The organism is Terriglobia bacterium (assembly GCA_020073185.1).
GTDB lineage: Bacteria > Acidobacteriota > Terriglobia > Terriglobales > Acidobacteriaceae > JAIQGF01.
In genome coordinates this window covers 1-57671 of the sequence record JAIQFT010000014.1, presented here as the reverse complement: position 1 = coordinate 57671, position 57671 = coordinate 1, and the positions used below count along the sequence as shown (strand labels likewise).

At 60.3% G+C, this 57671-nt stretch carries 47 protein-coding genes; 35 read left to right on the top strand and 12 right to left on the bottom strand.

Features of this window, described 5'->3' with window-relative positions; genetic code table 11:
• Positions 1 to 165 precede the first annotated feature (165 nt).
• On the top strand, positions 166 to 1599 hold the full coding sequence (locus tag LAN64_07225; protein MBZ5567629.1) for a peptidase dimerization domain-containing protein: 1434 nt from the start codon (positions 166 to 168) through the stop codon (positions 1597 to 1599).
• Positions 1600 to 1948: 349 nt separating this feature from the next.
• Here LAN64_07225 and LAN64_07220 read toward each other — a convergent pair whose 3' ends face one another.
• Positions 1949 to 2761, bottom strand: coding sequence for an IS1595 family transposase (locus LAN64_07220; GenBank protein MBZ5567628.1), 813 nt, complete (start codon positions 2759 to 2761; stop codon positions 1949 to 1951).
• Between the two features lie 262 nt (positions 2762 to 3023).
• Here LAN64_07220 and LAN64_07215 point away from each other — a divergent pair, with 262 nt between their 5' ends.
• The 9 genes from LAN64_07215 to LAN64_07175 all read left to right on the top strand — a co-directional run bounded on the left by LAN64_07215 (position 3024) and on the right by LAN64_07175 (position 11404).
• Positions 3024 to 4229 (top strand): amino acid ABC transporter substrate-binding protein, encoded by a 1206-nt coding sequence (locus tag LAN64_07215; GenBank protein ID MBZ5567627.1) that lies wholly within the window; start codon positions 3024 to 3026, stop codon positions 4227 to 4229.
• Positions 4230 to 4300: 71 nt separating this feature from the next.
• Entirely contained in the window at positions 4301 to 5161 is an 861-nt protein-coding gene (locus LAN64_07210) for a branched-chain amino acid ABC transporter permease (protein MBZ5567626.1), read from the top strand.
• Entirely contained in the window at positions 5158 to 6123 is a 966-nt protein-coding gene (locus LAN64_07205; protein ID MBZ5567625.1) for a branched-chain amino acid ABC transporter permease, read from the top strand. The genes LAN64_07210 and LAN64_07205 overlap by 4 nt, the downstream gene beginning before the upstream one ends.
• The gene (locus tag LAN64_07200; protein MBZ5567624.1) at positions 6120 to 6872 is read left to right on the top strand and encodes an ABC transporter ATP-binding protein; all 753 of its coding nucleotides are present in this window, start codon (positions 6120 to 6122) and stop codon (positions 6870 to 6872) included. The genes LAN64_07205 and LAN64_07200 overlap by 4 nt, the downstream gene beginning before the upstream one ends.
• A complete protein-coding gene (locus tag LAN64_07195) occupies positions 6869 to 7585 on the top strand; it encodes an ABC transporter ATP-binding protein (protein MBZ5567623.1) in 717 nt (238 codons plus the stop codon). Before LAN64_07200 ends, LAN64_07195 begins: the two co-directional genes overlap by 4 nt.
• Before the next feature lie 30 nt (positions 7586 to 7615).
• Complete coding sequence (locus tag LAN64_07190; protein ID MBZ5567622.1) at positions 7616 to 8359, top strand: DUF72 domain-containing protein; 744 nt, start codon at positions 7616 to 7618, stop codon at positions 8357 to 8359.
• 99 nt (positions 8360 to 8458) lie between these two features.
• On the top strand, positions 8459 to 9409 hold the full coding sequence (locus tag LAN64_07185; GenBank protein ID MBZ5567621.1) for a site-specific tyrosine recombinase XerD: 951 nt from the start codon (positions 8459 to 8461) through the stop codon (positions 9407 to 9409).
• Between the two features lie 15 nt (positions 9410 to 9424).
• Positions 9425 to 10354, top strand: coding sequence for a tyrosine recombinase XerC (locus tag LAN64_07180; GenBank protein ID MBZ5567620.1), 930 nt, complete (start codon positions 9425 to 9427; stop codon positions 10352 to 10354).
• A 24-nt stretch (positions 10355 to 10378) separates the two neighbouring features.
• Positions 10379 to 11404 carry an HD domain-containing protein gene (locus LAN64_07175; GenBank protein MBZ5567619.1) on the top strand — a complete coding sequence of 342 codons (1026 nt, stop codon included), beginning with the start codon at positions 10379 to 10381 and terminating at the stop codon, positions 11402 to 11404.
• Here the strand turns inward: LAN64_07175 and LAN64_07170 are convergent.
• Entirely contained in the window at positions 11401 to 11667 is a 267-nt protein-coding gene (locus tag LAN64_07170) for a hypothetical protein (protein ID MBZ5567618.1), read from the bottom strand. The two genes, LAN64_07175 and LAN64_07170, sit on opposite strands and share 4 nt — an antisense overlap.
• Positions 11668 to 12763: 1096 nt before the next feature.
• Here LAN64_07170 and LAN64_07165 point away from each other — a divergent pair.
• Together LAN64_07165 and LAN64_07160 are read left to right on the top strand one after the other, a co-directional pair.
• Positions 12764 to 13204 carry a hypothetical protein gene (locus tag LAN64_07165; protein MBZ5567617.1) on the top strand — a complete coding sequence of 147 codons (441 nt, stop codon included), beginning with the start codon at positions 12764 to 12766 and terminating at the stop codon, positions 13202 to 13204.
• Between the two features lie 60 nt (positions 13205 to 13264).
• On the top strand, positions 13265 to 13540 hold the full coding sequence (locus LAN64_07160) for a hypothetical protein (protein ID MBZ5567616.1): 276 nt from the start codon (positions 13265 to 13267) through the stop codon (positions 13538 to 13540).
• Between the two features lie 17 nt (positions 13541 to 13557).
• On the opposite strand, the gene LAN64_07155 is transcribed toward LAN64_07160, so the two are convergent.
• On the bottom strand, positions 13558 to 16299 hold the full coding sequence (locus LAN64_07155; protein ID MBZ5567615.1) for an AMP-binding protein: 2742 nt from the start codon (positions 16297 to 16299) through the stop codon (positions 13558 to 13560).
• 175 nt (positions 16300 to 16474) lie between these two features.
• On the bottom strand, positions 16475 to 18757 hold the full coding sequence (locus tag LAN64_07150; GenBank protein MBZ5567614.1) for a tetratricopeptide repeat protein: 2283 nt from the start codon (positions 18755 to 18757) through the stop codon (positions 16475 to 16477).
• A gap of 289 nt (positions 18758 to 19046) precedes the next feature.
• Here LAN64_07150 and LAN64_07145 point away from each other — a divergent pair, with 289 nt between their 5' ends.
• The 16 genes from LAN64_07145 (at position 19047) to LAN64_07070 (ending at position 37773) form a co-directional block, all read left to right on the top strand.
• Positions 19047 to 19337, top strand: a complete 291-nt coding sequence (locus tag LAN64_07145) for a hypothetical protein (protein MBZ5567613.1) — start codon at positions 19047 to 19049, stop codon at positions 19335 to 19337.
• 125 nt (positions 19338 to 19462) lie between these two features.
• Positions 19463 to 20440, top strand: a complete 978-nt coding sequence (locus tag LAN64_07140) for a sigma 54-interacting transcriptional regulator (protein ID MBZ5567612.1) — start codon at positions 19463 to 19465, stop codon at positions 20438 to 20440.
• Positions 20437 to 21051, top strand: a complete 615-nt coding sequence (locus LAN64_07135) for a polysaccharide biosynthesis/export family protein (protein MBZ5567611.1) — start codon at positions 20437 to 20439, stop codon at positions 21049 to 21051. Before LAN64_07140 ends, LAN64_07135 begins: the two co-directional genes overlap by 4 nt.
• A 12-nt stretch (positions 21052 to 21063) precedes the next feature.
• Entirely contained in the window at positions 21064 to 22476 is a 1413-nt protein-coding gene (locus LAN64_07130) for a hypothetical protein (protein ID MBZ5567610.1), read from the top strand.
• A gap of 8 nt (positions 22477 to 22484) precedes the next feature.
• On the top strand, positions 22485 to 24014 hold the full coding sequence (locus LAN64_07125; protein MBZ5567609.1) for a lipopolysaccharide biosynthesis protein: 1530 nt from the start codon (positions 22485 to 22487) through the stop codon (positions 24012 to 24014).
• Between the two features lie 6 nt (positions 24015 to 24020).
• A complete protein-coding gene (locus LAN64_07120; protein ID MBZ5567608.1) occupies positions 24021 to 24965 on the top strand; it encodes an AAA family ATPase in 945 nt (314 codons plus the stop codon).
• The gene (locus LAN64_07115) at positions 24962 to 25921 is read left to right on the top strand and encodes a CpsD/CapB family tyrosine-protein kinase (protein MBZ5567607.1); all 960 of its coding nucleotides are present in this window, start codon (positions 24962 to 24964) and stop codon (positions 25919 to 25921) included. The genes LAN64_07120 and LAN64_07115 overlap by 4 nt, the downstream gene beginning before the upstream one ends.
• Positions 25922 to 25965: 44 nt before the next feature.
• Positions 25966 to 27381 carry a sugar transferase gene (locus tag LAN64_07110; GenBank protein ID MBZ5567606.1) on the top strand — a complete coding sequence of 472 codons (1416 nt, stop codon included), beginning with the start codon at positions 25966 to 25968 and terminating at the stop codon, positions 27379 to 27381.
• Between the two features lie 28 nt (positions 27382 to 27409).
• Complete coding sequence (locus LAN64_07105; protein MBZ5567605.1) at positions 27410 to 28597, top strand: hypothetical protein; 1188 nt, start codon at positions 27410 to 27412, stop codon at positions 28595 to 28597.
• 15 nt (positions 28598 to 28612) lie between these two features.
• A complete protein-coding gene (locus LAN64_07100) occupies positions 28613 to 29458 on the top strand; it encodes a WecB/TagA/CpsF family glycosyltransferase (GenBank protein MBZ5567604.1) in 846 nt (281 codons plus the stop codon).
• Between the two features lie 3 nt (positions 29459 to 29461).
• Positions 29462 to 30964, top strand: coding sequence for an O-antigen ligase family protein (locus tag LAN64_07095; GenBank protein ID MBZ5567603.1), 1503 nt, complete (start codon positions 29462 to 29464; stop codon positions 30962 to 30964).
• 95 nt (positions 30965 to 31059) lie between these two features.
• A complete protein-coding gene (locus LAN64_07090; protein ID MBZ5567602.1) occupies positions 31060 to 31974 on the top strand; it encodes a sulfotransferase in 915 nt (304 codons plus the stop codon).
• A gap of 49 nt (positions 31975 to 32023) precedes the next feature.
• Positions 32024 to 33691 (top strand): oligosaccharide flippase family protein, encoded by a 1668-nt coding sequence (locus LAN64_07085; GenBank protein MBZ5567601.1) that lies wholly within the window; start codon positions 32024 to 32026, stop codon positions 33689 to 33691.
• The gene (locus LAN64_07080; GenBank protein MBZ5567600.1) at positions 33672 to 34961 is read left to right on the top strand and encodes a hypothetical protein; all 1290 of its coding nucleotides are present in this window, start codon (positions 33672 to 33674) and stop codon (positions 34959 to 34961) included. The genes LAN64_07085 and LAN64_07080 overlap by 20 nt, the downstream gene beginning before the upstream one ends.
• A complete protein-coding gene (locus tag LAN64_07075; GenBank protein MBZ5567599.1) occupies positions 34958 to 36331 on the top strand; it encodes a glycosyltransferase family 4 protein in 1374 nt (457 codons plus the stop codon). Before LAN64_07080 ends, LAN64_07075 begins: the two co-directional genes overlap by 4 nt.
• Positions 36328 to 37773, top strand: coding sequence for a phenylacetate--CoA ligase family protein (locus LAN64_07070; protein MBZ5567598.1), 1446 nt, complete (start codon positions 36328 to 36330; stop codon positions 37771 to 37773). The genes LAN64_07075 and LAN64_07070 overlap by 4 nt, the downstream gene beginning before the upstream one ends.
• Here LAN64_07070 and LAN64_07065 read toward each other — a convergent pair.
• Positions 37736 to 39289, bottom strand: coding sequence for a DUF362 domain-containing protein (locus LAN64_07065; protein ID MBZ5567597.1), 1554 nt, complete (start codon positions 39287 to 39289; stop codon positions 37736 to 37738). The genes LAN64_07070 and LAN64_07065 overlap by 38 nt on opposite strands.
• A 343-nt stretch (positions 39290 to 39632) precedes the next feature.
• On the opposite strand from LAN64_07065, the gene LAN64_07060 reads away from it, so the two are divergent.
• The 7 genes from LAN64_07060 (at position 39633) to LAN64_07030 (ending at position 48549) form a co-directional block, all read left to right on the top strand.
• Positions 39633 to 41093 carry a PIG-L family deacetylase gene (locus LAN64_07060; GenBank protein MBZ5567596.1) on the top strand — a complete coding sequence of 487 codons (1461 nt, stop codon included), beginning with the start codon at positions 39633 to 39635 and terminating at the stop codon, positions 41091 to 41093.
• 418 nt (positions 41094 to 41511) lie between these two features.
• Complete coding sequence (locus LAN64_07055) at positions 41512 to 42816, top strand: GNAT family N-acetyltransferase (GenBank protein ID MBZ5567595.1); 1305 nt, start codon at positions 41512 to 41514, stop codon at positions 42814 to 42816.
• Between the two features lie 9 nt (positions 42817 to 42825).
• Entirely contained in the window at positions 42826 to 43875 is a 1050-nt protein-coding gene (locus tag LAN64_07050) for a glycosyltransferase (GenBank protein MBZ5567594.1), read from the top strand.
• Between the two features lie 97 nt (positions 43876 to 43972).
• Positions 43973 to 45142: a GNAT family N-acetyltransferase gene (locus tag LAN64_07045; protein ID MBZ5567593.1), complete on the top strand. Its 1170-nt coding sequence runs from the start codon at positions 43973 to 43975 to the stop codon at positions 45140 to 45142.
• A 2-nt stretch (positions 45143 to 45144) separates the two neighbouring features.
• A complete protein-coding gene (locus tag LAN64_07040; protein MBZ5567592.1) occupies positions 45145 to 46221 on the top strand; it encodes a polysaccharide deacetylase family protein in 1077 nt (358 codons plus the stop codon).
• Positions 46222 to 46231: 10 nt separating this feature from the next.
• Positions 46232 to 47389 (top strand): glycosyltransferase, encoded by a 1158-nt coding sequence (locus tag LAN64_07035; protein MBZ5567591.1) that lies wholly within the window; start codon positions 46232 to 46234, stop codon positions 47387 to 47389.
• Positions 47386 to 48549 carry a glycosyltransferase family 4 protein gene (locus tag LAN64_07030; protein ID MBZ5567590.1) on the top strand — a complete coding sequence of 388 codons (1164 nt, stop codon included), beginning with the start codon at positions 47386 to 47388 and terminating at the stop codon, positions 48547 to 48549. The genes LAN64_07035 and LAN64_07030 overlap by 4 nt, the downstream gene beginning before the upstream one ends.
• A gap of 31 nt (positions 48550 to 48580) precedes the next feature.
• On the opposite strand, the gene LAN64_07025 is transcribed toward LAN64_07030, so the two are convergent.
• From LAN64_07025 to LAN64_06995, 7 genes are all read right to left on the bottom strand, one after another.
• Positions 48581 to 49906 (bottom strand): glycosyltransferase family 4 protein, encoded by a 1326-nt coding sequence (locus tag LAN64_07025; protein ID MBZ5567589.1) that lies wholly within the window; start codon positions 49904 to 49906, stop codon positions 48581 to 48583.
• A 136-nt stretch (positions 49907 to 50042) separates the two neighbouring features.
• Positions 50043 to 50945, bottom strand: coding sequence for a DUF1932 domain-containing protein (locus tag LAN64_07020; protein MBZ5567588.1), 903 nt, complete (start codon positions 50943 to 50945; stop codon positions 50043 to 50045).
• Between the two features lie 20 nt (positions 50946 to 50965).
• Positions 50966 to 52246, bottom strand: coding sequence for an ATP-grasp domain-containing protein (locus LAN64_07015; GenBank protein ID MBZ5567587.1), 1281 nt, complete (start codon positions 52244 to 52246; stop codon positions 50966 to 50968).
• Between the two features lie 25 nt (positions 52247 to 52271).
• Positions 52272 to 53390, bottom strand: a complete 1119-nt coding sequence (locus LAN64_07010) for a hypothetical protein (protein ID MBZ5567586.1) — start codon at positions 53388 to 53390, stop codon at positions 52272 to 52274.
• Between the two features lie 67 nt (positions 53391 to 53457).
• Positions 53458 to 54198: an RraA family protein gene (locus LAN64_07005; GenBank protein ID MBZ5567585.1), complete on the bottom strand. Its 741-nt coding sequence runs from the start codon at positions 54196 to 54198 to the stop codon at positions 53458 to 53460.
• Positions 54199 to 54439: 241 nt separating this feature from the next.
• The gene (xrtW, locus tag LAN64_07000) at positions 54440 to 56020 is read right to left on the bottom strand and encodes an exosortase W (protein MBZ5567584.1); all 1581 of its coding nucleotides are present in this window, start codon (positions 56018 to 56020) and stop codon (positions 54440 to 54442) included.
• Between the two features lie 355 nt (positions 56021 to 56375).
• Positions 56376 to 56762 (bottom strand): hypothetical protein, encoded by a 387-nt coding sequence (locus LAN64_06995; GenBank protein ID MBZ5567583.1) that lies wholly within the window; start codon positions 56760 to 56762, stop codon positions 56376 to 56378.
• Positions 56763 to 57671: the final 909 nt, after the last annotated feature.

The window sequence follows — 57671 nt, the reverse complement described above, 5'->3', positions numbered from 1 at the left end:
ACCGTGCGCAAGTTATTGGTTCTGCGTCTTGGGATGGGGAGGGGGCCGCAACGCTCACCGCGCTGCGATAATACCTTTCTAGATAACATGTCACATGATCGAACTCTAGCTTATCCCACCGAATGATAAGCTCTACCGCCAACTTCACCGAGGAGATTTCCTAAGATGCGGCATGTCATCGGCTGTCTGGCTCTGGCTGCTCTGTTGAGTCCGCTATGCGCGGCCCAGGAAACCGCGACCGAGCGCGAGGCGGCGCGTGACGTGGTGCAGAAGATCGCGACCCTGGAAAAGTCGCTCGACGTTCCTGCCATGGTGAAGAGGCTTACTGCGCCGAATCCAGAGCGCGACAAGGTGGTCGCGCGCGCCCGCGAGCTGATGGAGAAAGATCTGCTCGCCATGTGCGACGACATCACCACCCACCCGGAGATCGGATTTAAGGAGAAGCGCTCGGTGCAGGTGTTGACCGACTACCTGCGCGCGCACGGCTTCGAGGTGCAGATGGGAGTTGGCGGGCTGGAAACGGCGTTCGTGGGACGCTGGAAAGGGAACAACGGCAGGCCCAACCTGGGCGTGATCCTTGAATATGACGCGTTGCGCGGAACCAAGGGACCCTTCCATGGCGACCAGCACAGCGCACAAGGCCCGGTGGGGATCGCCACCGCGCTGGCCATGGCGGAGTACCTGCAGCGCACGAAGTCGCCCGGGAGCGTGGTGGTGTTCGGCACGCCGGGCGAGGAGATCATGCCGCCGGAAGCCAAAACGCAGATGTTCGAAGCGGGCGTGTTTAACGGGATGGATGTTGTCGTGCGCAGCCACTCGGTGATGCGGACATCGCGGCCGGCGCCGGGCTTTGGAACCTGCTGCATGAACATCGATGCGGTGAAATACATTTTCAGTGGCGCGCCGGCGCACCAGTTGACGTCCTGGAACGGACGCAACGCGCTGGAGGGCGTGATCCACCTATTCAACAACATCGATGCTATCCGCTCGAGCGTGCGGCCGGAGACGCGGATCCAGGGGATTATTACCGAAGGCGGCGCGGCGCCCAACGTGACGCCGGATCGCGCCGTCGCCGACATCTGGGTGCGCTATCCGGATGCGGTGTACGTCGCGCAGGTCAAGAGGATGGTGGACGATGCGGCGCGTGGCGCAGCGCTGGCCACCGGGACAAAAGTGAAGATTGAAGACTACGGCCATTCGCGCGACGGCATTTCGGTGGCGACATTGTCGGAGCTTGCCTTTGCCTACATGGTCAAGTACGGAGCAACCGCGGTGACTCCCGAACCGGAGAAGCCGGAAGGGTACGAGGAGACGGGCAGCCTGTCGAGCGCGGTACCGGGGGTGGAGGTGACGACGCAAACCTCGAATTCGTCCAACCACACCTATGAAATGGAAGCTGATGCGCTGCAGGAGATCGGGCATCACGGGTTCGTGGTGGATGCGGAAACCATGACGGCGGTCTTGTTCGACTTTGCCACGCACCCGGATTACCGGACGGCGGTGAAGCGCGAGTTCGACACCATCCGCGGCTTGTTTGACGAATACCAGGCGGCGCTGCGGATGGTGTACACGGTGCCGAATGTGGCGGAGCCGAAGTAGTTGCAGAACCGGCGAATCAGCGCGCGGCAGCAGCCATTCTCAACAAGGACCGCCGCACATTTTTTGAGCACTGCCAATGGACGTGGGTCCGGGAAAAACATGAAAGCCGATAAGGGTCAATTCGACGCCGTTCTATCGCGGATGCTGCACACTCCACCGCAGAAAACGGCGGAGATAAAGGCTGGCAAGAAGGCCCAGGCGAAGCCTAAGCTTTCTCGGAAGTCAGCGCGGTAATCGTCAGAGGCGCGAAGCCGCAGAGCCGCCGCACTGTCTCAATGAAGGGGTCAGCATCGTTGTGCCGATGTTTCCGCAGATAGCGATGCAGGTGCCTGACTTAGAGTTTGTGGAACTAGCCTGTCACGCCACGCTTGCGCAATGAAAACGCGGATTCGACGCTGTTGGCCGTCATGTCTCCCCGCGCGTACTCGGCGATGATGTAGTTCACGGTCTGGTGACGGTTTGTGAACTGCGGCGCAAGTGCCGAAGGGTAAACGCCGCGTTGGTCGGTATAGACGTTCTCAGTTTCGGGGCTAATGTGAGCGGTGACGAATCCGCGAATCGTCTCTATCTGGGCATTGGAAACGTGCCGAAACCGAGCCTGGCCGCCACGCTGCACAGCGCCCCTGACAACCTGCTTCTGCGCCTTCGCGTAGCTAACTCCCTTGCCCTTGATTCGGCCGCCAATGTACGTCTCGTCGATTTCTACCGTGCCGCCGAGCTGTTCAGGATTCGATTCCTGCATGGCCTCACGGATTCGATGATTCAGATACCAGGCGGTCTTGTAACCGCCGATGCCCAGGTCGCGCTGGAGTTGCATCGCGCTGATACCCCTCTTCGCGTTTAGCATGATTGCAATGGCGTGGAACCAAACTATCAGCGGCAGATGTGTGTCAGCAAATAGCGTGCCCGACGTTGGCGAGAACTGCTCACGGCAATCGGAGTTGCGGCAAATGTAAAACCACTTCCGGCGATTGGTCTTGTCTTCGGAGCGGGTCTTAGAGCGGCGGCGATCAGGATTGGTCACAGGGCGTTCATACTTCTCGACGTTATGATCGCCGCATGTTGGGCAGCGCACGGTGCCATCAGGCCAGCGCATTTGCTCGATGTAGGTCAAGCAATCGTCGTCCGTCTTGAATTTCGCGGTTGCTTCGCGGATGTTCATTTTGGACCGCCTTTGCGCAGATCGAACATCACCTTGGTCAACAACATCACGGCGATTGCGCAAGCCAATGTGATTAGTGCCGTTTTCAGCATGCCCCACATGCTACACCGAGGCCGTATTTGTGTCAAGTGAATAATCGTGCTTTCTGATCACCCTGCCTATTGAGCTGAGCCACGCTGGCCGGCCACACTAACCCTGCACCACGGCGCTCGCTCGTGGTATAAAGCCAAACGCACCAATACGCCTATTTGGAGGTCCTATTGTGAAACGCACTGGCGTTTGCCTTTTGCTATTGTTTTTTGCGTTCTGCCTGGCGGTTCAGGCGCAGCAAACCATCACCATCGGGTTCACGGTATCCAAGACCGGAGCCCTCAACGTCGATTCCCTGGAGCAATACAACGGCTTTGAACTCTGGCGCGACCAGGTGAACGCCGCTGGCGGTATCAAGGCGGGCGGGAAGAGCTACCAGGTCAAGTTCGCTAGTTACGATGACGAATCGCAATCCAAACGCGTGCAGCAGCTTTACTCGCGTTTGATCCTGGAAGACAAGGCCGACTTCCTGTTCAGCCCCTACTCCTCCCCCTTGACGACCAGCGCGTCCATCGTTTCGGAGCAGTACGGGAAAGTGATGCTCACGACGGGCGCAGCCGACGAGAAGACCTACAAACAGGGCAACAAGTACCTGTTCCAGATGTTTGCGCCGGCGGCGCAATACCTGGAGACGGCGATTGATGCCCTCAAGGCCAAGGACCCCAAGGCGACCGTCGCGTTCGTGTACGAGGACGCGGCCTTTTCCGTGGCGGTCGTGAATCCGGCCAAGCCGTACGCCCAGCAGCAAGGATTCGACGTGGTGTTCAGCGAAGCGTACGCTCCCAACACCACCGACTTCAGCGCCATTCTGGACAAGGTCACGGCATCGAAGGCGAAGGTCCTGATGGGCGGAGGGCATTACGCCGACGGTTCCACGCTGGCAAGGCAGCTGTTCGCCCGCAAGGCGAAGATGAACATGGTCACGCTGCTGGTGGCGCCGGACAGCCCGAAATGGTCGGAGCTGGGCGATGCCGCGATCGGCGTCAGCGTTCCGTCGCAATGGGAGCCGCAGTTGTCGGTGAAGCCGCAGTTCGGACCGACGGTGGCGGATTTCAATAAAGCGTATACGGCGAAATACAACACCGAGCCCAGCTATGAGTCGGCGGGTGGCTACGCCGCCGGCCTGGTCCTGCAGCACGCCATCGAGCAGGCAGGGAGCATTGACTCGGCGAAGGTCGCCGGGGCGCTGAACGGGCTGGATGCGATCACCTTTTACGGGCGCACCAAGTTCTCCACCACGCCCAGTGAGCATGGCCTGCAAATCGGGCACACCATGGTCATCGCTCAGTGGCAGAAGGACAAATCCGGGAAGCTGATCAAGCAGGTCATCTGGCCGCTCGCCAACAAGAGCGCCAACCACGTCTATCCCATTCACTGAAACGCTCTGGCCAGCGGCAAACCGCGGATAGCCGCTTGCTGCTGGCCCATTCCGGCATCAAGAGGTAGAGCATGGGCGGCATTTTGGCCTCAATGATTGATGGCGTGCTGGTCGGCTCGGTCTACGGCCTGGCGGCCATGGGTTTGAGCTTGATCTGGGGCGTGATGGACGTCATCAATCTCACCCATGGCTCCATGATTGCGTTGGGTATGTTCGGCATGTACATGCTGTTTACCGCGATCTCCACCAATGCATACCTCCTGCTGTTGCCGGTCATCGTTGGAGGACTGGTCCTCGGAGTGATCGTGTATTGGATGTCGGTGCACTGGGTGGTAGGACGGCCGGTGCTGATGAGCCTGCTGGCCACCTTCTCCGTCAATATGATGGTGATCGGCATCGGCACCATCATCTGGAGCACCAGCCCTTACAACGTCAACTTCAGCCTGCCAGGCATCACCGTTGGCGCGTACACGTTCACCGGCAACCACATCGCGGCGGCGATTTCGGCCATCGTGGTAGCGCTGGCGTTGGAGCTGTTTCTGTTCCGCACCCGGATCGGTAAAGCCATTCGCGCCGTCGCACAAAACCGCGATGCCGCCGAGTTGATGGGCATCTCCTCCACGGCGGTGCTCGCCACCGCCTTCGGCATCGGCATCGCGCTGGCGGCGTCGTCGGGCGCCCTGGTCTCCACTTTGTTTCCCTTCACTATTCTTTCCGGCGGGGTTTACGAGCTGAAGAGCTTCGTGGTGACCGTATTGGCGGGGCTGGGCAAACCGGTGGGCGCGCTGGTCGCCGGTGTGCTGCTGGGGTTGCTGGAAGGACTGGTGACACCGTTTATCGCGGTTAGTTGGGTGCCGCTGATCGAGTTCGCGCTGTTCGTCGTGGTACTGATCTTCTTCCCGCGCGGGATCTTCGCGAGGAAAAACGCGTGATTGTTCGCCGGCCGTTGTTCTATCTGATCCTGATTACTGCGGCGCTGTTCATCGCCATCCCGGTGCGAACCAATAACGTCCCCCTGCGCGAGGACCTTCTGCTGGTGGCCGTGGCCATCATCCTGGCCAGCAACCTCAACCTGATGATCGGTTACACCGGGTACGTCAACTTCGGCAACATCGTGTTCTACGGGCTGGGCGGATACATCGGGCTGTACCTGGTGACGGTGAAGGGCTGGCCCCTGATCTGGGCGTCGCTGGCGGCGGGCGTAGTGGTCATGATCTTCGCCCTGCTGTTCGGCCTGGCTATCTTGCGATTGCGCGGAGCATACTTTGCACTCGCCACCATCGGTATTTTGCAGGCGGTGCAGTCCTTCGTCTCCAATTTCGACCCGTGGGGCCGTTCCACCGGCATGTATGTTTCTTTCGAGGTGTATGCACCGCTGGGCGGCGCCATGCGGGCCCTCTGGATTACCTATTACCTGGTCGTCGGCGTGATGGCGCTGTCGCTAATTCTGAGCCTGGGCATCAAAATCTCGAAATTTGGCTTGGGCTTGTTTGCCATCCGCGAGGATGAAGACGCGGCGGTGGTGCTGGGGGTCAACACCACCGTGTACAAGGCCATCGTCTACAGCGTGTCGGCATTTCTGCCGGCGGTGGCGGGCGCGCTAATGTTCTTCAAGAACGGCATGATCGATCCCCTGGGGGCCTTCGAGCTCATTGCCTCGATCGAGGCGATCGTGATGATGATGCTGGGCGGTCAGGGCACGGTCGTGGGCGCGGCGCTGGGAGCGGGGCTGTATGAACAACTGCGGTCGTCGCTGCTGACCTCGCCCAAGCTTTCCAACTTCCACCTGGTTATTGCCGGCGGCTTGCTGCTGCTGGTAATCCTGTTTGCGCCGGGTGGGCTGATCGGTTGGCTGTACAAACTCGTACCACGGGCACGGAAGGTGCTCGAATGAGCGCGCTGCTGGAAGGCAAGGCGGTCACCAAGCGCTTCGGCGGACTGCTGGCAGTCTCCGATGTGAGCTTCGTTTTGAACGAAGGCGAGATCCTCGGCCTGATCGGCCCCAATGGCGCCGGGAAGACGACGCTGTTCAACGTCGTGAATGGGGTGTACAAGCCCGACGGCGGAACCTTCATCTTCGCCGGACAGGACATTACCGGATGGCCTTCCAATAAGCTGGTGCACAACGGCATGGCGCGCACCCACCAGATCGTCAAGCCGCTGAACGAAATGACCGTGCTCGACAATGTCACCGTCGGCGCCTGCTTCGGGAGAGAATATCTGGGTCTGCGCGCGGCGCGCGAGATCGCACTGAAGGTGCTGGAGCGGGTACACATGGCCGACCGCGCCAACATCCTGGCGAAGCATCTGACCATTGCGGGGAAGAAGCGGCTGGAAGTGGCGCGTGCGCTGGCCGCCAAACCCAGGCTGCTGCTGCTGGATGAGGTGCTGGCAGGGCTGAATCCCACCGAGGTCGCGAAGATGCTGGAACTGATCCGGGCCATCCGCGATCAAGGAGTTTCCATCATCATGATCGAGCACTTGATGCACGCGGTGATGGCCGTTTCCGACCGCGTGATGGTCCTGAATTTCGGCCTGAAGATTGCCGAGGGCAAGCCGGACGAGGTGGTGCGCGATCCGGCGGTCATCGAAGCCTACCTGGGCAGCGCCGACATCGCCGACAAGTTGCGGGAGGTGCAATGACGGATGTTGCCCTCGAAATCGAGAGCCTCGAGTCCGGTTACGGCGAGGTGCAGGTGCTGTGGGGTGTGTCACTCAGGGTGCGTACCGGGCAGTTAACCACCATCCTGGGCGCCAATGGAGCGGGCAAGTCCACCACGCTGCGCACCATCATGCATTGGCTGAAGCCGTGGAAGGGACGGGTGATGCTGGATGGCCAGGATGTCACGCGCCTGTCCATGCATGCCAAGGCGCAGAGGGGTTTGGTGCTGGTGCCCGAAGGGCGGCAACTGTTCAGCGATATGACGGTCGAGGAGAACCTGCAAATGGGCGCGTACCCGCCGCGCACACGGAAAAATGTCCCCAAGAACCTCGATCGCGTGTACACACTGTTCCCACGGCTGCAGGAGCGCAAGCGCCAACTGGCCGGAACCCTGTCGGGCGGTGAGCAGCAGATGTTGGCGGTGGGCCGCGGGCTGATGCAGGAGCCACTGGTGCTCATGATTGACGAGCTGTCGCTCGGCTTGTCCCCCTTGCTGGCGCAGCAGCTTTTCCTTACGTTGAAGAAGCTGAAGCAGGAGGGGATCACCATCGTGCTGGTGGAGCAGAACGTTCACCTGGCGCTGGCGCTCGCCGATTACGCCTACGTCATGGCCGAAGGCCGGGTGCGGCTGGAAGGGCCGGCACAGCAAGTGGAGAACATGGACGAGGTCCGGAGCGCTTACCTGGGGCTGTAAGTGGCGCGTCGAGATTCCGGAAGCAGGAACATGGAAACCGGTTCCAGCAAGTTCTACGCGGGCACATCGGGGTGGGCGTACGCGGTGTGGAAGCCAGACTTCTATCCCCCCAAGCTGCCGCAAAAAGATTTCCTCAAGTTTTATTCCACGCAGTTGAATGCGGTCGAGGTCAACTACAGCTTTCGGCGCATGCTGAACGAAAAGATCATCGCCTCGTGGATGGCGCAAACCCCGCAGCATTTCCGCTTCGCGCTCAAGGCGCACCAGGCGATCACCCATTTCCGCCGGCTCAAAAATGCGCAAGAGCCGTTGCAGCGCTTCGTGGATTCGATACAGCCGTTGGCGCAGGCCGAACGTCTGGGGCCGGTCCTGTTCCAGTTACCGCCGGACCTCAAGGCTGATGCGCACTTGCTAAACTCGTTTCTCGAGCTGGCGCCACGCCGGCTGCGCGTGGCGTTCGAGTTTCGCCATGCATCCTGGTTCAACGCTGACGTATTTGCGGTCTTGGAGCGACACAACGCTGCGCTGTGCATCGCGGAAAGCGATAAATTGGCGTCGCCTGAAAGGTTTACCGCTGACTTCGCCTACTTCCGCTTGCGGAAGCCGGAATACTTGAAGACAGAGCGGCAGCAGATCGCGACGGCGATGCGTAAGCGCCTGAACCAAGTCGGCGAGATCTACGCCTTCTTCAAGCACGAGGAGCGCCCAGACAGCCCGCTGTATGCGCGAGAACTGCTGGAGGCGGTCGCCGGTGGATCAAGCGCTGCCGCTTAGCTCTACTGTCTCCGGTCGCGGTGAACCAGCACCACTGACATACGACGGGAACCCACCTGAGTATCGCGCCAGTGGAAACTTATCGGACATAATCGCGGCGTGGCTATTTCTGCGCTCAACGAGCGAGTGCTCTCCGGGTTTGTCGACTACCTGAAGATCGAGAAGGGGCTGGCGCGGCTGTCGGTGGAAGCCTATGTCCGCGACCTGAAGCAGTTTTCCGACTTTCTGCAGCGGCCGAAGCCGGCGCGTGCGCTGCTGCGCGCCCGGCGGCAGGACGTCCGCGACTTTCTCGGCCGCCTGTTCTCGCAGCAGGCGGACGGACGCTCGGTGGCGCGCAAGCTCTCCGCGCTGCGGCAGTTCTACAAGTACCTGTTGCTCGACCGGATGATCGAGCACGATCCCACGTTGAACATTGACACGCCGCGGCAGTGGAAGGTGCTGCCGAAAGCGCTGTCGTGGGCGGAAACGGAAAGCTTGCTGACCCCAAAGGCACCACAGGTTGGAGACCCATGCCACACGAACCCGAGTCGAACGGCGATCGCGGCGCGCGACCGGGCAATGCTGGAGATGCTGTACGCCGGGGCGCTGCGCGTCAGCGAGGCGGTCGGCGTTGGCCTGAATGATCTGAAGAACGAACAGGGATGCGTGCTGGTGCGCGGCAAGGGGGACAAGGAGCGCATCGTGCCGCTGGGGCGCGCGGCGGTGGAAGCTTTGCAGCACTATCTGGCCGGACCGAGATCGGTGTTGGCGGGACAGCGAAGTTCACCCCTTCTGTTCATCGCGCGAGGGGCACGGCGCCTGACGCGGCAGCGCGTGTGGCAAATCGTGCGCGCGGCGTCGCAGGCGAGCGGACGGGCGGCGTCGCCGCACATGCTGCGCCACAGTTGCGCGACGCACATGGTGGAAAACGGCGCCGACCTGCGCACGGTGCAAACCATCCTCGGTCACGCGGATATCTCGACGACGCAGGTGTACACCCACGTCGCGATTGACCGGCTGAAGACGGTGTTCATGCAGCATCATCCACGGGCGAAGAGAAGGAGTTGGTAGTTGGGAGTTAGCAGATTGAGCGCGCAGAGAGGACAGGACGGACGGGTCGCGAAGACCGCGGTCGAGAAGGGCGTCGCAAATTTCCTGCGCAGCCTGCGCGAGCGCAATGCTTCGCTTCACACCATCCACGCCTACGCGCGCGACCTGGGCGAGTTTGCACAGTACGCCGGCGAGGCGACTTGGGGCGCCATCGATCACGTGCGCATCCGCGGTTTCCTGTCGCATCTGTACGAACGAGGACTGAGCAAGACCTCGGTGGCGCGGGCGCTGGCCGCGGTGCGCTCGTTGTACCGCTGGCTGGCTCGCGAGGGCATTGTCGAGCAGAATCCAGCGGCACTGGTGGCAACGCCACGGCTTGCGAAGAAACTGCCGCGCGTGCCGACGATCGAGGAGATCAATACCGTGCTGGACGGTGGGATGCCGGACGCGGCGGCGTTCCCGGAGCGCGATCGCGCGATCCTGGAACTGCTGTACGGTTGCGGGTTGCGGAACTCGGAACTGGTGGGCATGAACCTTGCCGACATTCACTGGTCGAACGGCGTCATCCTGGTGCGCGGCAAGGGTAGCAAGCAAAGAGTGGTGCCCTTCGGCGAGTCGGCGGGCGCCGCGATTTCGGCGTACCTGCCGGCACGGGAGGCGGTATTGAAAGCGCGGAAGAAGTCGTCGCCGGCGCTGCTGGTGAACCGCCGCGGCGGACGGCTGACGACGCGCAGTGTGGGGCGGATCGTAAAGAGTGTCGCGGTGGCGCGGGGGCTTCCGCCGGACCTGCATCCCCACACGCTACGGCACGCCTTTGGCACGCACCTGCTGGAGGAAGGTGCCGACCTGCGGGCCATTCAGGAGATGCTGGGACATGAACGATTGGCCACGACCCAACGATACACGCAATTGTCCATGAAGCATGTGATTCAGGTGTACGATGCAACTCATCCGCGAGCGAAATGAGCGACTGCCTAGAGGTGCAGGAGTATGTCTTCGATCGAAACGGTGGCGAATCCGGCGATCGGCGGTGGAGCGGATTCGTCTCATAAGAGAAAGGTACGGAAGCGCGGGCTGGGGTCGGTAAACCGAGAGCTTTGGCTGCTGCTGGCGATGTTTGCGATCGCGCTGTTACTGAATTTGATGGTAGCGGAGCACCGCATGCTGCTCGGCGTCTACGTGCTGCCCACGATCTTCTCGGCCTATTACTACGGCCGGCGGCATGCGGTTCTGACCGCCTTGGCCAGCGTGTTCCTGATCCTGGCGCTCGCTTACGTCAATCCCATCGTGCTGGGAAAGAGCTTCGATTTCATCGCCGAGGAGCCGTGGTTCGATTTCATGGTGTGGGGCGGAACACTGCTGGTGATCGCCTACCTGATGGGCACGCTCTATGACCGCAAGGAAGAGCACCTGCGGGAATTGCGGCAAAGCTATGAAGGCATTTTGATGATCCTGCAGCACATCGCGTCGGACAACAAGTACAGCCAGAACCACCCGTTCCGCGTATCGCTAACGGCGAGCAAGATCGCCGAGCAGATGGAACTGGGCTCACAACGGGTGGAGGACGTGCGCGCAGCCGCGCTGCTGCACGAAATCGACAAAGTTGGGATCTCCAACGAGATGCTGTATCAGGCTGCGAACATGACCCCCGCGGAACTGGACCAGATCCAGGCGAGTCTGGCGCAAGGACGAAAGCTGCCGCCGGCCAAAGGCGGAGCCCTGTGGCGAATTATCCCCACGTTGCTGGCACATCATGCGCTGATGGAGAAGGCAGAGCAATCGCAACTTTTGCCGAACGCGCCGCTGGAGGCGCGCATTCTGCTGGTGTCGGACGTATACGATTCGCTGACCAGCGCCAAGAACGCGCGCATCTCGCCATCGGAAGCGATGGAGCGGATTTCCCAGCGCGCCGGCATCGAGTACGACGCGGACGTTGTGGATGCCATGATCCAGATCTTCCGCAGACGCGGGACGCAACCGGGCGAGCCGGAGATGAGGACGTTCGGCGTGGATTAGGGGTGAGCGATCTCCCAACTAGTCGGCAGCGCTGCGAAGCTGTTTGGGTTCATGCAGTCGGCGACGCCCTGCTCTGACGGCACCGCAGGCAGAATCCAGTACACTCCAGATCCGTCCCCGGGTTGGGACCACTTTACTGTGCCGATCGGCAAGTATGGTCCAGGATATACGGTTACGTCGGCGGTGCCGTCGGCCGCGGTGATGGTAACGTGCCCGACAGCCTTCGCCGTGATGACGGGCGGGTTATCAGCGGATATGCCCACGATTGTCGGGTCACTCGATTCCCACGCGAGGCCGGAACCGCTGTCCCGAGCCTGGGATCCATTTACCGCTCAGAAGTCGCAAGCCTTGCGAAAGGCTACGTTGGAAACGGCGTCCGATGGAAAGAGGGTTTTCCGAATCCCCCAGTCACCTGCAATAAGTTCGTCGCAGATGTTTTACAAGAGGCTTCAGATGCGACGATGCTTCAAGAGCCTCCTCCGACAAGGACGTTCACCAACCGTTTCGGCCTGAGCAGGACTATCAATTTTCTCGCTGCCGATTGGGCTAATCCTACCAGGAGCGCTGGGTGCTGGAAAACTGTGGCTGCGGGCCCAGATGACGCGCGCCCAGGGGATATACTGGCTACGGGATACCCCCCCGGTGGGCCGGACGGCACTGGACACGTCGGTATCGTTGTACAACCCAACGCAGGAACTCCTAACTTCAAACTAGCCTCCGCAGCGGATGTTCCACCGTACTTCTGGACTTTGGAGCAGAAACAGACCTTCATCCGAGGTACAGTGACGCTGACCGACTACGGTTTTCGTCTTTCGGGGTTCGATCCTAGCAATCCGACCAGCAATCAAGGTCTGAAGCAAGACTCGTTTGTCAGGAGGTTCATGTGTTACTAACGACTGCAGCTGGCGAACCTGGAATTCCGACGCCTTGGCAGCTTCGCTTAGGAGTCGGGCTTGTCTATTTCGTTACGGCTCTGTTTCTCGGAGATTGGGCTCTCTACACGGAAATTGTCTATGAGGCCGCAGATCGCAACATTCCCATAGTATTATATCCTATGGTTGCTGCGGTCCTGCTGCTCGTCGTTGCGACCCTGGTTGCTTTCTTGAAACCCAGACTCAGCGCCAAAATAGGGATAGCCGGTTGCGCGATTGCTCTGCCTGTCTGCCTATTGGCGTTTCTCACGACGCAATGGCAGTTCACGGTGCATAACTACTCCGGTCAGGTATCGAGAGAGGCCTCAATCATCATGGTTGGAGTGGCAGGGGTAGTGTCCGCGATCAGATTGCGCCAGCCACGACGACCAGTGTCGGGCACCCAGCACTAGCATGGGGTTTAGGCTGATTTATTTCGGGCGGCAGTGTGGCTGGGGACGTTCCGCTGAACATAGCAGGTCAGAGCAGTATTGTTGTACCGGTTCTCCAGAAAGCCGATGGCACGTTCATTGGCGCCACCTATGGACCTGATACAAACGGATCTTGGCAATACGCCATCGTCGCTTTCGATGCTGGTGCAAACGTCAAGTGGACCAAGACCGGCGGGGCATATTCGTGGCCATACATGGCTACGGCAGATGGAAATGTGCTTGTCGATTCGCAGGCTTCTGCAACAGATCCCGTAATGCTCTTAACCTTGGACAGCAATGGAAACGAGACGGTTCGGGTGCCAGAAGATTGGAGCCTTCTCTCCTGGACGGGCAATTCTTACCGATATGGTTCTATCGTCTCCTTCCAGTCTGTCCTTCCTGTTCTTGCCGCCTCATATGCGGCTATCGTGGGTGGAGATTGTCCGGAACTCCGTTGAAAGTTAGCGACCCTCGAACCTTCATAAGCTACGCAACCGCAATGGCGAATTATCCCCACGTTGCTGGCACATCATGCGCTGATGGAGAAGGCAGAGCAATCGCAACTTTTGCCGAACGCGCCGCTGGAGGCGCGCATTCTGCTGGTGGCGGATGTATACGATTCGCTGACCAGCGCCAAGAACGCGCGCATCTCGCCATCGGAAGCGATGGAGCGGATTTCGCAGCGCGCCGGCATCGAGTACGACGCGGACGTTGTGGATGCCATGATCCAGGTCTTCCGCAGACGCGGGACGCAAGCGAGCGCGGTGGAGATGAGGACGTTCGGCGTGGATTAGGGTGCGCGATCTCCCAACTAGTCGGCGGCGGTGCGAGGCTGCCGGGGTTCATGCAGGTCCAACCACAAACCCATCACCCGGGATTTCAATTCCGCTGTCAGTTGGTTGTAGTTGGCTTCGGGATTATCCGCCGGTTGCGGCGGGTAGATGGGGTCGCCAAACGCGATGTGCAGGCCGGTGAACTTCTGAAATCCCTTGCCGCGCGGCCAGGCTTCGAAGAATCCTTCCAAGGCGACGGGACAGATCGGCACCTTCAGATGTGTCGCGAGGATGGCCGCACCTTTCTTGAAGACCTTGGGCGTGCCGTCAATACTGCGCTCGCCTTCCGGGTAAAGGATGAGGACCTTGCCACGACGTAGGCCATAAGCCCCGGCACGCATGGCGGGAACGAGGTTGGCGTCGGGATCCACGGGTACAAGCTTGAGCGAACGTGCCAGCGCGCGGAGGATGCCGTTGCCGAAAATCTCGCTGGTGCCGACGTAGAAAGCGTCGCGCAGGACAGAGTAGGGAAGCGTGCTCACCAGCACCGCGGGGTCGAGGAAGCTCTGGTGATTGGGGGAGATGATGAACGGCCCGCGCTGGGGAAGCTTCTCGATTCCGGTGACGGTGAGGCCGAAACGGTCGCGTACAAAGAGGTTGAAAAGGCGGCCAACGAGATACCAGCCGCGTTCCGCGATGGGCTTGCGGTGGGCCACGGCGAGCACGTCGGGATCGGTGGGGTCGGTGTTGAGAATCGAATCCCAGGCGGCGCGCTCCTGAGTGCGTCCGGCACGCCCGACGCTCTGGCGGACGGCGTCCACCAGTTCACGTACCGTGTAAACCTCGGAGACGACAGCGTCGGGCACCTTGGCGCCGAGTTCGCGCTCCAGCGCCACCAGCAGTTCGACGCGCTCCATGGAGTCGAGACCGCGGTCGAGTTCCAGGTTGTCACGGGGATGCACCTGGGTTTTGCCGGCCTTGGCGGCACGCACAATGACTTCCATGGCGCGCCCGACCTCCGGTTCAGCCAGCCATTGCCGCTCTTCGTCGGTTAACGGACGCGCCAGTTCTCCGCCTTGATCTTGCCCCGCGGCTTGGCCTTCCTTGACGCGGCGGTCCACTTCAAAGCGCTTGATCTTGCGGGTCGTGGTGCGGGGAAGCTCGTCTTGCCAGATATCGAAGCCGAGGATGCGTTTGGTGCTCGGCAACTGCGTGGAGAGAGTTTCGATGTCGAAGCGGATGATCTCGCGGGCGTTGACGATCTTTCGCTCGCGCAGCACTTCAAAATTAGGAACCACGACGGCGTGCAGGCGTTCGGCGAATGGCTCGCCGGGTTTTCCCTGAAGGCCGAGAACGCAGATTTCCTTGATGTAGGGGCTCTTGAGGTAATGCGCCTCGATTTCTTCCGGGTAGATGTTCTTGCCGTTGCTAAGAACGATGACTTCCTTCTCGCGGCCGGTGATGAAGACATTGCCGTCAGCATCGGGGTAACCAAGATCACCCGTGTGCAGCCAGCCGTCGCGGATGACTTCGGCAGTGGCTTCCGGGCGGGCGTAGTAGCCCTTCATGACAAGAGGGCCACGGACAAGGAGCTCGCCGATGGCGGGGCCTGTGCCGTCTTCGCGCGGCTTGGGATCACCGAATTTCAGCTCCATTCCGTGGAGAGGCTTGCCGATGGAGCCAATGACGTTGTCGTGCGGAGGAGTCCCGATCGCGCCGCCGGTGGTTTCGGTGAGGCCGTAACCCTGGAGCAGTTCGAAACCCATGGCATGGAAGTCGCCGGCGATGCCGGCGTCGAGCTTCGAGCCGCCGGAGATCAGGTAACGCATTTTGGGGCCGAGCATCACATGTACCGGACGGAAGAGCAGCTTGCCCAAGTTCACTCCGAACCGGCGGCAGAAACGCGACAGTTGCAGAAGCCAGCGGAAAACGGTTTCCGCGAGCCGGCCGCGCGCGCCAATTTCTTTGTGAATGCGTTCGTGGATCAGGTAGAAAAATTGCGGCACGCAGCAAAAAAGGGTGATGTCGCGCTCGCGCAGCGCACGGAGAAGTCCTTCGGTATTGAGCGACTCCAGGAATACGACGCGGGCGCCGCCAGCCAGAGGAAGTAGCAGGTTGGCCATTTGCGCCAGAGCATGGAACAAGGGCAGCACGCCGAGAATGGCGTCGCGCGGGGTGATGTCGAGCAGCCGAAACACGCCTTCGGTCTCGGCGTGGAAGTTGTCGTGGGTGAGCATCACGCCCTTGGGATCGCTCGTGGTTCCGGAGGTATACAGAATAGCGGCGGTGTCGTCGCCGGGAGTCACTACCGGTGTGAATCCGTCCGGACCGAGCTTCAGAAGGGTTTCGAAGTCGGGGCCAGAAACGGGAGATTCCGCCGGTTCGAGAAGCATGAGTCGAATTGCGCTGCCGGCAACAGCACGCTGCGCGGTGGGCAGGTGCTTGGCGTCAACGAAGAGCAGGGAAGAGCCGCTGGCGCGAAGCAGTTTGGCGACCTGATCGGCATTGAAAGCTATATCGAGCGGAACGGCGACCATACCAGCCGCCACCGTCCCAAGGTATGCGGCAATCCAGCGCGGGCCGTTGGCGGCGAGGATGGCGCAACGCGAGGCGCGCTCCACGCCGCTGGTCAACAGCCATCGGCCGAGCGATTCGGCCATGGTGCGCAATTGCGAATAGGTGAGGCGTTCGACCGGCCCGTCAAAGCGTTGTATTTCGACCGCGATGAGATCGGGCCAGCGTTCTACCGACTGCAGAAAACGGTTGTAGAAGTTCGCCATGAGCGGAAGCGTGAGTGTACCGGAGTTGGCACCGAGAGCGCAGCAGGAAAGGTGCGCAGCGGCGGCGGCAAAGGATCAGCGACCAGAGGTGAACCGCGGCCGGCTAGAGACGACGCTCACGCCCGCACTGGTCGCGCACCCGAATCGAGTTGGCGGGTTGCGTCGCGCGGCTCCGCTAACTCTTCGTTTCACTGAGGAGCCTGCGAGCGGCGTCGGCTTCGGCGAATTTGGGATCGAGCTGAAGTGCGCGCTGCAAATGCAGGCGAGCATTCGCGGTCTGCTTTTGCTTCCCGTAGGCAATGCCCAGGTGATACTCGTAGGTAGCGTTCTTCGGCACCCTCTTCAGGGCCTCCTGTAGGAGGTCAATGGCGGACCCGTAGGCGCCTTTCTGGATGTAGGCGCAAGCCAGCGTGTCGGCGGTATTGGGCGACTCGGGCATACCGCGGCGGGCGGTTTGCGCTAACGACAAGGCCACGTCGGCGTTGCCGCCATGCTGCAGCAGCAAGTAGGCCAGGTTATTGGCCGCCACTGGGTGGTCAGGCGCCACATCCATCGCTTTCTGGTACATGAGCTGCGCATTCTGCCAGTCATTCTTGGACTCGTAAACCAGTCCCATGAGCACATACGGACGGACGTCCTTCGGGTTCTGCTGTGACCAATTCTGGTACGTGGCAATAGCCTTATCGGCGGACCCGAGCGCAATCTGCACCTGGGCGAGAGTAGTGTAGGACAGGAAGCTGTTGCGATCGAGTTCGATGGCCTTGCGGAGATGTTGCTCGGCATTGGCGAAATCGCGCGTTTGCGCCTCGATCGCGCCCAGCATGGCATAGTAAGCGGCGTTGTTGGGCGCCTTGGCGATCTGGGCGGAGATGCGAGGGATGATCCGCGAGGGAAGCTGCTTCTGGGCGGCATTACTGGCAATCAGCATTTCCATTGCCTCCGCCGCGTTGGCATCGCGTTCCAGCGCTTGTTCGAAGAGTTGATCCGCTTCCTTGTAGCGGGCCTGCGCTACCCTCAATTCTCCCAGGCGGATGTAGCCCAGGGGATGCTGCGGCGCGACCTGGATGGCCTGGTTGAGGTCAGCTTCCCCGGCGGGGATCTGCTTCCGGTTAGCTTCGGCCATGCCGCGCAACACATATCCTTGCGGCGCCTTGGGCTGGGTCTGAACGACCGCCTGCCCAACGCTGTACACGGTGTCCCAATCTCGCTTGCGCAGGGCGATGGCGGCGAGAGCCAGTTGAGCCTCGACCAAGTCGGGCCGCAAGCGGACCGCTTCCCGGAGTTCCTTTTCTGGTCTCGCCGTATCGCCGGCCATGTCGGAAGCCAAGGCGAGGAAGTAATGGGCGGTCGCGTTGCCCGGGTCCTCCTTGAGGGCGGTTTCCAGCAACCGTACCGCATCAAAGGCCTTGTTCTGCACCAAGCGAATTCGACCCTGAGCGATGAGAGCATCCGGGTCCTTCGGATTTTTCTTCAGGACCTCATCTGTCAGCCGGCCTGCTTCCTCGAAGCGGCTGCTGTCCAGAAGCGTGGCAATGTACACCTTCTTCAATTTGAGGTCGTCGGGATGCTGTTGCAACAGTTCGGCGTACTCGGCGGCAGCCTTGTTCCGATCACCTGAGGTCAGGTAGAAGTCTCCCAGCAGACGATAGCCTTCGCTATTGTCGGGCATCGCCTTCTTGGCTTCGACCAGCACCTGCTCCGCCTGGTCTCGCTTGCCTTGCAGGATGTAGAAGCGAGCCAAGGTGACGCGGGGCTGCGGAGACGCCGGATCGAGTTCTACTGCCTTTTGCAGAGCCTGCTCGGCTTCCGGCATACGCTGCTGGTGAGCATACAATTCTGCCATCAGTAAGAAAGGAGTGGGGGATTTGGCATCCCGTTCGGCGGCCTTCTTGAAGGCCGCTTCAGCACCCGCGACATCTCCGGTGCGCTCCAGAAACATCCCCAGATTGTTATGAAAGCCGGCATTCCCGGGATCCAACTGCAGCGCGGTACCGACCTCCTGGATGGCGAGATCCAACTTGCTCTGTGCGGCGTAGGCGTTGGCCAGCAAAGCATGGGCAGGGGCACTGTTAGCGTTTTTCGCCAGCACGGCCTGGGCCAGTTTTTCCGCCCCGTCGGGGCGACTGGTGGCGAGCAGAAGATTGCCTAAATCCAGTTGCGCACTGGCATTGTCAGGCTGCAGGTCCACCGTGCGCTTCAATTCGGCGAAGGCGGAGGAGTAAGCGCCTAGCTTCATTTGGACCAGGGCGAGTTGGTAATGGGCGTCGGCATAGCCGGGATCCATCTGCAAAGCGTTGGAGAACTGGATAGCGGCTTCGCGATATTTCTGCTTGGCTGCATATCGTTTGCCACTTTCCATGTACTTCTGCTTCCTGACATTAGGATCGCGCGAGCATGCAAAGAATGTTGCCGAAACTATGGTTGCCAGCAGCAGAAGAACAACCGTAGACCGCTTCATAAACTTTCCCTTCCCCTTGCCTAGTCAGCGGACCTATCGCCGGGGAAGAAGCCAACTCGGGCTTGACCTCCCATCTACGCCGTAGGGCGCAGGGCAGCCGACGGACCACATGAAGAGTGATGATTAGCGCCTCATTATTATCCTAGGCTGACGATCTAGGCAAACGCATTTGCGCCGAATCAAAGCACCGAGACATTACCTAGGTAATGGAACCATGTTGTTGGCTGAGCCGTGTAGTTAGCCCTATCTAGGCCGCAAGCTGAAGAAAAAGTTGGAGCTGTGGCCGCCCGTGTCCATAGTGCCAGCAACACCGATTCTGCAGATTTGGCCCCCACTACAGGAGAGAGAAGGTGACAACGGCGGCGGCGAGGGAAAACAATTTCCATTCTGTCCCAAAGTTTTTCCCTTAGATCCCTCAACTCAAAAGGGCTTTGAAAACAAGGGCATTACCTTCGACTATCGCCCATTTATGCCGATCCGGGCATATCGAAAAGCCGAGGAAAAAAGGGAAAACATTTTCCTCTATGTCGGCAAGGACTGCCGTCTTCCACGACTCGCGCGAGGCAGGGTGTCACTCTGAACCGACTTGTTTTCAATGAGTACTAAAGTTACTTGCCGCCCCGGGCTTTCGATGGCACGCTTCGTGCGTCCAGCTTGAGATAGGACCAACCAAACACAACCGTTGTCGTACGGAAGAGCAGAAGAATGGAAGAGAATTTCCCCGGTTTTCCGTCGCCTGATCACAGCAAAGTTAGCTGCGGCGATCCATTTTATGTTCTTTCCCAAAATCCGGCCATGCGGACGCTGCAGTCGGTGGCGACCAATGTCGCCGCCAGCGATACCCCGGTGTTGATTGTTGGTGAGAGCGGCACGGGTAAGCGGGCTTTGGCATTACAGATCCATCGCCAGTCAGTGCGACGCGACGAGAGCTTCAATGTGGTTAACTGCGCCGAGTTGACCGCGGATTTCATTGTTAGAAAAGTGAACGGGAGTACGGCGGCCGGACTGTTTGGCGCCGGGACCCTATTCCTGAGCGAAATCTCCGACGTCGGCTCCAGCTGCCAGGCCAAGCTCTACAAAGCGCTGTTCGACACCGGCGAGCAGGCCGGCAGACATGCGCGCGTGATTGCCTCCACCCACAAGAACCTCGAGCAAGAGATCGAAGCAGGACGCTTCCGCGAGGACCTTTATTACCGGATTAGCGGCGTATGCCTGCGCATTCCGCCGCTGCGCCACCGCCGGGAAGATATTCGCGGCCTCGGCGATTACTTCCTCCGCAAGTACGCGGCGCTGTTACAGCGACCCGAGCCGGCTCTGAGTGCCCAGATGCAGCGTTTCTTTCTCGAGCATTCGTGGCCGGGCAATGTACGTGAATTGGAAGAGACGGTGAAGATGGTAGCCGCTCTCGCAGACGAGAGCCTGGCCATTGCCGGTCTTCGCTCGCACGCCATGGAATCGCAGCGCAACAGCGGTGCTGGCGAGCGCGTGTCGCTGAAGCAGGCCTCGCGCCTGGCATCGCGGCTGGCCGAGCGCGAACTCATCCTGAGTGTGCTCTCGCGTACGCGCTGGAACCGCAAGCGCGCCGCGCAGGAATTACAGATTAGTTACAAGGCCTTGCTCTACAAACTTAAGCAGATTGGATTGGATGACGATCTTGCGCCCCAGGAAGGAAAGAGCTTATGAGGAACCCAGTTCGAATTGCCTCTCTGATGTTGCTCTGTCTATTACTTGCCGTAGCGGCATTCGCGCAGCGGTCGCAGTCCGGCACCGCGGCTGCTGCCCCGGAAATGACCAACGCTGCGTCCAATGTGTCCGGATACATCATTGGGGCAGAAGATGTGCTGCAGGTGAATGTCTGGAAAGAGCCGGAATTTTCCGGCGCGTTTCCGGTGCGTCCCGACGGCAAGATTTCGCTGGCCTTGTTGCATGATGTGCAGGCGGCCGGTCTCACCCCAGTGCAACTATCGGCGGCGATAACGGACCAGTTGAAGAAGTATCTTGACGCGCCGCGGGTCACAGTCATCGTCACGACCATCAATAGCCGGCGCATTTACCTGATGGGCCAGGTGGGCCGTGCGGGCGCGTTGCCTCTGCAGGCAAACATGACTGTCTTGCAGGCGCTTTCGACTGCGGGTGGACTGGCGCAATTCGCCGACGCCAAGAAGATTTATGTGCTGCGGAAGGAAAACGGCAAACAGGTGAGGCTTCCCTTCAATTACAAGGAAGTAATTAAGGGCAACCATCCGGAGCAGAATTTTCTTCTGCAACCCGGCGATACCATCGTGGTGCCGTAGCGGGAGGACTCGATGAAGGCGAGAGTTGCAATTGTAATTTTGCTGTCGGTGGTTGTTGTGGCGACCGTTTGGGGGCAACAAGACGCCCCCCAGAATCCGCCTATGCCTTCACCGGCAACGCAGGATCAGACTGCCCCGCCCGACGCCGACGCCGGCGTCGCCCTGGTGCCGGACAATCGGCCGCTGAGCGGTGCACAGGCGGGCGGACTGGGCGTCCCCGCCAGTGAGCACAGCAACGTGGTGTTCGGCTTCGCGGCCAGTGAGACCGTGAACTCCAACAGCAATTACGTCGCCGGTAGTCAGAACGCATACAACGGCGGAGCAAATGTCGCGGGCAACGTTCAAATGAGTGAGTACTGGCGGCGCGGCCAGTTATTTTATCAAGGTGCCGCCAGCTACAACAGCCAGCGCGATGAGGTTTTCCAGACCCACCGCGTTCTGGTGTCGGAGAAATTCGTGGGCCGGCGGGTGTCCTTCCTACTGAGCAATCAGTTCGGCTATACACCGGCGACGGACTTCGGCAGCGCTGGTATGGAAGGGTTGCTCGGCATGAACTTAGGCGGCGGCATCAGCGGGTTTGGCAGCCTGCCGCAGGGCGCTGCCAGCGCGGGCGTCGCTACCCTCAATTCTTCCTACATTCCCAACCAGAGTATTTTGACCGCGCCTTCGGCGCGCATCGATGACACCACGGTCGGCGAACTGGAGTACCGGCTGAACTTCCGTAATTCGGTGACCTTGACGGGTTCCTATGGGTTGCTGCACCCGATCAATGAGGATCTGCTGGACACGCGCCAGTACAACGCCAACTTCGGCTACAACTACCTGGTCAGCCCTCGGACGACGATGGCATGGGCCTACGGCTACACCCGGATGGATTTCAGCGCCTTGGACCGCGCTATCGACAGCCATACCGTTAGCATGATGTACGGACGCACCCTGGTAGGGCAACTAAGGTTCACCGCGGATGTCGGCGCTCAGTTTTACAACATCGACGACCCGCTCACCAGCCAACATGACATCACCTGGAGCAGCCACGCCGGATTGGCGTATGCCATCGGGAAAACGTCGCTCAACACAGACTGGATGCGTTCGGTATCCGCGGGATCGGGAGTACTGCCCGGGGCGCAAACCAACAGTGTCACATTTCGGGCAGGGCGCCGGATCGCATCGGCTTGGAACGTGCTCGTGACCGGCGGATACGCCCACAACACCGGCCTGGGCACTCAGCAAAGCTTCGAAACGGAATACGCGGGAGTAGGCGTGAACCGCCGCTTCGGTCGCTACCTGGGAATGTATTTCAATTACAACCTGCAGCACCAAAAGGGTAGCGCCGCGTGCACCGCGCAGGGCTGCGGCATCGCGTTTCAGCAGCACGTTTTCAGTATCGGGTTTAACTGGACGTCTCGGCCAATCGGGATTTTCTAGAGGGAAATATGCTCGGAGACCAGGCACTCAACTTCGACGAAATCGTTGCCATCGTGCGCCGGCGCATCTGGTGGATTCTGATCCCGACGCTGATCTCGCCCGTCATCGGGTACCTGATCACGTTGAAACTCAAACCCCGCTACACGTCACAAGCCCTGGTGTTGGTGGAGCAGCAGAAGGTGCCGGACAAGTTTGTGACGCCGGTGATCACCGAACAGCTGAACATGCGGCTAGTCACCATGCAGGAGCAGATCCTGAGCCGCACTCGCCTGCAACCGCTGATCGAGCGCTTCGGTCTGTTCCATGAGCGCGCCGGCAAGGTTCCGGCCGAGGAATTAGTGGATGAGTTGCGGAAGGCGGTGAACGTCAGCCCGATTCGCGGCGACGCCGGGGCCCATGGAGGGATGCCGGGCTTTTCCATCTCGTTCACCACGGAAAACCCCCGCCTGGCGCAGCAGGTGTGTGCGGAAATCCTGTCGATGTTTATGGAGGAAAACCTCAAGCTGCGCGAGACGCGGGCCCAGGGCACAACCGATTTTCTGACCAGTCAGTTGGAAGGGGCCAAGCGCAGGCTCGACGAAAACGATGCCAGGATGGCCAACTTCAAACGGAAATACATGGGCCAGTTGCCCAGCGATGAACCGCGCAACATCCAGATGCTGAACACCCTGACCCAGCAACTCAATGCGGTCAACCAGTCGGTGTCGGCGGCCCATCAGCAGAAGGCGCTGCAGGAGTCGGTGCTGGCACAGAACATCTCCAATTGGCAGTTAGGGCAGAACCCCGTCAGCAATCCTGATGATCTGCAGAGGCAGATCGAAATCGCGCAGGCGCAACTGGCGTCGCTGCAGGGGCGTTACACCGACGATCACCCGGACGTCATCCGCGCCAAAAGCCAGGTGGCAGCGCTGAAGCGGCAACTGGAAAATCCGCGCCCGGCCGCCCCCAAAGAAGTTAAGCCGCGCGCCAACGAGCCGGGGGACATTGCGCAGTTGCGGGTGGCGCTGCGTTTGACCGAAGAAAGCATCCGGATGAGGACTGCGGAGCAGGATCGGCTGCAGCGAGAGATCGCCAGAATCCAGGGAAAGCTCCAGTCAAGCCCCACGGTGGAAGAGCAATACAAGGCAGTGAATCGCGATTACGACAATGCCTCGCAGTTCTACAACGAGCTGCTCGGCAAGAGAACGCAAGCGGAAATGGCCACCAACTTGGAAAAACAGCAACAGGGTGAGCAATTCCGCATCATGGATCCGCCGAACGTGCCAGAACGGCCGACGTATCCCAACCGACCCGCCTTTGCCGGTGGCGGGCTGGGCATCGGGTTGTTGTTAGGCATTGGAATGGCGCTGCTTCTTGAGCTCCGCGCCAATTTCTTGCGCACGGAGAAAGATGTCGAGTTCTATCTGAGGTTGCCGGTATTGGCGCTGATGCCGATGGTGGGCGCAAGCAGTGAGGCGGCTAACGGTGGTGCCGGCGGACAAGGAATGTGGCGAAAGCTGCGGCGACAGCAAGCAGAAGGTCAGCAAGCGAGGGCGTAGCGCAGTATGTACAAGAGCTTTTTCGGATTGAAGGCGAACCCCTTCAACGTGAATCCGGACCCGAGATTTCTCTTCTTGACGCGGCACATCAAGGAGGCGCTGGCCTGCCTGACCTACGCGGTCCAGAACCGCAAGGGCTTCGTGATGCTGACCGGCGAAGTTGGGACCGGCAAGACCACGCTGCTGAACCGGTTCTTGGAATGGCTCCGGATGCAGCGCGTCGCCACCGCCTTCATCTTCAACCCGCGGCTGAACATCTCGGAGTTTCTCGATTACATGGTGGCCGATTTTGCCGTTCCGGGGGAGTCGAAAGACAAGAGCCAGCTTTTGATGCGCCTGAACCGATGGCTGCTGGGGCGTTATTGCGCGGGCGAGACCGCGGTGCTGATCGTGGATGAAGCGCAGAACCTGACGCCTGACGTGCTGGAAGAAATCCGGCTGCTCACCAACTTGGAGACTTCCACGGAAAAGCTGCTGCAGATCGTGCTGGCCGGCCAACCCGAATTGGAACAAAAGCTCAAGAAGCCCGAAATGCGGCAACTGTGGCAGCGTATTTCGTTGCGCTGCCGCACCCAACCGCTGACCCAGGAAGAGACCGGACAGTACATCATCCAGCGGCTGCGAATCGCGGGCGCCAACGGCGTGCCGATCTTCAGCCGGGAAGCGGTGGATACCGTCTTCAAGTACTCGCTGGGCATCCCGCGCGTGACCAACCTGGTCTGCGAGAACGCGCTGATCAGCGCGTTTGTGGATCAGGAGAAACCGATTCTAGCGAAAACCGTGGAGACCGTAGCGCGCGAGTTTGAGTTGCACGAAACTGCCCCGACCGCAGCCGCCCAGGCCGCCCTCGCCGGGGAAAACATGACGTTGGTCGAAGCGCTACGAGTTTTGTCGCGAGTTGGCGAGAAGCTGCAGCACGAGAAAACCGTGCCAGGGGAAGAAAAAAGATGAGCCGGATTCATGAAGCTTTAAAGAAGGCCGAGGAGGAGCGGGCGGGACAGCAGAGCACGCTGGGCGTAGCACAGCCCCAGGAAACGCCGCCCGTCAGCGCTGTCAAAGTCACAGCTCCTTCCACTCCCGCGAGTCAAGAGTTGGACATCGCGCCGTTGACGCTGTCGCTGTTGTCGGCGCATAGCGCGCGGCCGGCGTGGAACCCTGATCCGGAACGGGCGCTGTTTCTCGATCCGGACGTGCACTCGGCTCCGGGTGCGGAAGAGTTCCGCAGCCTGCGTTCGCGGCTGTATCGCATCCGGGAGAAGCAGTCTCTGAAAACGCTATTGATCGGTAGCGCGGTATCGGGAGAGGGCAAGAGCTTCGTAGCATCCAACCTGGCGCAGATGATGGCCCGCCAGCGCGGCCGCCGCGTGCTGCTGATTGATGGCGACCTGCGTCGTTCCAGTCTGCACCGCTTTCTCGGCACATCGCCAGCGCCAGGATTGCTGGAATACCTGCGCGGGAGCGTTGACGAAGCCTCCATTGTTCAGCACTCGCCTCTGGAGGACCTGTTCTTTATTCCCGCCGGGACAGCGGCGGAAAACCCGGCAGAATTTCTAAACAATGGCCGTCTGAAAGCGCTGATCCAACGCTTGGAGCCGGTATTTGACTGGATGATCATAGATTCTCCGCCCGTCGTGCCGGTGTCGGATGCCTCGCTGATGTCCGAGGTCTGTGACGGAGTGGTGCTGGTGGTGAAGGCGGCCAGTACGCCGTACGAGATGGCCCGAAAGGCGCTCGATGAATTTAAGGGCCGGCCCCTGCTGGGTGTGGTTCTGAACGGTGTGGAGGCTAGGGCAACGTACAGCTCGTACTACTACGGCGCGTACCGAGATGCGAGCAAACCCCCGGCGGAAGGTAAGAAAAGCAAGGCAGCAAAGGAAAACGGGACCAAGAGCCGTAGTGGGAAGTGAACGCAAAGTGACTCGGTAAATGCAGGAGAGGTGGAGCGCAACCCATGCTTGACGAGAGGTCAAGACAATTACGAACGGTCATGTCGCTGTTGGATATCATCACCTCCATCGCGGCTTATGTAGCGGCGGTGTGGTGGCAGGCAGGCTCCGTGGCGGACAGCCACCCCGATTTTATCTCGCATGCCGCGCCCGTCCCGATGCTGGTGTTCCTGTGGATGTTTTTCTCGGGGTTCTTCGGAGCCTATCGTAGCCCGCGCGGAACTTCGTTGTTGCGGTACATGTGGGTAGTGTTCAAGTCGGTGTCCGCGACGGTAGCGGTGCTGCTGGCCTTGTTGTTCATGCTGCAGATCCAGTACGTCAGCCGGGCCGCCGCACTGATGTTTGCCGTTCTCGACCTCGTTCTGCTGTGGGCGGTGCGCGCGGGAGCGGTCTATTATTTCCGCACCTCGCTGCGCCGCGGGGATAAGTACTTTCTAAGGATTCTGATCATCGGCACCGGCAGCCGCGCGATTCGCCTGGCTGGGCTGCTGCGAGAGAAAGCGGAATGGGGGTTGCACATTATCGGCCACCTCGATCCGGATTCCCGGCGGGTGGGCACGAGCGTGGGAGAGTGCTCGGTCCTGGGCACGGTACAAGATATCAGCACCATATTGAAGAATCACGTCGTCGACGAAGTGATCTTGGCCGTGCCCAGAGCCATGATTCCCGACGTGGATGCCATCGCGCGCGCGTGCGAAGAGGAAGGCGTCAAGCTGCGCCTGATGGCGGACGTGTTCGACGTCCATGTTGCCCGGGTCTCGTTGGTCGAACTCAGCGGCGTCCCGCTGCTCACCCTGGAACCGGTGGCCCAAGAGCAAGCGAAGGTCTTCGTCAAGCGCTTGCTGGACTTGGCCATGGGCATCGTGGTGCTGTTCTTCGCCTGGCCGCTGCTGGCCCTGATCGCCATTGCCATCCAGCTGGACTCCCGCGGCCCGGTGTTCTTTGTGCAGGAACGCATCGGACAAAACAAGCGGCGCTTCCGCATGTACAAGTTCCGCACCATGATGGAAGGCGCCGACCGTATGCAGGAGCAACTCGAGCATCTGAACGAGGCCCAAGGCCCCATCTTCAAGATCAGCAATGACCCGCGGGTCACCCGCGTGGGGCGATTCCTGCGCAAGACCAGCCTGGATGAGGTGCCGCAGATTTTCAACATTGTAAGAGGGGAGATGAGTTTCGTCGGGCCCCGCCCCATGTCGCTGCGCGACGTGGACCTGTTTGACCGTGGCATTCAACGCAAGCGCTTCAGCGTGAAGCCTGGGCTGACCTGCATCTGGCAAGTCTCCGGACGTAGCCAGCTTCCGTTTTCGAAATGGTTGGAGCTGGATCTTTACTACATCGAGAACTGGTCTCTTGGACTTGATTTCAAGATCTTGTTGAAGACCATCCCGGCGGTGCTCAAGGGGACTGGAGCGGTCTAGGGCGGGATCGAGCAACTGGAAGGTGGAAGTGAGCAACGTAGGCACAAGCACGAATTCGACAGATCGGGTTGGCAGGGCGGCGGTCGGGAGTCTAACGAAGCGAACCTGGGACTATGCGCCGCGGCTGATTACCAGGCTGCGGCCGATCGCCCTGCGTTCCCTGAAGCGCATGTACGCGCCGGACGAAAAGCTGTTCCTATTCCGGTTGCGCCTCCAGGACGGCGCCATCCTGCGCGAAGGCCTTAGCCCCCGCTACACGGCGATGACGCTGATCGGGCTGGCGGACGAGGACGACACTGTCCGCGCCAGCATTTTTGGCGAGCCTAGCCTGCATGACGTTCGCCAGCGTCTCCAGCAGGAGACGGCGCGTTCGCGGAACTTGGGCGACGTTGCCGTGATTGCCTGGGCTATGCACGCGATCGGGCAGGCCGATTGTGCGTGGGCGTGGAACAAGCTCGTGGAGCTGCGACCCGCCGAGCCCGGGCATTTTACCGTCGAAGTGGCCTGGGCCTTGGCAGCGCTTTGTATGAACGTGGAAGCCGGGCCCGCAAACCTGCGACAGGAGATTGCGCGCAACCTACTCTCATCGTTCAACTCTCGGACTGGCATTTTCCCCCACGTGGTTGAGCAAAGTCGAAAGGGTCTGCGTTCGCACGTCGCTTGTTTCGCCGACCAGGTCTATCCCATTCACGCCCTGTCGCATTATTTCCGAATCAGCGGGGATCAGGCCGCATTGCTGGCGGCGAACCAATGCGCCCTCCAGATCTGTCGTGTGCAGGGTGACTCCGGGCAGTGGTGGTGGCATTACGACACGCGGACAGGTGCGGTCGTTGAAGGTTATCCCGTCTATGCCATCCATCAGGACGCCATGGGTCCCATGGCGCTGCGGGCGTTGCGCGAGGCCGGGGGCGCGGACTTCAGCAGGGAATTGGAGAAGGGGCTGGAGTGGCTGGAGCATTCTCCCGAGTTGGCTGGCGGATCCCTAATCGACGAGCAGGCGGATTTGGTTTGGCGCAAGGTGGCGCGCCGCGAGCCAGGAAAGCTTTCTCGTGGACTGCAGGCAATTGCTAGCCGGTTGCACTCGTCTCTGCGAGTGCCGGGAACGGATTTGGCATTCCCGGCGACTGCCGTGGACCACGAAGATCGACCGTATCACCTCGGGTGGCTGTTGTATGCCTGGCGCGGGCAGTGGAGCAGTACGCGCGCCGATCACTGAGCAAGGATGACAGATATGGTAACGGAAGTACGGGAAGTGCTGCCGGGAACAGCGCCGGAGCAGGCGAAAGGGCTGCTGCTTGATATTGCGAAGCCGGCGCGGCGCAGTTTTTGTGGGATCCCCATCGCGGCTATGACCATGCGCCAGGTGCTGGATTGCATCGATGAAGTCGTTGCCCGACGCGGACGGTTGCTGATCGGCGTTGTCAACGCCGCCAAAGTTGTAAATATGCGGCGCAACCCGCTGCTGTGTCAGGACGTGCTCTCCTCCGACCTGATTTTGGCGGACGGCATATCCGTGGTCTGGGCCTGTCGTCTGCTCGGCCAACCGCTGCCGGAGCGCGTGACGGGTATCGATCTGTTCGAGGAAATTCTGCGCGCAGGCAATGAACGAGGGTATCGCGTGTACTGCCTCGGCGCCACGCAGGAGGTTCTGGATGCAGTCACTGCGCGCATTGCGGCCGAATTTCCCGGAGTGAAGATCGTGGGCGCGCACAATGGATACTTTTGCGAAGGAGAAGAAGCCGCAATTGCGGCAGAGATTGAGGCAGCCGGGGCGGATGTTCTGTTCGTGGCGATAACCTCCCCCAAGAAGGAAAAATTTATGGCCCGATGGGGCGAACGGATGCATGTGTCCGTCTGCCACGGTGTGGGCGGCTCGTTTGACGTCTTCGCCGGCAAAGTCGAGCGCGCGCCGGCGGGTTGGCAGCGGGTGGGCTTAGAATGGCTGTACCGGCTCGTCCAGGAGCCCCGCCGCCTGTTCCGCAGGTACCTGGTCACCAACACTCTTTTCTGCCTGATGGTGCTGCGCGAACTGTTCCGCCCGACACCGCAGTCTGGGATGCCGAGCCATCGGAGCTGATCCATGGTCCGAATTGCGCTGCTTACCCTGTACTGCCTGTTCTTGGTCATCTACGCGTGGAAGGACTGGTACAAATCGCTGTGTGGACTGATCCTGCTGGTGTCGGTGATTCAACATCCAGACATGCCGACGACGCTGTTCGGCATCCAGGGACTGAACCCCTGGAATCTCGTGTTGCTGGTCGTCGTCCTTGCCTGGGTGGCAGCCGCTGGGCGCGAGCATCTGCGCTGGGACATGCCGCGTATTGTTACCTTTTTCCTGCTGACGTACCTGGCCGTGATTGTCAGCAGTTTTGTCCGCTTGATGCTCGCGGGGGGCGCTTTGGATGCGAACCTTGCTAAGGAGACGACGGCGTATGCGATCAGCGAGTACCTGATCAACAATATCAAATTTGTCCTGCCCGGATTACTGCTCTTTCACGGTTGTCGCACTGAGGCGCGCTTTCGGATGGGGCTTTTGGCGTGCTTGGGGATTTACTTTCTGCTGGCCATTCAGGTGATCAGGTGGATGCCTTTTAGTGCTGCCGCCAGCGGCGAGGAGTTGGCGGCCCTCAGTTTGAAGTTCCTGTCGCACGAAGTTGGCTTTCATCGAGTCAATCTTTCCATGATGCTGGCCGGCGCCTCATGGGCCATTTTCGCCACGCGACCCCTGGCAAGTCGTCGCGGTCGGGTGTTCCTGATAGCGCTTGCAAGCTTGATCGTGCTGTTCGGGCAGTCCTTGACCGCCGGTCGCACCGGCTACGTCACTTGGGCGGCAGTTGGGCTCGTCTTGTGCCTGGCGCGTTGGCGGAAATATCTGATCGTGGCGCCGGTAGCCGTGCTCGCCATCCTCTTGCTGTTTCCGGGGGCGGCCGAACGGCTTGAACAGGGCTTCTCGCCAGATACCGTCGACACGAACACCAGGGCAGCGGCGCTGGACGAGACAGTGGCAGGAGGCGATGCCTATACCATCACCGCAGGACGAAACGTGGCATGGCCCTTCGTGATCGATAAGATTGGCGAATCCCCGGTGGTGGGGTACGGTCGGCTGGCAATGATAAAGACAGGACTTTACTTGTACTTGTACCAACAGTTCCGAGAGCTCTTTCCCCACCCCCATAATGCATACTTGGAGCTGCTACTCGACAATGGTCTCATGGGCTTTTTCATGGTTATTCCTTTCTATGTGCTGATTCTGAAGTACGCCTTCTCGCTCTTCCGCGACTCGCGGGATCCCACCTATGTCGCCATTGGCGGCGTGACCTGCGCCCTGGTGCTGGCCTTGCTGTTTGCGTCGGTCGGCAGCCAGACATTCTACCCTCGCGAGGGAGCGGTGGGGATGTGGTGTGCGATTGGGCTGATGTTGCGTGTTTACGTGCAGCGAGCGCAGCGCCAAGTCGCGCACGAGAGCAGCGAGCAGTTGGCGGCGAAGCCGTGGTGGCCTGCCGTGGCGCCGGCGCCGGTGACTGAGCCCCCGCTTTGGCCTGAGGTGCCCAGCCGGGATGTCGCGCAGGGAGTTGCGTCGTGACCGGTACAGGACAGAACGGCGGCAGTAGCGGTCCCAACAAATCGCGACTGGTATACATTCTGGCTGCCAGCCATTCAGGATCGACCCTACTGTCCATGCTTCTGGGAAGCCACCCTGAGATTTGCACGGTTGGCGAACTCACCCTGAGCGGTCTGCATGATCTCGACACCTACCGCTGTTCCTGCCTTGCGCCCATCCGCGAATGCCCTTTTTGGGCGGGTGTGACCGAGGAAATGCTGCGCCGGGGTTTTAGTTTTGACATTACGCGTGCCGGAACGGATTTCCGCTCCGGGGCGACCCCCTATGTGCGGCGCCTGCTACGCCCGCTGCACCGCGGAGCCCTCCTGGAATTCGTGCGTGATGGCGCACTGGCGCTTTCCCCGACATGGCGCGCCGGCTGTCCGGGGGTCCAAGCCAGGATTGCCGCCTTGGTCGACTGTCTGGAAGTGCGCAGCGGTAAGCGGGTGATCGTAGACTCCTCGAAGGTTGCCCTCCGACTCAAGTACCTGCTGCGCAATCCGCAGCTCGAGGTGCGGGCCATACGACTCGTACGCGACGGGCGAGGGGTTGCGCTGACCTATACCGATCCAGCTCGTTTTGCTGATGCTGCGGATCCGCGCTTGCGAGGTGGCGGGGCGGGCGGCAATCGGGAATCCGAGCGACTCAGCATGGCGGAAGCCGCCTTCGAGTGGCGGCGCAGCAACCAGGAAGCGGAAGCAGTTTTGCAAGGAGTTCGCGCCTCGGACTGGACCCAAGTACGCTACGAGGACCTATGTAGAGAACCGGAGCCGGTGCTGGAGAAGTTATTTCGATTTGTCGGCGTGGCCCCGGTAAAGGCGCTGGACTCCTTCCGCTTGCTGGAACAACACGTGATCGGCAACGGGATGCGGCTGGATTCGGTTCGCGAGGTCCGATTGGACGAAAGATGGAAATCGTCGTTGAGCGCCGACGACCTCGCGGTGTTCGACAGAGTTGCGGGCAAGATGAACCGCAGCCTCGGCTACAACTGAGACAATAGCAAACGCATTGGCTGACAGCAGCGAAAGCAAAAGCGGACATATGGTAGCGACGAATACAGAAACTGGCATCGAGGAGAATCGCCCCTACGATGTCACCGGCCGCAGCAGGATGACCTGGAATGTGGTCGCAAGTTGGATGGGCCACATGGTGTTCGTGGTGGCTGGCTTCATTATGCCGCGCATCATCGACCGCCACGTCGGCCAAGTCTCGCTTGGGATTTGGGATTTCGGCTGGTCGCTGGTCAACTATTTCGGTCTTGCTAGTCTCGGGATCGGATCCTCGGTCAACCGCCACGTGGCCATGTACCGCGCTGCCAACCAGCCTGACCGGCTGCGGCGCATGGTCTGTTCGGTGCTGATGGTGCAAGCCATCGTTGCCGTTCTGGTGATGGTCCTTTCATTCCTCGCGGCCTGGTCCCTGCCATGGCTGTTTTCCGGGAGGTTGAACTCGCATACCAGCGAGGCAAGCTGGGTGGTGGTCCTGCTGGGCGCGACCCTGGCCGTGCAGACGGTGTTCGATACGTTTCGCGGGGTGATGACCGGATGTCACCGCTGGGACCTGCACAACGCCATCAATTCCGGCGCCTATGCCGCCACCGCGGGCGCAATGATCCTGGCTTTGCACTGGGGCGGGGGGCTGCGCAGTATGGCGGCGGTCTACCTTGCCGGCACGGCAGTGGGTGAGGTGATTCGTGTGATCGTGGCGCTTCGAGTGTGCCAGGAACTGTCGCTCTCGATCGCCGAGGTGAGCCGCAAAGAAGCCGGCAAGATGATCGTATTCGGGAGCAAGACGCTGGTCAGCGGGCTAGCTCCGCTCATTCTCGGCCAGGCCACAAGTATTATGGTTGCCAGCCATCTGGGGCCGGCTGCCCTGGCCGTCTACTCTCGCCCGAGTAACCTGGTGCGAAATGCCCAGACCTTCCTGAACAAGTTTGCCTTTGTGCTGACGCCCATGGCAGGTTCGCTGCAGGGCAGCGGGCAGACAGCCGAACTTCGGCGCTTCCTGAGCGAAACTTCGCGGTTTGCCACTTTCCTTGCCGTCCCCATCGTGCTGATTCTCTCCATCTACAGTGACATGATCCTGCGCATCTGGATGGGACCGCGATACGAGTACGGGATCATCCTGACCATCATGGCGGCGGGAGCTTTTCTGCAGTTGTCCCAGCAGTCGGTTCTGAATATCCTCACCGGCTTGAACATGCACGGCCGTATCAGTGTCATCAGCCTAATTGCAGCGATAGCAATTTTCGGAATGGGCGCAGGCGTGTTGATGTTCGTGGGATGGAGCCTTACGGTGGCGGCGGTCATGATTGTGGTTCCTCTGACCATCGCCAACGGGGTGGTGATCCCAGTGTTTGCTTGCCGCAAGCTCAACGTTCCCATCCTGAAGTACGTGCGGCGGGTATTTGTCGCCCCGATCGCCTGTGGCATCCCCTTCGCTGCCTGCCTGGTGGCAAGCCGGGTGTTGCTCGGGCATCGGCCGTGGCTCGCCATCATCTCTGGCTGTGCGGTCGGCACCGTCGTTCTTGCCCCCCTGTTTTGGGTCTACATGCTGCCCGAGCGCCTGCGGGCACTGATTACAGAACACCTGACGGCGATAGTGGGATTCTTGCACCGTGGCACAGGCTCGCGGTCCGTACCAGAGCAAGTCAAGGCGACGGCTGCTGCCGGCGCAAGGAACTCGGTTCATGGCAACGAGGCACGTTGAAGTTTTGGGGGGCGCCGGGGCGGACGCGGAAGTATCGCGGGGCCGGGTCCACGGTGTGCCATTGCGGCGTTTCCCCTATCCCTATCGCGCTCTGCTGGCCATCTGCAGCGACCTGGATGAAACGCCCGACCGCCAGGTGTATTTCGAAACTTCGCGTTTCTTGAACACGACCGAGAACACTTCGATGGGCCCCGGCGTAGGTCTTGAAGTGGGTAACACTATTTACTTCGACATGCCGGCGGACCAGTTTTCCTACTGGAATACGGACGATTCCGGCCGGGCAATGGTGCGCGCATTGATCCAGTCCGGGCACATCGACTGCCTGCATTCCTACGGCGATTTCGCCCACAGCCGGTCCCATGCCGCCCGCGCACGGGATGAACTGGGACGGAACCATTGCCGCCTGGAGGTCTGGATTGATCATGCTATCGCCCCGACCAATTTCGGCGGCGACATTATGCAAGGTTCCGGGGACGTTCCGGGCGCCGCTGCCTACCATGCCGACCTCAGTTGTGATTCGGGCATTCAGTACGTCTGGCGAGGGCGCGTGACCAGCGTAATTGGCCAGGATGCGCCGCGTAGTCTCAGCGGCATTTTCCACGTCCGCCATCCCTTCGCCTCCGTTAAGACCGCTGCGAAAGAATGGGTGAAGGGCGTTGTCGCGGAGCGCGACACAAAATACGCCATGCATGGTCGGAATCACCTGCTGCGGGAAATAGAGTTGCGCAGCGGGCACAACGTCCATGAATTCATGCGCTGCAACCCTCATTGGGGTGGCGTCAGCCGTGGTGAAACCGGTGCCGGCCTGCCCGAGGTGCTTACCCATCGCATGCTGCGGACCCTGCTGGAACGCCAAGGGGTATGCGTTCTCTACACTCATCTCGGGAAAATTACCAACCGGCAGCAACCGCTGGGTCCGCAAAGCCAGAGCGCATTAAGACTCTTGGCAGAATACGCGAATCAAGGTGACGTGTTGGTCACGACTACACGGCGGCTTTTAGGGTACTGCCGGGCAATGCGATCCATCGCGGTTACTGGCATCATGCGGGACGGAGTGCTGTCGGTTGATTTAGCTGCCGCGAGCCTTGGAAGCGAGCCGGGCGTACGGCGCTCGGATCTGGACGGGCTCACCGTGTACGTACCCGCTGGTGTGCGAACGCGCCTCACAGTGAACGGCGGCGAGGTAGATCACATTCATAACGATGTCGACGACACGGGGCGGCCAAGCATTTCGCTGCCCTGGAAAAAACTTGCGTTCCCAAGCTTATGAGTACGTTTCAATCTGCGGCGGCTCAAGCCGGGCGAAACACGGTGCCGGTGCCGGCCTTCATCGTGCGCGTTAAGCGCTGGCTGACGCACCGGGGCATACGTGTCCTGCTGGCAGTCTATGCGGCTTTGCTGTGGATCGCTGGCCGGGTCGGCCGGAACCAGCGCCCTCTTGACGGGAATCCGTTGGAGGTGCTGCTGACCGGTACCTTCTCTTCGGACAATTGGATCCTGGCGCACGTGCGGCCTTTGGCGATGTCGGACCGCTGTGCGCGTGTGCGCTTCGTCGCCACCAACCCGGTGCCTGCGGTGGACAAGGTGGAAGCCATCTACCCGCCTGCGTGGTTGGTACGGATCGTAGGCTCGGTGCCGGCGCGGCTGGCGACATTCTTCTGGGTCGGGCTGCGATCCCAACCCGATGTCGTAGGCGGTTTTCACCTCCAGTTCAACGCCATGGCGGCGGCCATGGTGGCGCGCTTGATCGGAAGCAGATCGGCGTATTTCTGCGTCGGGGGCCCGCTGGAGGTTCTAGGCGGGGGCTTTGGCTGCGAAAACCGGCTGTTTGAGAAGCTGGAAGTACCCGATGCGATCATCGAGCGGCGCCTCCACCGCGCCGTGGCAGACTGCGACCTGGTAATCACCATGGGCACATCTGCCCAACAATACTTTCGGCAGCTCGGTGTGCGCAGCGCGATACACGTGGTCTCCGGCGGCATTGAGCCGCCGCTGCCGTCCGCTGGCGGGGACAATCGTGCCACCGACATTGTGTTTGTCGGCCGGCTGTCGCCCATTAAGCGGCTCGACCTGTTGCTCGAGGCTGTTCACGCCGCTCGCCGCGCCTTACCTTCCATCACCGCCACGATTGTGGGGGACGGCGTCATGCGGGCGAGACTGGAAGAACTCGCGGGCGAGCTCGAGCTGGGCCAAAACGTCCGCTTTGTTGGCCACCAGACAAACATTTCAAACTGGCTCAACACTGCCAAGCTGTTCGTGCTCACCTCCGATTCGGAGGGACTGTCCCTGGCTCTGATGGAAGCGATGATGTATGGCTTGCCGGCGGTGGTTTCCCACGTAGGCGACCTGGCCGATCTGGTCGAGGAAGGTGTCAACGGATTCTTGGTCAGGGAACGCAGTGGGGAAGCATTTGCGGCGCGCATTGTGGAATTACTTGCCAATCCCGAACGGCTGCGACGCTTCTCGCAGGCGGCGCGGCACTCAGCCGTGGCGCACGAAACCGCCAGGATGGTGCAGCGGTGGAACTGGATCCTGACGTTTCCTGAATCACAGGTGTCCGCCGAGCAGGATGAGTCCTTATTGGGGGAGCGCGGTGCGGCGGCAGCGCGTTGTGCCCCGCGTCATCAAGGTGTGGAATGAAGCTGGCTTTGTCTCGCAAAAATCTATGGGAGCACAGCCCTGGGTGGCTGAAGGGTAGTGTGGGGTTGGTGCTGGGTATGGTCCCCCCCGAGTACCTGTTGGGCGGGAGATTCCGCCGCAACTTGCGATTCGTGGAAGAAGCACAGTGGTGGCCGGCGGAAAAATCCCGCGCCTATCAACTCGAGCAACTGCAGCGTATCTTCATGATCGCCGGTACGGCGCCCTATTACCGAAAAGTATTTCACGACGCCGGCTTCGACCCGCGCGGCTGCAGCCTGGAAGACATGCAGCGCTTGCCGACCATCGATCGCAGCACGATTCACGAGCATCTGCAAGAGATGTGTACCCTGCCGCCCTCCTCTCCCCAAGTGGATTACACCAGCACCGGGGGCACCAGCGGAATGCCGCTGCATTTTTACATTGGGTCGGGACGTTCGGCCATCGAGTACGCATATCTCGTTTCTGGCTGGGGGCGCGCCGGCTTCCGGCTAACAGCGGAGCGAGCTGTTTTTCGCGGGCGTGTGGTTCCCCCTGACCGAAGCGGTTTACGCCACGATTACGATCCGCTGTTGCGCCAGCATTCTTACAGCAACTTTCACATGACCCAAGAGAACATGCGCGCCTACCTGGAGCACGTGAGCGGCCTTGGACCTTGCTTTTTGCACGTGTATCCGTCTTCGATCACGACGCTGGCCAGGTTCGTCCAGCGCTCGGGCATGACGCCTCCTGGCAACATCCGGGGGATCCTTGCCGAGTCGGAAAACGTGTACCCGGACCAGCGCCAATTAGTCGAAGATACTTTTGGGTGCCGCTACTTTTCCAGCTACGGGCACACGGAAAAACTGGTGGCGGCCGCCGAATGCGAGAAATCCACCGTCTACCACGTCTGGCCGACTTACGGTTACCTGGAACTGTTGGATGAGGCGGGCCGCCCGGTCACCACGCCGGGGGGACGGGGCGAGATCGTGGGCACAGGCTTCATCAACTCGGTTACGCCCTTCATCCGCTATCGGACGGGAGACTACGCCACCTACGTGGGAGACAAGTGTAAGGCGTGCGGCCGCGAACACATGTTGATCACCGAAATACGCGGCCACAGGGTGCAGGAATCGCTTTTGGCCTCCGATGGAACCTTGGTTTCCTGGGTCGCCCTCAACTTGCATGACGACACCTTCGACAAGGTCGTTCAGTTTCAATTCCGCCAGGATTCGCCGGGCACGGCTATGCTGAGGGTGGTGCCGAGCGCTGGTTTCGGCGAAGACGACCGGGCGCGCATCGCAAATAGCCTGCGACGGAAACTGGCCGGCCGCGTCGACTTCAGTGTCGAGCTGGTGGAATCGATCGCGCTGTCAAAAAACGGGAAGGCGATCTACGTTGACCAGAGGACTCCTGGTGCCGATCAATTCAATCCTGAACTGACGCCAGAGTCTTCGCAGGGGTAGTGCTGCTCGCAGCTTCAGTTGGGAGTTCAATCCGGCCTACCCATCCGAAATGAGGTCTGAACTGGAATATCCTCCGCGTCGGATCGGAGAGCAGAGCCGTATCCACGTCGCTGCGGTTGCTGAAGACCCGTATTTCGTCGTAGCGGTGTTGCACAAAGGGCCAGGGTGTGGGCCGGAAGGCGTTGGCGATGATCGGCAGCTTGCGGTAGTCGAAGCCCATGAGGCGCGCGCAGACCGCGTCCACCGAGACGGGCGAACTGCCGGAGACGATGATGCCGGTGGGAAGGGCGTCCGCTTCCATCGGCCCGTTGCCTTCGCCGGCAATGATCCCGTCCACGACGGAAAAGAAACGCCTTTGGGGGGAATCGTGCAAGCGTCCGTCTGCGTCGGCAAAGGTTAGGACGGCAGCCAGGTCAAGTGCCATCCGCCAGACCGTGTCGTTGCCATACCAGTTTCCGCTCCGCACGGTATTACTGGTCTTGCCGAAAACGCCGTAGGCATGTGATTTCAGCTTGCGGGCCACTACCCGCGCCACCCATGAGTCGCCCAGCAACAGTTTTTTGGCCCAGCGGACGAGGGCGTTTTCAATGGCATGCACCACGGATGGGTCAGCGAACTGGTCCCCCTTGTTTTTGGGCGTTCCAAAAATGTAATGCGGGAGCCAGTTCTTGTTGCCATTCAAACCGACTAGGCCTTTGAGATTGATGGTGACGCCACACTTCTTATGCGTCTTGAGCTTGGGGAGATGGATCACCACATCAGCCAGCAGCGGCGTCCGGCAAAACGCGTACTCATGATGTCCGTTGGAATGATGGCGATTGGTCTCCTCAATATCATAGAAGGCGCCGTAATACTTATTGGAGCCGATGTCGCTCAGATGCGTGCGGGCGCCAAGATCAGCCGCCACCGTGCCTGCGGGATCGCCCGCCAAGCGCTCGCGGTCGACATAGACGCCGTCGCGCTCGATCCAGTGTTCGTTGCGCAGGTCGTAAACCTCCAACTGGAAGCCGGCGGACTGGCGGTAAAAATCCTGCAGCACGCGCAGCCCGGTCAGCTCGCGAATCGCGTCAAAATCGGAATCGGTCTGGGGGCCGTCGGCAACGATGATGCGCCCGTGCCCCCGCAGCGCAATGTAAACATAATCGGCGACGGCACGAATGACCGAGCCGTGCGTGATCACCTGAATCCATTCGCTGAGCACGTCGGTGCGCGACTCTTTGACGAAATTCGGCTTCAACAGGACGCAGTCGCCGGGGCGCACAATCTCGCCCAGCGGATTCCAGGCCGGTGTTCCATAGTTCTCCCGATCGAGACCGAGCAGGTGAAGGCTTTCCCGCGCGGCGTCGTAGGCGGAGTTCGGCTCCGAGCCGAGCTGCCCGGCAAAGGGGTACTCGGGGTAGGGGTGAGCCGGATGAAACGGCGGTGTCGAGGGGTAGGATGCCTGGGAGGCGAAGCTGACGCTAACATGCCGGTCAAGCCTGGCCTTTGCTGCACTCTCAGCCGTGGGATCTCCCATTTAGGCGCGAAACTCCGCATTGTGAAGCGGATTCTCTGTAACAATACACGCAAAGGGCGGACGGCGCAATCCTGCCGTTGGTTCCAATTTCGGACATCTGTCCCGAATTGTGGTACTTTTAGTCAGCGCGAGAACCGGATTGGTATTGGCCGCGCATAGTTGTTCTTGCGATCCACAATAAGGGTAGTGGGTTCTTCGCACGGGTTCCTGCTCAAGGCTAAAAGGCTAACCTGATGGCGTCGCGATGTTCCTGGTAGGCATGGGCATGAGACTGGACGACATCGCCAGACACGTCCCGCAACTCCGGCCGCACAATCAACGGCGTGGCCGGGAGCTTTTCTTCATGATCTCCCGACGCCCCCTTCTGGAGTTGTTGCCCGAGGAAGTCCCTCTTTATGAGAGCGTAGACGGACGCAAGACAGTGGCCGAGTTGGAGCAGCTCTACCCGGGCGCCAGAGAGCGCCTTTTGAAGTGGCATGAAGCGGCAATCCTGGAGCTGATCCCTCCGCTTGCGGCGCCTCGCCAGCCGCACCTCGTCGTCATCGAGCCGCACATGGATGACGCTGTGATCAGCGTCGGAGGTCGCCTCCTTCACCGCCGGGGACAATGCCGGATCACAATCCTGTCGCTGGTTAAATGGAGCAACTTCACTACCTACTTGCTTTTGAAGCGGAATTTTCTGGACATTGACGAGATTACCCGCCTGCGGGAACGGGAATCGGCGCTGGCAGCCAGGCTGGTTGGGGCGGAGCATCGTTCTCTCGATTGGACCGATGCTCCACTTCGTCACTGCCCGCCCGAGCAATGGTCTCCTGCCATGGTGGAAGAGTTCAGCAGGGCCCCCCATTCGTTCATCGACTTGTTCCCAAATCCGGAAGATGTAACGCGGATCGCGGAGCAGCTAACCCAGCTTCTGAGCCGTCTGGCGCCGGACGAGATCTGGATGCCGATGGGGCTGGGCGACCACGTCGACCATCGCACTACCCGGAGCGCGTGTCTTCTGATGCTCGCCCAGGCTCGTGACCGGTTTCCCAATGTTCCAGTGGCCATGTATGAGGAACTCCCCTACGCTGCCGATGTCGAACATGCAAAGCAAATTCGTGCTGCCCTGACCGACTGTGGCACGCGTCTGGTTGATGGCCAGGAAGACATTACGGACGTGTTCCAAGAGAAGCTGCGGCTGATGTCCGTTTATGCCTCGCAATTCAAACTCTCTTACATGGAATCCAAGGTTCGCGACATCGCTGAACGCGAAGGTGGTGGTGCGGGCAGGTTGGCCGAAACCTATCACTGCGTCGAGGGAGTGCGGCGGCTTCCCCCGGAGTCGCGTTTGAGCCGGCGCTGGACCCGTTTGGCGGCGCTCCAGACCGACATGCTTGCGCTTATGGCGAAGCGGAAGGAGTACCGCCGTCTCACCGTCGTCTTGGCGGAGCCGCCGAGTTCTCTCGGGGAATTGAAGATTGATAGTGAATCGCTATCCGCGGCCCTGCCCAACGCCGAAATCCTCGTCTACGCATCCGACAAGCTGGCTTGGCCAGCCCAAGCCGGAGGCAGCGAGAGGGTTAAGGTCAAGGCCGTCCACGGACGAATCTTGGGATGGGCCGGGGTCATGTTGCGCGAGCTGTTTCGCTTCCGCACCCCGACCCTCATCCTGTGGTGGGGCGCCTATGGTAACGGATTGAATAAGAAGGTCATCAAGTCGCTGTTTGCTTTTCGCATGGTGATATTCGCCGCCACGCTATCGGATTTCTGTGGCCTATTGAACGAGCAAATCGGCGCCATCATTGAAAGTGTCATTCGCTAGCTTGCCGGGTCGCGGCACCAGCACAGGATTTCAGGACGCTGAGCTGGCGAATCTGCAGACGCCTGCCCGAGGACCGTGCCGTCCCCCCTGCTGGTGCCAATTCGGGACATCTCTGACGAACCCTTGAGGCTTGGTCAGGCTGCACCACTGTGATATTTTTTATCCAGCACAAACAGTACGCTACGGGAAGGTGTTTTTCATGATTTCCCAGCGCCCTGTTTTGGAACTGTTGGCCGAGGAATGTGCAAAGTTTTGCGGTTGTGTCCGACCAATTCCTCGAATTCCGCACATGACACCGTGTATGTTGTTGCAAACAAGCCGCAAACTCGTGGGTAAAATTGGAAGACCGATTGCTCCTGCGTTATCGGGTTGCTGCAAACAGGTAACTCGGCAATTAATCTGAGAGTCGGGAGCGCGGATGACTTTGTCTGCCAGCGGCGCCAGCACCGAACTTCATCCTTCCGTGGTCACCATGGATGAGGGGATACAAAACCGTATGATCGCGCAGTCTTCATGCGCTCATGAATCCACTGGGATGAAGGCGGAACTGATCGCGGATTGGCCTGCCTTTCTTTCGCTGGCGGCCGAATGGGACGGACTTCTAGCCCATTCGCGCGCCGACACCATCTTTCTAACCTGGGACTGGATCCGCTCCTGGATCGAGGTGGCGGGCCACAAGTTTCAGCCTTTCGTGATCACCGTCAGGGATGGGCAGGGAGTGCTGGCGGGCGCGGCCGCCTTCTACCTGGCCCAGCTCCGTCTGCTCCGCACCGTTTCCTTCCGCACTCTGCGGGTAATGGCCGACTACGCGACGGGAGCCGAGTACCCGGATTGGATTGTGCGCCGCGATTGCGAAGATGCCGCTGTGGATGCGATCGCTGCGGCGCTGGCTTCCTCGTCGCGCCCTTGGGATTGCATCTGGATGCCGGCCGTTTCCGGTTGGACGGGAGCTCGCGAGCGATTGCAGCGGGCATGCGAAAAGCAGGGGTTCTACTGCCATACCCGAGCCGCCGATTTTGCCTGCTTCGATCTGCCCGAAAGCTGGAACCTGTATGTTCGCGCCCTCTCGCAGAATCGAAGGCAGCAGATGCGCGCCGACATGAAGCGAGTGATGCAGCGGCCGGGCGTGACGATCTCGCGCTGTGAAACTGCCGATCAGGTACCGCGGTACCTGGACGCGCTGTTCGACCTTCATTACCGCCGCTGGAAAGGAGAGGGGCAAGAGGGCACTTTCCGCCGTAAGCCCAGCGAGGCCGCGTTCTACCGCTGCTTTGCCCCGCGTGCGCTCGAGAAGGGTTGGTTGCGGATCTACGGCTTGCAGGAGAACGGCGAGTTCAAAGCCGTGCAGATTGGATACGTGTATCGCGGCAACTTCCTGCAGTTGCAGGAGGGCTTTGACCCGGCTTATGTCAAAGGCGCGGGCAATGTGCTGCGGGCGAAGTCCATCGAGGCCTGCATCGAGGATGGGGTGAAGGGATACGACTTCCTGGGGGCGATGACGGAGCACAAGCGTCGATGGCTGGCGCAGCAGCGCGATGGCTGGGACTTTTTCATCGGCAAGAAGAGCCTGAAAAATGCCGCCCTATTCTACAAAGGAATATGGCCGACGGGGCGCTATCTGCGTCCTTCGCATGCTCCCCTCATTGTCCAAGCCGGCAGCGTTGGCGGGGATGCCGGCGCGGGCCGCCAGACGAATGCTCAACCGTCAACCGAGGAGGCCTAATTGGATCCGTTGGGAGTGAGTGTCGTTATCCCAACCTACAACCGGGCGGCTTTGGTTTCGAGGGCGGTCGACTCTGCGTTGAGGGCTATTTCCCCTGGCGATGAAATCATCGTTGTCGATGATGCTTCCACGGACGACACCGAGCGCGCTTTGGCGGCCTATGGCGATCGCATTCGCTACCAGCGTGTGCCTCATCGCGGCGCCGGAGCAGCCCGCAATTTCGGCATCAGCGTGGCACGCAATCCGCTGGTCGCGTTTCTGGATTCCGATGATGAGTGGATGCCGCACATTTTGACCCTGGAACGAGCGCTGCTGCAGGCCCGCCCCGACGTCCTCTTCTGCTGCTCCAATTTTGCCGTGCGCGCCAAGGGAATGGAGAAACGCCGCTATTTGTCTAACTGGTTCTCTCGCCCGTGCACCTGGGATGAGCTATTCGGCCCGGGCGTTGGGTATTCGTCCTTGGCCCCTTTGCCCAAAGACGTTCCTGACTTCTCGGTTCACATCGGGGACTTCTATCTTTCCCTGGTGAAGGAAGGTTGCGTTTGCACAATCACCGTGTTGGTGCGGCGTGAATCGGCGGCGGAGGCGTTGCGCTTTGCCGAGGATTTGCCCACCTATGAAGATTGGGAGTGTTTCGCCAGAGTCGCCCGCGTCGGTTTGGGGGCGTATCTGGACTGCGAAACTGCCTGGAATTATGGACATTCAGGGCCGCGACTCACGGATGCCGAAGATTACGATCGCGCTACGACGAGGCTGACGATCTATAGCCGGGTATGGGGTCATGACCGGGATTTTCTCTCCAAACACTCGGCACTATTCGAGGAGGCTGTTCGGACTCAGCGCCTGATCCGGGCCAGGGCAATGCTGCGAGATGGCCGCCGTGCCGAAGCACGCGACGAACTTCGCCTGGTCAAGGATGCGCCGTTAGCATATCGGGCGGCTTCCCTGGTTCCGGGATGGCTGTTTTCCGGCAACGCCATTCGGTCGGTACTTAAGGCGAAGGACCGGATCCTGGAACGAGCCTCCGGCGTTCGCACCAGGATCGGAGCCGGCGGGTAGCCGGCAGCACAATCTACCCCTTTGGAGTCTTGTGGACGCAGCGTACGTCAGCGAGGTGCAGCTTACGATCTCGGAACCGTTATCCAGGAGCTTGAACATGGCTACCCAGATAAGCTCTGGTGTGGCAGCCATTCAAGCTGTGGCCGACGAATGGTTGCAGCTTTGGGAGGAAGCCCAGCCGGATCATCCATTCTGTCATCCGGACTGGATCGATGCCTACCTCCGGTGCTTTGAGCCAAGCTCCAGGGTGTGGTTGCTGACGGCAAGGCTCGGAGGCCGGCTGCTCGGGGTGCTGCCGCTCATCCAGGATCGAGCTGTGTTTCACGGCCTCCCCGTGCGCCGAATCCGTGCTGCCGTCAATTCGCACTCCTTCAGATTCGATATCTTGAGAATGCCCGGGCCGGAGGGCGATGCTGTTCTCTCCTCGATGTGGAACTGCTTGCGGGGATTTCCGGGCTGGGATGTACTGGAAATTCCGTCCCTGCCGTATCCCGGCACTGGGGAGCAGTGGCTGACCTTGGCACAAGCCGGCGGCTTTCCCACCCTGCACAACGCTCAACGTATGCTTCATATTGCATTGACGGGTGCTGCGGGACAGCAGAATCCATGGCAGGGGGATGCCAATAGCCGCTTTCGCAAGGACCTGCGGAGGTTGGCACGCAGGGCTGCGGAAGGACTGCATGGATCTCTGCAGTTTGAGAGAGTCGACGAACCCGGCCCAGAACAGATGGAGAAACTATTTGCCATCGAGAGTTCCGGGTGGAAGGGCCGGCAGCGCACCGCCATCTCCAGCAGGCCGGAGACGAAAAACTTTTATAGCGCAATCGCAGCCTCCTTTGCCAAACGGCGATGTTCGTCCCTGCACTTTCTCAAGGCTGGCGAGCGCACGCTGTCGATCTTATATTCTCTGCAGATTGGCAAAGTCGTGGTCGCGCTGAAGCTCGGGTGTGCCGAGGAGTATCTCCACTACTCTCCTGGCCATTTGCTTTTCAACGAAATGGCGCACGACAGTTGGCAGCGCGGGTTCTCCGAGCTCGATCTGGGTCCGGAAATGGATTATAAGCTGCACTGGACGAGACAAGGACGACACACGGCACATTGTTTCATTTTCAGCAGGCATACTTACGGCCGTTTCCTTCTTAGGTACAAAACAAGGCTCCGCCCTGCGGTGAAAAGATTTCTTTACCGCGTGTTGGGGCGGGCCGGGGATCCGGGCAATGCCGACCCCCCGGATCGTGCCGACGAAGATTCTTCGAGCACAAAGTGAGTGTGAGTATACGGGCTATCATCAAGGCGCTCTTGCGGTGGACGGGATTTTTCCACCTGTGGCGTTTTCTGCACCGCAAGCGCGTTACCATCCTCATGCTGCATGCCACCGCAGCGCCCGCGAATGGGCAAGCTTGCTGGGCGCCGCTGCGGCCGCAATTGGACCCGCAGACGCTCGAGCAGTGGTTACGGCTTCTCACCCGCTACTACAAGTTCGTTTCCCTGGACGACGCGGTGGAGATGTTGGCCGGTAACCGGCCTTTCCACCCGAACTCTCTGGTGGTCACCTTTGACGATGGATATCGCAACAATGTCACGGGAGCCTGGCCGGTGCTGCGCCGCTTCGGTGTGCCCGCCACCATCTTTGTGACCGCCGGCCACGTGCAACGGCGACAGCCCTTCTGGGTTGATCGATTGGATTATGCCCTGCAGCATGCCGGCGATGACGATCACGAGTTCCAGATCGGCAACGACAAAGTTCGCATCTCCGCCTCCGGCCGGAACGAACTGCGCCAGTCCTACCAGCGCCTCCGCGACGCCGCCAAGGCGGTCGTTCGGCAAGACGGCGAGATGCGGGAAGAGTTGGAACAGATCGCCGCAACCTTGGAGGCGGAGAGCGGACGCCGCTTGGCTGACGTCTTCGAAGACGACCCCTGGACGGCGCTGCTCAGTTGGGAGGAGATCGAAGCTCTGGCCGGCACCGGGCTCTCTTTTGAAAGCCACACCGTGGATCACGTTCTCCTGGGTCGGGTGGAGGATGGTGTTGCGCGCGACCAACTTCTTCGTTCTAAGCGGATGATCGAGGCGCACACCAAGCGCCCATGCCGGTATCTGGCCTATCCCAATGGAAGTTACAATGCTCGCACCGTGGAGATCGTCCGCGAATGCGGGTATATGGCAGCCGTCACCGTCAACGAGGGCACGAACCGCACAGGGGCCGACCCCATGACTCTGCAGCGCATCGCGCTACCGCTAGCGGGGAGCGAAACCGAGTTGCTCGCCGTTGTCAGCGGCATCACAGCCGCTATCGCCCGCGCCAAGCAATCCTTGTTAGCCTTGCTGAACCGGGGCAACACCTAGCGGAGCTGCTATGGAAGGGATCAGCATCGTCGCCCATTTCGCTTTCGGCAGCATTAATGGCGGCCACAGTGGACATTTTGGCGGCGTGGAACGGCAGACCAGCTTCATGGCGCGCTGGCTGGCGGCGCGCGGCCACCAGGTTTCCCTGTTGACCTGGGATGAGGGGCAGGACGACGAAGTCAAGATCGATGGCGTGCGCGTCATCAAGATGTGCCGCAGCGACGCTGGACTGCCCGGGCTGAGGTTTTTCCACCCTCGCTGGAGCAGCCTGAATGCGGCGCTGAAGCGCGCCGACGCAGCGCTGTACTACCACAACTGCGCCGAGTACGTCACCGGGCAGGTGGCGCTCTGGTGCCGCCAGAACGGCCGGAAATTCGTTTATTCCTCGGCCAGCGATCCGGAGTGTGATCCCGCCTTGCCGGACATGCCCAAGGTTAAGGACCGTCTTTTTTATCGCTACGGCATCCGCCACGCCGACCGCATCATCGTGCAGACCAACAAGCAGCGGCACATGCTGAGGCAGGGCTTCGGCCTGGGCGCGATTGTGCTCCCCATGCCCTGCGCGGGCGCCACGGCGGATGAGTGTCCGGCGGCTGCCCCGCCACGCGGTGGTTCGCGACGCGTTCTTTGGGTGGGCAGAATTGCTGAAGTCAAGCGGCTGGAAGTGCTGCTGGATCTGGCCGCCGCCTTGCCCGATGTTACCTTCGAAATCGCCGGGAAACCCGACTGCGAGAATGCCTACTCGCAGGCGATCCTGGCCCGGGCACGCAGCCTACCCAATGTAATTGTGCACGGCAGTGTGCCGCGTGACCGAATGTCGGAGTTGTATGGCCGGGCTGCTCTGCTGTGCTGCACTTCGGCCTTCGAGGGATTCCCCAATACCTTTCTGGAGGCTTGGAGCTACGGCGTCCCGGTGGTGTCGACGATTGATCCTGATGATCTGATTGCCTCCCGCGGGCTGGGCATGGCCGCCCCGGACAAGGAAAACCTGTTTAAGGGCATCGCCACGCTGCTGAATTCTCCCGACCTGTGGCGCACGCAGTCGCACAACGCACGTCAGTACTACGTGGAAAATCACGCCCCCGACGCCGCCATGCTGCGCTTCGAGCAGCTCTTCCTGCGGGTGATGAGAGGGCAAAGCGCTGTCATGGATGAGGTGCAGGCATGAGGGTTGCCGTGGTCACGCAGTTTCCCAGCGATCCTAATGCTCCGCACGGAGGGGTTGAGACCGTCAGCGTGAACCTGGTCCGAGCCTTGGCGGAGTTTGACGACTTGGAACTGCACGTTGTGACCATCGATCCTGCCTGTTCCGAGACAAACCGTTCGGTCCTCGGAAAAATCAACATGCACCGGTTGCCGCAACTGGGGCGGACCATGCTGGGCGGCGCCACGGGGCCAGATCGGGCCCAGATCTCGCAGTACGTCCAGCGCCTTGCTCCCGACGTGGTCCATGCCCACGATACCTATGGGATCATGGTCAAAGGCCTGCCCATTCCGCGCGTGTTTACCATCCACGGCTTCATTTATGGAGACACGCTTGTTTCCGGCCAACGCTGGCCTTGGTTGCGGTCGCGGATTTGGCGGTGGGTGGAAACCTCGGCCTGGGCTGACCAGCCGCATATCATCTCCATCAGCCCGTACGTGCGGGAACGGCTGGCCGGTATCGCAAGCGGCGTTATCCACGACATTGACAATGCCGTGGGCGAGCGGTTCTTCGAGATCCCCCGGTGCGAGCGTCGAGGCGTGATCTTTAGTGCCGCCTTGATCTGTCCCAGAAAGAACACTCTCGTCCTGGTCGAGGCGTTTTCCCGGCTTGTGGCCGCGGGGGTGGATGCCGAGTTACGCCTCGCCGGCAAGATTACCCATCCGGAGTATGGCGCCGCGGTGCAGGAGAAAATACGCGCCCTCGGTCTGGCGGATCGGGTCTCGCTATTGGGTTCGCTTGGCGTGGAGCAGGTCTCGCAAGAACTGGCGCAGGCCAGCGTTTTTGCGCTGGTGTCTCTGGAGGAAAATTCTCCCATGGGAATCGAGGAGGCCATGGCAGCCGGAATTTCCGTGGTCGCCTCCAACCGATGCGGCATGCCCTACATGGTGCGTCATGGTGAAAGTGGATTCCTGGTAGACCCGAACGATCCGGATGATATTGCGTGCCGCCTAGGACAGTTGTTGCGGGACGATGGCCTGCGATCTGCCATGGAAGCCTGCTCCCGCCGCATCGCACTGGACCGCTTCCATCCTGCCGCCGTGGCGCGACGTACCCGTGAAGTCTATTTGGACGCGGCCGGCAAGCGCACGAATTTGGCGAGATTGTCGCAACCTCGCGGCTAGTGCAGTTTAGGAATTGCTGTAGCCGCCGAAGCTATCGATGACCGCCCGAGGCTTCCGTCACACACTGCTCCAGCAGCTTCTCGACTTTCTTCACGTTCCTGACATTGTTGAAGTCAGCCTCAACCCGCTGCCGGCCTGCCGCTCCCATGCGTTGAGCGAGCGCCTCATCCTGCAGAATACTCAGCACTGCCTCAGCCAGTTTGCTGGCGTCGCCACGCGGAACGACAAACCCGGTCCGGCCACTATGTACTGCGTCCGGCAGTCCTCCACTGTCAGTGACTACAACCGGCTTGCCCGCTGCCATGGCTTCCAGCACCACGACTGAAAGACCCTCGATGATCGTGTTCGGACACTGCACCACAACATCGACCAGCGCAAGAATGTCGGGCACGTCGGTACGCCAGCCGGGAAAGATCACCTTGTCGCCAATGCCCATGCGGTCTGCTTCGGCTCGCAGCGAACTGAGGTAGGAGACAGCGCTCGGCGATTCACTTCCCACAAACAGGAAGACCACATTTTCGTGGCCCTGCACGATTCGCGGGGCGGCGTGCAGCAGTTCCTGTTGCCCTCTGCCGGGAGTGAGGCGGGCCAGACTGGCGACGACTTTCTTGCCCGGGGGCAGTCCGAGTTCGGCGCGCAGTTCGGGGCGCGCTCTGGCGGCAAATCTGTCGAGGTCGATCCCGGTAAAGACGGTCGTCACCTTCCGTGTGCCAGGGTTGTTAGCGATCTGGTCTAGGTGGGTTGCCAGGGAAATGCTGATGAAGAGGTTTACCCACGGCGTGATCCATCGCTTGACATGCCTTCCCTCGCCGATGCCACCCGCCTTGCGGCAGACGCATGGGACGCCACTCAGCTTCGCGGCCAGCACTGCCGGGACGTGGTAGTGAACATCGTTGTTCAGCAATACCAACTGAATGGACTTTGTCCGCATCAATCGCAGCAATCGCCACAGTGCCGCCACGCCGGACGCCAGCATGTTCCAAGGTCTGACAATGAGCTTCCGGACGCCTCGAATCAACAGAGAAGGGAATAACCTCCTCAGCAACTTCGATTCGGCGCGAGCAGTTCTGGTCGAAAGAAACGCAATCGGGGCAGCCAGCCTGAGCCGCTCCGTGTCAGGCCCGTCATTGGCGAAATAGAACGCGACCAGCGGATCGAACCGGGTCCGGTCTAGGGCCTTGAGCAGGTAGTAAAGAGACATGGTGGAGCCGCCGGCGCCACGCCCGCTCTCGACGATGAGAAGCCTGATAGGGGGGTGGTCGCAGACCGGCGGAGCCGCGCCGGGGCAATTGCTCGGTTCCCCTCTGGGGACCGCCGCGGGCACTTTTTCGCGCTCGGATTCGTCCCGCTGCTTCATTGACCGATCCCGCGAAACTCCGGAGAACAGGGCGTGCTCAGAATCCGTCCCAATCAGCTTCACAGATTTGAGGGGGAACTTCCGCAGTGTACTACCCTGCACATCGACCGGGCCAGATGTATTCGCACGGAAACAGTCAGAGGCGCGTAGCGCTCTCCGCGCTCGAGGCGCGGGTCCGGCTGCGATGAATCTCTTCGAGGATTTCGGCAACTGTACCCTGCGCCGGTTCTCGCCCTTTTACCCAATCCACCTTGGCCAAGTCCGCAGTCACTTCCAATACCGCGCGCAGGATCCGTGGGGTGGAACCATTCAGCAACATTGTGGCTTCGATCTCGCGCAGTTCTTCGCTCCGTCTCGCAGCGTGCTGCGGGTAGGTTGGCAGCATCCGCTGCGCGACCTCCATTACCCCGCAATAAAGCTCATTGCACGCTTCCAGGGCCTCGCGAAGCAGGCCCATGTCGCGGGCGAACAGCATGGTTTCCACGAACAAGCCGACCAGTCCTTTAGGTATTCCTGCGATGATCATCTTGAAAGCGGAGGCTTGCCCGGGCGCTTCGCCGGTGATCTTGACCCGCATGAACCGACTAAAAACGTTGGAGACTTCCGACGCGCGCGATCCGCTCAAATACAGCCTGCCGCGCTGCCGCAGCAGGGACGCCAGGCCGAGAATGGACGCGTCCACGAAGTCAACGGGGCCGGACCCCAGCACCCCCGCGATCTGAAGCGCAGTGCTGGGGGAAATGGAGTTCGCATCAACGTAGATCAGCCGTCTGGACGAACTTGGCACCTGAGCAGACACCTGCCGGGCTACCTCCAGCGCAGCGGCAGGGGTGACCAGGGAGATCACGATAGCCGAACGATGGAGCACTTCAGGAATCGAAGCAAGCACCGTCATGCCCGCCTCGTGACAAAGGCTCTGCGTGCGGGCGCTCCTGCCCTGGGTGGTCGTGACCACAGGAAAGCCGCTTTCGGCCAGTAGTTTCCCGAAGCTGCTACCCATTTCGCCCGGATACAGAATGCCTATCGTTGGTTCAGTCATGATATTGGCCACCGGCGGGCTTACCGCTTCGCGTGCCGTCGGATTTCCGCGGCCTCGCAGGGGGCCTCGCAGCGGACAGAACCTGGATCTCGCTGCGCTGTAAGTTTCGCCAGACCGAGATGACGATACAAATAGTCTCCGACGAAGCGGCCCCCTTTGACGATAGCAGGCAGAGGATCATACCAGCGGAAAAACGGGAAAGTCTGCGGGTGCAGGATGCTGCCTATCCAACTGCGGAAACTCAGCAGCCCCATTCCGTGCAGTTGCCGGTAGGCCCGAAAATCGTCGATCGGGTACCACAGCCTTAGTCCGACGCGGTAATCCTGCGGGGGCGGCTGCGCCTGGCCAGTCAACCGATTGTAAACATATAAGGAGATATTCACGCCGGCGGCGGCGACCAGGCAATCCGCGGCCGTGAACCGGGCGTTGCACTCTATCAACTTCAGTTGACCATCCCTTTCGTCGAGCTTGAATTCGACGTTGGCGATTCCACGCAGCCCAACCTGCCGCAGCAGCCTCAGCGACAGTTCCTTGACCTGGGGCACCCGATCAGTCACGTGGTAGCAACCCAGTCCCACGTTGAGCGGATATCTTCGAATGATCCGCTTCGTGAAATCGAACACGCTCTCGCCGTTCTCATCGAGATAAGTGTAGTAACTGCACAACTTGTCATCGAGCCCAGGGATTACTTCCACCAGGAACGTGCGGATGCCTGCCTGCTGCATGGACTCAAAGGCATGGATCAGCTCGTCGAACTCCTCGACGCGCACGAGCTTATCCCCAACTTTCTGAGCCTTGTGGCTGAACAGCGGTTTCACAATCAAGGGAAAGGTCAAGTCGCCCCTTAATTGCTCGATCTGCGCTCGGCTGTCAGCGACCCAGAACTTCGGAGTCGGCACGCCCGCTGCCTGCGCGGCCCGGTAGGTGGAGAGCTTATTCAGCATGCAAAGCTGCGCTTCCGGATCGGATACATCGAGCGTGAACTTCTCGGTGAGTTGCCGCCGGTGCTTGGCAATGAGTTCGATTCCCTCATCGCTAGCGGTCAGCAGGACCGCCCCTCGCAGGTGATCGGACTCTCTCCCCACCAGGTACGCGGTCCAAGCCTCTACGTCATCACCGGCGGTCTTGGGCAGGTCGATCCACTTGCACAAGCGGGAATGCCTAACCACCGCTTGCGGATGGTTGATTGCGTACACCTCGATGCCGGCGCTACTCAGGCTCCGTGCGACCGAGAGGGCGTTGCCGGCGCCGCCAAGAATGATGGCGGGCGGACGCAACGGTCTCTGCTGGACGCTGCTCATCGTGGTTAAGCCCCGGGCGTTTTATTCAAGGCTTGAGATTAACCCTTTCCGACGCGAAATGTTCGTCGTTTTGACCGATGCGGAGAAGGTGTTCCAAGATGGGCACGGCGATCGCGGACCTGCCGCCCTGCCGGTGATAGTGGTACTGGTAGCCGGGGGGAGTATTGACTTCCAGAATGACTCCTCCGGATCTCGCCAACGACATGCCCGCATCCGGCGTAACCACATCTACGCCGGCCAACCGCGCTCCCACCGCCGAGACCGCCGCCGCGCCGTCTTCGATGATGGATTCGCACAACAGGTTCAGCGCGGGAACATTTTCACTTCCCGAGTTCTCGTTGATGACCGTCTTGAGCTTGACTGCCGTTCCTTCTTTGGGCACCGAAGAGAGCGAGAACCCCTGCTTCTGGAGAGTTTGACTAACATCCAGATCGAGAGAGATCAGCGCCTCGGCATTGTTGGTACCCGCTCTTAGCCGGGCTTCGTTCTCCAGGGACACGAGCTTGCGAAGCGTGGACCTGCCGTCGGCGACTACCGTCGGAGGTTTGCGCAAAATGGCATCAAGCAACTTACCTTCCAGGTAGAGCAGCCGGAAAACATCCCCTGCCACCTGCTGTTCCAGCAGCAGGCTGGAACCGTAAGCAGCGGCGGCGGCGGCGGCGCGGGCCAAGTCGGAACCAGTGTTTATCCCGGTAGTGACTCCCGACCCGGCGCTGCTGCCGGCCGGTTTGACTACCCATTCCCCTCCGTTGCTTTCCAGCAGGGTGATCGCTTTGGCAACGTCAGGAAGGGTGAACTCAAGGTGAGTGGGAACTCTCAGCCCCCGTTGGGCGAGAAGACGGTGCACCAGCGGCTTGTAGAGCGCAACTGCCAGGGTGACCGGATCGTCAATGGGAGTGGAGTTCCGCCGCACCCGGGTGCAGGCTTCGCCGCAGCGGATTTCCAGGATGTCATTGCCCAGAGGGGTGACGCTGGCGCCCAGCTGGCTGGCAGCCTCCCGCCACACTTGCTCGTAAAAGTTAGATCGATGTTCCCATGCCCGATGCAGCGCGGGCTGCCGCTCCCGATACCAGACCCGCGCACGATAGGCGCGACGTAGAACTCTGAGCAGGCCGGGATATCGCCAGTAATTAAGAGACGCCACAGCTTCTCTCTTCGGAACTCATCGTCAGGGCTACGCATTGCCAGCTTGGCTGACGGTTCGTGGTGCGCTAACTGCCTTGTGCCTTGGCGGATGCCGCGCCGACGGTGAACCCAGCTTCCTGCAGGACCCTGTCTACCCAATCGTTGGAGAAATCGCCGCGTTTGACTCCCGCCAGGTAGGCTGCCATGCTGGCCTTTTGATGGCGCAGCCGCTGCAGCAAATCGCCTGCAATTTCCTGCGGGATGACGACTACGCCGGCGCCGTCGCCCACGATCATATCGCCAGGGTGGACCACCACTCCACCACAGCAGATGGGGTAGTTGATCTCGCCAGGGCCGCGGTGCAGAGGTCCGATGGGTGTCGCCCCACGGGCGAAAACAGGCCAATCCAGCTGCTGAATGTCGGGCAGGTCGCGGATGAATCCGTCCACCACGAAACCCGCGATCTTGCGGTGTTTTGCCTTAGTCGAGATCAGGTCGCCCAATACCGCGTTCATCGACGAGCCATGCGCATCGACTACAACGATGTCCCCCGGTTTGGCCACATCGAGCGCTTTGTGCACCATCAGGTTGTCGCCCGGAAATACCTTCACCGTACACGCCGGTCCGCACAGCCGGTGGTGCGCGCCGGTGAGACACTTAATCGACGGATCAACCGCATACAGGCGGTTGAGCAGATCGGAGATATCCGGGGTAGCGAAGTCCGCAAACTGTTGCATGAACCCGCTGTCGAGGCGGTCAAAGTCCGGCTTTACGCGAAAGCCCGGCCCAGGAAACATCTCTGCCGATTTCGGTTTCGTCGCTGTCATTGCCGCACCATTGCTAATTCAAGATACTCCTGCTCTGGCTGCAACTCTATGTTCACATCTCGGACACTGATTCGAGCAGCGCAAGGGCGCTCGTCAGAGGTGAAAACCCACTACTGTCGGGAGAGTAGCACGGACCCTCCACTAACGTGGAGATTACTTCAGTCACAGAGGGAAAGGAATTCGATGGGAGAATCTGAACGGGGCCCACGCAGGCGTCCGGCGAAAGGCATTGCACTTCGTATTAGGGAATATAGTCGCGAACAACGGGGGTGGCGGCACGTGCGAAGGCGAGCAGATCAGCGACGGCAGCCTCTGAGGCCACATCGCGGGGCAGTGGTTCCGCGATAACAATCACGGCGGCATTGTCATGCCTGTGCAGCACCGCATTCATCAGCCCGGTCAACTTCGCCTGGTAGCGGCCTTTTACCGCGCCGGACGGGAAACGATACCAGTACACGGCGGCATACGGCGTGTCGCCCAAGATCGGAATTGATACGTTTACGTCGCTGAGGCCTATGGCATCACGAGTGGCGGCATCAACCTTGAACGATAACTGGGTTGCGGACCCGCGCAACGGGTTATTTGCGCGGCCATTGATCATCGCTTTCCCGGGCCGTTGTGCGTCGAAGTAGCCGACGTACAGATAGACTGCTTTACCCTCTGCGTTGCGGTACACGCGACTCAGTTCACTAGCGGTGCCAGGATAGGCGTCCTCTCCAGCAAACCAATGAACGGCGCCACCACGCCAGCCGCCGATCTCGGCGGGAAAATACGTGAACGAGCGCTTCAAGGGCACCGGGACACTCACAGCATAGTAGTTAAGCCAAGAACCAAACACGACCAGGAAGACGACGGCGACCATCAGATGCCGGAACCACGGTTCGCTCCGACCGTCGGCACGCCTCGCGGCGCGCTCGTACAGTCTGGGTCTGTCGTCCCCTTTTTTCCTGGTCGCCAGCCAATTGAAGATGAACAGGACTACGATTCCCACCTGTGACACGAACCAGCCTTGAAAGACGTGCCACGGACCGTGCAACATCGACTCCCCGTAGCGGGTCGCGCTCATACCTACCAGTGCGACGCGCAACCCGTTGGCTATAATCGCGATCGCAATCGCGGAGAGGATTACCGTGATGGCCCGCTTCCAACTCCGCTGAGTCAGGTACACGAGCGGTATGCCCAGGGCAATAATCGACATCAGGAAACGCAGGCCGCTGCATTCGCGGGCCACTTCAAGTGTGATGGCCGGCAGTGTTATGTACTTGCCGGTGTGAAACACCGGGTAACCGAAGACGCGCAGAACACCGACCCCAATCTCGGCTGACAGCAACTGGAAAGGCCAATGCACGCGGTCAATGAAATCCTCCATCCACGGCACCATGAACTGCACGTAGGCCAGAGGCAAGGCGAGGGCTTTGAGGTGGGTCCAGCCCCACAAGAACAGAACCAGCCCTGGGAGCACAAACAGGAAGGAAAATCCTTCCGCCTGGCGGAAGCCGCCGGCGCGTCCGCCCAAAAGGAGGCCGGCGCTAAAAAGCAAGACCAAGCTCCCGGCTACCGGCGCCGGACGTGTCGGCAAACTAGCCAGATAGCCGCGCCGGATCCATATCAGGTAAGCGACAATGAACGGGACAAGGAAGCCGTGAGAATACTCCTTATCCAGCCACCAGATCTCCGTAACCAGCCATTTAAAAGTGGGATAGTAGACGAACGCGAGCAGGGCAATCAGCACTCCGAGACCAAGGGCGAACTGTAGCTTGCCAGCCTGAGATTTTGGCGCAACCACGGATTGGAGTTCTCCAGCTGCGAACGTATCAGCCATTCGGGTTCCCCGATACCCTGCCCCGTGGTCGCGATGCAGGTTTTCTGCACCGGCTAACTCTTCTTTTGACGCCCTAGGCCTGAACAATAGAGTATGTCCGGGAGATCGTCAACACTGACGGTCGTCCCCACTCGGCAGCGCCCCTAGCGGACTCATACCTACACCCGAGCAGGAGATCGCCGGCTGCTGTCGGAGGCGGGATTTGCTGGCACGCTTTACGCATCGTTACCCGATTGTCGTCTGCCCAAGCGCTCGTCGATCCATGCTGCGAAGCTCTATTGAGCGGGTCCCTGCGCTAGAACATTCGCAAGCTGGCGGTACAGTTCCTGTTGTCGCGGATCAACCCAACGTTGTCTTATGCGTAGTCGATCGGATTCCTTTCCAGCCAATGGTCATCGCGTGCTCGGCTGATGTCTTTCAGCGCACCCGCAGCGACGCTCGCAGCCAGGCGCCGGGTCTGCCAAAGCACGCCCGCACTAAAGCCGATCACACCGCCGAGAAAGCCGCGGATGAACCTCTGGCGCGTCGAACCATGTTGCCTTTCGGAAGAGCGGCCCAACACACCGATGCAGGCGCCAAGCGCAGCCGGTTGCAATGCCTCGCGAGCCGAGTCGTGGAGGTAAGATCCCAGTCGTGTTCCGTGCAGGAACGATTCGCGGCCCCGTGCCGCTCCCTCGCGCCCGCTATGCAGCAGTTTTCGACTGTAGTCCGCCGTGGAATTTGCCCATTCTCGAATGCTCATAGTTTTTGCCTCAATTCGAAACCCACAAGACTTGGCTTCGGGTACGGGTTGTGCGCATCGATAGAGGTTGGGGCCGTCTACGAGTGCACTCTATAAGCATTAGTCGAAAACCTCCAATTACTCTGGTAATCGACCTTAGCCGATGCGTAACCAGTAGGGGTAAGCACCGAATAGGCTTGCGTGTTCGCGACCTTTGCCGGAGCGAAGAACGATTCATCCGCAAGTCCGGCTGATTACCGCCGTCAGCGCAACTCGGTCCGCCGCCGATGCGAGCTGCTTTTGGCGAAGGACAGGCTGTCGGACATGTCCTTTCGTACGGCTTCAGCGAATCAGCTTTTGATTACCATTGCGCCGTTACTTAAGACCGCCGCCGTTTTCCATCCCTTTTCGTCTTCGGTGATATTTGCCAATTGATGCAGCAGCCAGATACTCCCTCCATTGATTCACGCTGCCGAAGGCCGACTATTCGTGCAATGAGTCTCCGGCAAGAAGAATTTGCTATCGGAGCTGCCATGTTATTTTGCAAAGACAAACGAACCGCTATCCGCCTGGAAGTAAACCTTCGTCCTACAGTCCTTGCAACTGCTGGCAACGAAACGCGCCCATCTTTTCTGCGTACGTGCCGTAGCTGCAGTTTCATGAAAGATGGTGGTCCCATGCGAAATCGGGCGTTTTTCTGTGTTGCCGCCCTCCTTGCTCTTCCAATACTATCTGCCCTGTTCATCTTGACTGGTTGCGGCGGTAGCGTCGGCGCCAATGCGCCGGCAGCCCAGAATAGTGCTGTGCCGGCTGCCGTCGTGATCTCGACCACGTCGCTCCCCGCCGCACTGCTAGGCTCGAACTACACGGCAACGCTGCAGGCTACTGGGGGTACGTCACCCTATTCCTGGACCATATCGGCCGGCCAAC

Excerpts from the sequence above, each read along its gene's own strand:
- LAN64_07225 (MBZ5567629.1), top strand. The coding sequence starts at position 166 with ATGCGGCATGTCATCGGCTGTCTGGCTCTGGCTGCTCTGTTGAGTCCG.
- LAN64_07220 (MBZ5567628.1), bottom strand. The coding sequence starts at position 2,761 with ATGAACATCCGCGAAGCAACCGCGAAATTCAAGACGGACGACGATTGC.
- LAN64_07210 (MBZ5567626.1), top strand. The coding sequence starts at position 4,301 with ATGGGCGGCATTTTGGCCTCAATGATTGATGGCGTGCTGGTCGGCTCG.
- LAN64_07200 (MBZ5567624.1), top strand. The coding sequence starts at position 6,120 with ATGAGCGCGCTGCTGGAAGGCAAGGCGGTCACCAAGCGCTTCGGCGGA.
- LAN64_07195 (MBZ5567623.1), top strand. The coding sequence starts at position 6,869 with ATGACGGATGTTGCCCTCGAAATCGAGAGCCTCGAGTCCGGTTACGGC.
- LAN64_07190 (MBZ5567622.1), top strand. The coding sequence starts at position 7,616 with ATGGAAACCGGTTCCAGCAAGTTCTACGCGGGCACATCGGGGTGGGCG.
- LAN64_07175 (MBZ5567619.1), top strand. The coding sequence starts at position 10,379 with ATGTCTTCGATCGAAACGGTGGCGAATCCGGCGATCGGCGGTGGAGCG.
- LAN64_07155 (MBZ5567615.1), bottom strand. The coding sequence starts at position 16,299 with ATGGCGAACTTCTACAACCGTTTTCTGCAGTCGGTAGAACGCTGGCCC.
- LAN64_07150 (MBZ5567614.1), bottom strand. The coding sequence starts at position 18,757 with ATGAAGCGGTCTACGGTTGTTCTTCTGCTGCTGGCAACCATAGTTTCG.
- LAN64_07140 (MBZ5567612.1), top strand. The coding sequence starts at position 19,463 with ATGGAAGAGAATTTCCCCGGTTTTCCGTCGCCTGATCACAGCAAAGTT.
- LAN64_07135 (MBZ5567611.1), top strand. The coding sequence starts at position 20,437 with ATGAGGAACCCAGTTCGAATTGCCTCTCTGATGTTGCTCTGTCTATTA.
- LAN64_07130 (MBZ5567610.1), top strand. The coding sequence starts at position 21,064 with ATGAAGGCGAGAGTTGCAATTGTAATTTTGCTGTCGGTGGTTGTTGTG.
- LAN64_07125 (MBZ5567609.1), top strand. The coding sequence starts at position 22,485 with ATGCTCGGAGACCAGGCACTCAACTTCGACGAAATCGTTGCCATCGTG.
- LAN64_07120 (MBZ5567608.1), top strand. The coding sequence starts at position 24,021 with ATGTACAAGAGCTTTTTCGGATTGAAGGCGAACCCCTTCAACGTGAAT.
- LAN64_07115 (MBZ5567607.1), top strand. The coding sequence starts at position 24,962 with ATGAGCCGGATTCATGAAGCTTTAAAGAAGGCCGAGGAGGAGCGGGCG.
- LAN64_07110 (MBZ5567606.1), top strand. The coding sequence starts at position 25,966 with ATGCTTGACGAGAGGTCAAGACAATTACGAACGGTCATGTCGCTGTTG.
- LAN64_07100 (MBZ5567604.1), top strand. The coding sequence starts at position 28,613 with ATGGTAACGGAAGTACGGGAAGTGCTGCCGGGAACAGCGCCGGAGCAG.
- LAN64_07095 (MBZ5567603.1), top strand. The coding sequence starts at position 29,462 with ATGGTCCGAATTGCGCTGCTTACCCTGTACTGCCTGTTCTTGGTCATC.
- LAN64_07090 (MBZ5567602.1), top strand. The coding sequence starts at position 31,060 with ATGCTTCTGGGAAGCCACCCTGAGATTTGCACGGTTGGCGAACTCACC.
- LAN64_07085 (MBZ5567601.1), top strand. The coding sequence starts at position 32,024 with ATGGTAGCGACGAATACAGAAACTGGCATCGAGGAGAATCGCCCCTAC.
- LAN64_07080 (MBZ5567600.1), top strand. The coding sequence starts at position 33,672 with ATGGCAACGAGGCACGTTGAAGTTTTGGGGGGCGCCGGGGCGGACGCG.
- LAN64_07075 (MBZ5567599.1), top strand. The coding sequence starts at position 34,958 with ATGAGTACGTTTCAATCTGCGGCGGCTCAAGCCGGGCGAAACACGGTG.
- LAN64_07070 (MBZ5567598.1), top strand. The coding sequence starts at position 36,328 with ATGAAGCTGGCTTTGTCTCGCAAAAATCTATGGGAGCACAGCCCTGGG.
- LAN64_07065 (MBZ5567597.1), bottom strand. The coding sequence starts at position 39,289 with ATGGGAGATCCCACGGCTGAGAGTGCAGCAAAGGCCAGGCTTGACCGG.
- LAN64_07060 (MBZ5567596.1), top strand. The coding sequence starts at position 39,633 with ATGATCTCCCGACGCCCCCTTCTGGAGTTGTTGCCCGAGGAAGTCCCT.
- LAN64_07055 (MBZ5567595.1), top strand. The coding sequence starts at position 41,512 with ATGACTTTGTCTGCCAGCGGCGCCAGCACCGAACTTCATCCTTCCGTG.
- LAN64_07045 (MBZ5567593.1), top strand. The coding sequence starts at position 43,973 with ATGGCTACCCAGATAAGCTCTGGTGTGGCAGCCATTCAAGCTGTGGCC.
- LAN64_07035 (MBZ5567591.1), top strand. The coding sequence starts at position 46,232 with ATGGAAGGGATCAGCATCGTCGCCCATTTCGCTTTCGGCAGCATTAAT.
- LAN64_07030 (MBZ5567590.1), top strand. The coding sequence starts at position 47,386 with ATGAGGGTTGCCGTGGTCACGCAGTTTCCCAGCGATCCTAATGCTCCG.
- LAN64_07025 (MBZ5567589.1), bottom strand. The coding sequence starts at position 49,906 with ATGAAGCAGCGGGACGAATCCGAGCGCGAAAAAGTGCCCGCGGCGGTC.
- LAN64_07020 (MBZ5567588.1), bottom strand. The coding sequence starts at position 50,945 with ATGACTGAACCAACGATAGGCATTCTGTATCCGGGCGAAATGGGTAGC.
- LAN64_07015 (MBZ5567587.1), bottom strand. The coding sequence starts at position 52,246 with ATGAGCAGCGTCCAGCAGAGACCGTTGCGTCCGCCCGCCATCATTCTT.
- LAN64_07005 (MBZ5567585.1), bottom strand. The coding sequence starts at position 54,198 with ATGACAGCGACGAAACCGAAATCGGCAGAGATGTTTCCTGGGCCGGGC.
- xrtW (MBZ5567584.1), bottom strand. The coding sequence starts at position 56,020 with ATGGCTGATACGTTCGCAGCTGGAGAACTCCAATCCGTGGTTGCGCCA.
- LAN64_06995 (MBZ5567583.1), bottom strand. The coding sequence starts at position 56,762 with ATGAGCATTCGAGAATGGGCAAATTCCACGGCGGACTACAGTCGAAAA.